The 57671-nt window shown below is 67.8% G+C and carries 49 protein-coding genes and 2 pseudogenes (2 of these 51 only partly in view); 29 read left to right on the top strand and 22 right to left on the bottom strand.

Annotated elements, in window-relative coordinates; all coding sequences use genetic code 11:
- On the bottom strand, positions 1 to 579 hold the 5' portion of the coding sequence (locus FB390_RS20810; protein WP_141810434.1) for an alpha/beta hydrolase. Its footprint begins 357 nt before the window's first position; 579 of the gene's 936 nt are visible here — the first part of the coding sequence; the start codon lies at positions 577 to 579; its stop codon lies beyond the left edge, outside the window.
- Between FB390_RS20810 and FB390_RS34990 the strand changes: the two genes are divergently transcribed.
- The gene (locus tag FB390_RS34990) at positions 530 to 1030 is read left to right on the top strand and encodes a hypothetical protein (RefSeq protein ID WP_484213833.1); all 501 of its coding nucleotides are present in this window, start codon (positions 530 to 532) and stop codon (positions 1028 to 1030) included. The genes FB390_RS20810 and FB390_RS34990 overlap by 50 nt on opposite strands.
- A 201-nt stretch (positions 1031 to 1231) precedes the next feature.
- On the opposite strand, the gene FB390_RS20805 is transcribed toward FB390_RS34990, so the two are convergent.
- Entirely contained in the window at positions 1232 to 2410 is a 1179-nt protein-coding gene (locus FB390_RS20805; protein ID WP_141810433.1) for a lactonase family protein, read from the bottom strand.
- A gap of 240 nt (positions 2411 to 2650) precedes the next feature.
- Between FB390_RS20805 and FB390_RS20800 the strand changes: the two genes are divergently transcribed.
- The 10 genes from FB390_RS20800 to FB390_RS20760 all read left to right on the top strand — a co-directional run bounded on the left by FB390_RS20800 (position 2651) and on the right by FB390_RS20760 (position 13682).
- Complete coding sequence (locus FB390_RS20800; protein ID WP_141810432.1) at positions 2651 to 3817, top strand: lactonase family protein; 1167 nt, start codon at positions 2651 to 2653, stop codon at positions 3815 to 3817.
- A gap of 967 nt (positions 3818 to 4784) precedes the next feature.
- Positions 4785 to 5024, top strand: a complete 240-nt coding sequence (locus FB390_RS33620; protein WP_185757108.1) for an excisionase family DNA-binding protein — start codon at positions 4785 to 4787, stop codon at positions 5022 to 5024.
- A 459-nt stretch (positions 5025 to 5483) separates the two neighbouring features.
- Complete coding sequence (locus tag FB390_RS34325; RefSeq protein WP_246124133.1) at positions 5484 to 6962, top strand: site-specific integrase; 1479 nt, start codon at positions 5484 to 5486, stop codon at positions 6960 to 6962.
- A 437-nt stretch (positions 6963 to 7399) separates the two neighbouring features.
- The gene (locus FB390_RS34650) at positions 7400 to 7525 is read left to right on the top strand and encodes a hypothetical protein (protein WP_281292398.1); all 126 of its coding nucleotides are present in this window, start codon (positions 7400 to 7402) and stop codon (positions 7523 to 7525) included.
- 376 nt (positions 7526 to 7901) lie between these two features.
- Positions 7902 to 9308, top strand: a complete 1407-nt coding sequence (locus FB390_RS20785) for an FAD-binding oxidoreductase (protein ID WP_141810430.1) — start codon at positions 7902 to 7904, stop codon at positions 9306 to 9308.
- On the top strand, positions 9305 to 10045 hold the full coding sequence (locus FB390_RS20780) for a S1 family peptidase (protein ID WP_141810429.1): 741 nt from the start codon (positions 9305 to 9307) through the stop codon (positions 10043 to 10045). The genes FB390_RS20785 and FB390_RS20780 overlap by 4 nt, the downstream gene beginning before the upstream one ends.
- Positions 10046 to 10153: 108 nt before the next feature.
- Positions 10154 to 10960: an SGNH/GDSL hydrolase family protein gene (locus FB390_RS20775; RefSeq protein ID WP_141810428.1), complete on the top strand. Its 807-nt coding sequence runs from the start codon at positions 10154 to 10156 to the stop codon at positions 10958 to 10960.
- A gap of 79 nt (positions 10961 to 11039) precedes the next feature.
- A complete protein-coding gene (locus tag FB390_RS20770) occupies positions 11040 to 11567 on the top strand; it encodes a hypothetical protein (RefSeq protein WP_141810427.1) in 528 nt (175 codons plus the stop codon).
- A gap of 359 nt (positions 11568 to 11926) precedes the next feature.
- On the top strand, positions 11927 to 12487 hold the full coding sequence (locus FB390_RS20765; protein ID WP_141810426.1) for a copper chaperone PCu(A)C: 561 nt from the start codon (positions 11927 to 11929) through the stop codon (positions 12485 to 12487).
- Complete coding sequence (locus FB390_RS20760; protein WP_246124132.1) at positions 12480 to 13682, top strand: Dyp-type peroxidase; 1203 nt, start codon at positions 12480 to 12482, stop codon at positions 13680 to 13682. The genes FB390_RS20765 and FB390_RS20760 overlap by 8 nt, the downstream gene beginning before the upstream one ends.
- A gap of 42 nt (positions 13683 to 13724) precedes the next feature.
- Here the strand turns inward: FB390_RS20760 and FB390_RS20755 are convergent, their stop codons facing one another.
- Complete coding sequence (locus FB390_RS20755) at positions 13725 to 14030, bottom strand: hypothetical protein (protein ID WP_425465914.1); 306 nt, start codon at positions 14028 to 14030, stop codon at positions 13725 to 13727.
- Positions 14031 to 14235: 205 nt separating this feature from the next.
- Between FB390_RS20755 and FB390_RS33615 the strand changes: the two genes are divergently transcribed.
- Positions 14236 to 14439, top strand: a complete 204-nt coding sequence (locus tag FB390_RS33615) for a hypothetical protein (protein ID WP_185757107.1) — start codon at positions 14236 to 14238, stop codon at positions 14437 to 14439.
- Here the strand turns inward: FB390_RS33615 and FB390_RS20745 are convergent.
- On the bottom strand, positions 14436 to 14948 hold the full coding sequence (locus tag FB390_RS20745; RefSeq protein WP_221639329.1) for a winged helix-turn-helix transcriptional regulator: 513 nt from the start codon (positions 14946 to 14948) through the stop codon (positions 14436 to 14438). The genes FB390_RS33615 and FB390_RS20745 overlap by 4 nt on opposite strands.
- A gap of 135 nt (positions 14949 to 15083) precedes the next feature.
- Here FB390_RS20745 and FB390_RS20740 point away from each other — a divergent pair, with 135 nt between their 5' ends.
- Positions 15084 to 16037: an NmrA family NAD(P)-binding protein gene (locus tag FB390_RS20740; RefSeq protein WP_185757106.1), complete on the top strand. Its 954-nt coding sequence runs from the start codon at positions 15084 to 15086 to the stop codon at positions 16035 to 16037.
- Between the two features lie 216 nt (positions 16038 to 16253).
- Here the strand turns inward: FB390_RS20740 and rpsN are convergent.
- Together rpsN and FB390_RS20730 are read right to left on the bottom strand one after the other, a co-directional pair.
- Positions 16254 to 16325, bottom strand: a pseudogene (rpsN, locus tag FB390_RS20735) (type Z 30S ribosomal protein S14); the annotation flags it as partial.
- Positions 16326 to 16350: 25 nt separating this feature from the next.
- Complete coding sequence (locus FB390_RS20730) at positions 16351 to 18117, bottom strand: GNAT family N-acetyltransferase (RefSeq protein ID WP_141810424.1); 1767 nt, start codon at positions 18115 to 18117, stop codon at positions 16351 to 16353.
- Positions 18118 to 18176: 59 nt separating this feature from the next.
- Here FB390_RS20730 and FB390_RS20725 point away from each other — a divergent pair, with 59 nt between their 5' ends.
- Positions 18177 to 18956 carry an alpha/beta fold hydrolase gene (locus FB390_RS20725; protein ID WP_141810423.1) on the top strand — a complete coding sequence of 260 codons (780 nt, stop codon included), beginning with the start codon at positions 18177 to 18179 and terminating at the stop codon, positions 18954 to 18956.
- Between the two features lie 708 nt (positions 18957 to 19664).
- On the opposite strand, the gene FB390_RS20720 is transcribed toward FB390_RS20725, so the two are convergent.
- Entirely contained in the window at positions 19665 to 20264 is a 600-nt protein-coding gene (locus tag FB390_RS20720) for a hypothetical protein (RefSeq protein WP_141810422.1), read from the bottom strand.
- 336 nt (positions 20265 to 20600) lie between these two features.
- On the opposite strand from FB390_RS20720, the gene FB390_RS20715 reads away from it, so the two are divergent.
- The 3 genes from FB390_RS20715 to FB390_RS20705 all read left to right on the top strand — a co-directional run bounded on the left by FB390_RS20715 (position 20601) and on the right by FB390_RS20705 (position 24509).
- Entirely contained in the window at positions 20601 to 20930 is a 330-nt protein-coding gene (locus FB390_RS20715) for an ArsR/SmtB family transcription factor (RefSeq protein WP_141811923.1), read from the top strand.
- Positions 20931 to 21021: 91 nt separating this feature from the next.
- Complete coding sequence (locus tag FB390_RS20710; RefSeq protein WP_141810421.1) at positions 21022 to 22854, top strand: phosphoenolpyruvate carboxykinase (GTP); 1833 nt, start codon at positions 21022 to 21024, stop codon at positions 22852 to 22854.
- Entirely contained in the window at positions 22848 to 24509 is a 1662-nt protein-coding gene (locus tag FB390_RS20705; RefSeq protein WP_425465913.1) for a SulP family inorganic anion transporter, read from the top strand. Before FB390_RS20710 ends, FB390_RS20705 begins: the two co-directional genes overlap by 7 nt.
- A gap of 65 nt (positions 24510 to 24574) precedes the next feature.
- Here FB390_RS20705 and FB390_RS20700 read toward each other — a convergent pair whose 3' ends face one another.
- Both FB390_RS20700 and FB390_RS20695 read right to left on the bottom strand, forming a co-directional pair.
- Entirely contained in the window at positions 24575 to 25477 is a 903-nt protein-coding gene (locus tag FB390_RS20700) for a universal stress protein (RefSeq protein ID WP_141810419.1), read from the bottom strand.
- Positions 25478 to 25527: 50 nt separating this feature from the next.
- Positions 25528 to 25920 carry a hypothetical protein gene (locus FB390_RS20695; RefSeq protein WP_141810418.1) on the bottom strand — a complete coding sequence of 131 codons (393 nt, stop codon included), beginning with the start codon at positions 25918 to 25920 and terminating at the stop codon, positions 25528 to 25530.
- A 281-nt stretch (positions 25921 to 26201) separates the two neighbouring features.
- Between FB390_RS20695 and FB390_RS20690 the strand changes: the two genes are divergently transcribed.
- The 4 genes from FB390_RS20690 (at position 26202) to FB390_RS20675 (ending at position 29394) form a co-directional block, all read left to right on the top strand.
- Positions 26202 to 26729 (top strand): flavodoxin family protein, encoded by a 528-nt coding sequence (locus FB390_RS20690; protein WP_141810417.1) that lies wholly within the window; start codon positions 26202 to 26204, stop codon positions 26727 to 26729.
- A 13-nt stretch (positions 26730 to 26742) separates the two neighbouring features.
- The gene (locus FB390_RS20685) at positions 26743 to 27651 is read left to right on the top strand and encodes a DUF302 domain-containing protein (RefSeq protein ID WP_185757105.1); all 909 of its coding nucleotides are present in this window, start codon (positions 26743 to 26745) and stop codon (positions 27649 to 27651) included.
- Between the two features lie 47 nt (positions 27652 to 27698).
- Positions 27699 to 28817, top strand: a complete 1119-nt coding sequence (locus FB390_RS20680) for a nitroreductase family protein (protein ID WP_246124130.1) — start codon at positions 27699 to 27701, stop codon at positions 28815 to 28817.
- A gap of 283 nt (positions 28818 to 29100) precedes the next feature.
- Positions 29101 to 29394 (top strand): hypothetical protein, encoded by a 294-nt coding sequence (locus tag FB390_RS20675; RefSeq protein ID WP_141810415.1) that lies wholly within the window; start codon positions 29101 to 29103, stop codon positions 29392 to 29394.
- Between the two features lie 1301 nt (positions 29395 to 30695).
- Here the strand turns inward: FB390_RS20675 and FB390_RS20660 are convergent.
- The 9 genes and pseudogenes from FB390_RS20660 to FB390_RS20620 form a co-directional block, all read right to left on the bottom strand.
- Positions 30696 to 31610, bottom strand: a complete 915-nt coding sequence (locus tag FB390_RS20660; RefSeq protein ID WP_141810414.1) for a universal stress protein — start codon at positions 31608 to 31610, stop codon at positions 30696 to 30698.
- Between the two features lie 191 nt (positions 31611 to 31801).
- On the bottom strand, positions 31802 to 32449 hold the full coding sequence (locus tag FB390_RS20655; RefSeq protein WP_141810413.1) for a response regulator transcription factor: 648 nt from the start codon (positions 32447 to 32449) through the stop codon (positions 31802 to 31804).
- 256 nt (positions 32450 to 32705) lie between these two features.
- Positions 32706 to 34325 (bottom strand): ABC transporter permease, encoded by a 1620-nt coding sequence (locus FB390_RS20650; protein WP_141810412.1) that lies wholly within the window; start codon positions 34323 to 34325, stop codon positions 32706 to 32708.
- Positions 34322 to 35236 (bottom strand): ABC transporter ATP-binding protein, encoded by a 915-nt coding sequence (locus FB390_RS20645; RefSeq protein ID WP_141810411.1) that lies wholly within the window; start codon positions 35234 to 35236, stop codon positions 34322 to 34324. The genes FB390_RS20650 and FB390_RS20645 overlap by 4 nt, the downstream gene beginning before the upstream one ends.
- The gene (locus tag FB390_RS20640; RefSeq protein WP_141810410.1) at positions 35233 to 36687 is read right to left on the bottom strand and encodes a serine hydrolase domain-containing protein; all 1455 of its coding nucleotides are present in this window, start codon (positions 36685 to 36687) and stop codon (positions 35233 to 35235) included. The genes FB390_RS20645 and FB390_RS20640 overlap by 4 nt, the downstream gene beginning before the upstream one ends.
- A gap of 222 nt (positions 36688 to 36909) precedes the next feature.
- On the bottom strand, positions 36910 to 38727 hold the full coding sequence (locus FB390_RS20635; RefSeq protein WP_141810409.1) for a sensor histidine kinase: 1818 nt from the start codon (positions 38725 to 38727) through the stop codon (positions 36910 to 36912).
- A 220-nt stretch (positions 38728 to 38947) separates the two neighbouring features.
- Positions 38948 to 40171, bottom strand: coding sequence for a globin domain-containing protein (locus tag FB390_RS20630; RefSeq protein WP_141810408.1), 1224 nt, complete (start codon positions 40169 to 40171; stop codon positions 38948 to 38950).
- 1 nt (position 40172) lies between these two features.
- Positions 40173 to 40438 (bottom strand): annotated as a pseudogene (locus FB390_RS34875) (transcriptional regulator); the annotation flags it as partial.
- Between the two features lie 3 nt (positions 40439 to 40441).
- On the bottom strand, positions 40442 to 41404 hold the full coding sequence (locus FB390_RS20620) for a PEP/pyruvate-binding domain-containing protein (RefSeq protein WP_141810407.1): 963 nt from the start codon (positions 41402 to 41404) through the stop codon (positions 40442 to 40444).
- Between the two features lie 402 nt (positions 41405 to 41806).
- On the opposite strand from FB390_RS20620, the gene FB390_RS20615 reads away from it, so the two are divergent.
- Together FB390_RS20615 and FB390_RS20610 are read left to right on the top strand one after the other, a co-directional pair.
- Positions 41807 to 42877 carry a nitroreductase/quinone reductase family protein gene (locus FB390_RS20615; RefSeq protein ID WP_246124128.1) on the top strand — a complete coding sequence of 357 codons (1071 nt, stop codon included), beginning with the start codon at positions 41807 to 41809 and terminating at the stop codon, positions 42875 to 42877.
- A gap of 113 nt (positions 42878 to 42990) precedes the next feature.
- Positions 42991 to 43449, top strand: coding sequence for a hypothetical protein (locus tag FB390_RS20610; RefSeq protein WP_141810406.1), 459 nt, complete (start codon positions 42991 to 42993; stop codon positions 43447 to 43449).
- Between the two features lie 26 nt (positions 43450 to 43475).
- Here the strand turns inward: FB390_RS20610 and FB390_RS20605 are convergent, their stop codons facing one another.
- Complete coding sequence (locus tag FB390_RS20605) at positions 43476 to 44549, bottom strand: Acg family FMN-binding oxidoreductase (RefSeq protein ID WP_246124127.1); 1074 nt, start codon at positions 44547 to 44549, stop codon at positions 43476 to 43478.
- Between the two features lie 235 nt (positions 44550 to 44784).
- Positions 44785 to 45681 carry a universal stress protein gene (locus FB390_RS20600; RefSeq protein WP_185757104.1) on the bottom strand — a complete coding sequence of 299 codons (897 nt, stop codon included), beginning with the start codon at positions 45679 to 45681 and terminating at the stop codon, positions 44785 to 44787.
- A 383-nt stretch (positions 45682 to 46064) separates the two neighbouring features.
- Between FB390_RS20600 and FB390_RS20595 the strand changes: the two genes are divergently transcribed.
- The 4 genes from FB390_RS20595 to FB390_RS20580 all read left to right on the top strand — a co-directional run bounded on the left by FB390_RS20595 (position 46065) and on the right by FB390_RS20580 (position 49207).
- Positions 46065 to 46493: a pyridoxamine 5'-phosphate oxidase family protein gene (locus tag FB390_RS20595; RefSeq protein ID WP_246124325.1), complete on the top strand. Its 429-nt coding sequence runs from the start codon at positions 46065 to 46067 to the stop codon at positions 46491 to 46493.
- A 403-nt stretch (positions 46494 to 46896) separates the two neighbouring features.
- Entirely contained in the window at positions 46897 to 47817 is a 921-nt protein-coding gene (locus FB390_RS20590) for a universal stress protein (RefSeq protein WP_141810403.1), read from the top strand.
- Between the two features lie 44 nt (positions 47818 to 47861).
- Positions 47862 to 48734, top strand: a complete 873-nt coding sequence (locus tag FB390_RS20585; RefSeq protein WP_141810402.1) for a universal stress protein — start codon at positions 47862 to 47864, stop codon at positions 48732 to 48734.
- Positions 48735 to 48838: 104 nt separating this feature from the next.
- Positions 48839 to 49207 (top strand): hypothetical protein, encoded by a 369-nt coding sequence (locus tag FB390_RS20580; protein ID WP_342780422.1) that lies wholly within the window; start codon positions 48839 to 48841, stop codon positions 49205 to 49207.
- A gap of 82 nt (positions 49208 to 49289) precedes the next feature.
- Here FB390_RS20580 and FB390_RS20575 read toward each other — a convergent pair whose 3' ends face one another.
- Positions 49290 to 51143: a SulP family inorganic anion transporter gene (locus FB390_RS20575; protein WP_246124126.1), complete on the bottom strand. Its 1854-nt coding sequence runs from the start codon at positions 51141 to 51143 to the stop codon at positions 49290 to 49292.
- A 326-nt stretch (positions 51144 to 51469) separates the two neighbouring features.
- On the opposite strand from FB390_RS20575, the gene FB390_RS20570 reads away from it, so the two are divergent.
- Complete coding sequence (locus FB390_RS20570; protein WP_246124125.1) at positions 51470 to 52003, top strand: flavodoxin domain-containing protein; 534 nt, start codon at positions 51470 to 51472, stop codon at positions 52001 to 52003.
- A gap of 825 nt (positions 52004 to 52828) precedes the next feature.
- A complete protein-coding gene (locus tag FB390_RS20565) occupies positions 52829 to 53635 on the top strand; it encodes an alpha/beta fold hydrolase (RefSeq protein WP_141810401.1) in 807 nt (268 codons plus the stop codon).
- Positions 53636 to 54079: 444 nt separating this feature from the next.
- On the opposite strand, the gene FB390_RS20560 is transcribed toward FB390_RS20565, so the two are convergent.
- Positions 54080 to 57671, bottom strand: the 3' portion of a protein-coding gene (locus tag FB390_RS20560) for a P-loop domain-containing protein (protein ID WP_141810400.1). It continues 137 nt past the right edge of the window; the window shows 3592 of its 3729 coding nt (coding positions 138–3729); the start codon falls outside the window, past its right edge; it ends in the stop codon at positions 54080 to 54082.

Here is a 57671-nt window from a genome sequence, read left to right as displayed (position 1 = left end):
CGCCTGCTTGGCCACTTCGACCGACGGCGGCAGCAAATCGTTGATCACCTGGGCCTGGCCGCGAGCCTCCGCCGTGCGCTGGGCGGCGATCGCCTCGAGCATGCCCATCGGGTTGTACTCGGAGAAACCCTCACGCATCAGTCGGCCGACGTTGCTGCCGACCACGGTGCCCAGTGCCTTGATGCGGCGATCGATCTTGGTGGCCGCCACGGCGTAACCCGCACCACCACAGATCGCGAGCACACCGATGTTGTCCGCGTCGACAAAGGGCAGGGTGACGAGATAGTCGATCACAAAGCTGAAATCGCTGGTCCGGAAGCCGGGATCCTCCACCGCCCGCGGATCGCCGCCACTGTCACCCTGGAAGCTCGCATCGAAGGCCGCCACCACGAAGCCCGCCTCGGCCAGCGCCGTGCCGTAGATGTTGCCCGAAGTCTGCGCCTTGCAGCTGCCGGTCGGGTGGGCGGAGATGATGGTGGGGTACGTCTTCGATTCGTCGAACCCGGGCGGGAAATAGATATCGGTCGCGATGTCCCAGGCCCAACCCTTGACGGCCACTGTCTTGACGTTGTCTGCCATGACTACTTCTCTCCAGCTCTCTAGCAATTTCCTGGCTACAACAACGAAGCTACGGTTGTTTCGGGAGCCGCAGAAGGGCAGAACAGTGCCTAGGAACAATCCGTCCCAGTCTGACCGGCAGCACGCAATAGCCGGGACCCGGCGGACTTCTCTCGCCGCTATCTCGCAAGTGGTTCGGGACGATTTTGATCGGCAGCACCCTCATCGCGCTGAATCCCGTGCGTTCGGTGGACTCCGCAAGCTTCCATCAGGGCGCTGGCAAGCCAACTACACCGGCCCGGACAAGGCCATCCACAAAGCCCCGGCAACGTTCGCCACCAGAACGCGGGCAGAGGACTGGATCGCCGCGGCGCGAGCTCATCGATCTCGAAACATGGACTCCCCGGCAACTCGCAACGCCACCGAACCCCAACCTGTCCCCCACCCCGAAGCTGTCCTATCCGGGCAGTAACGCCGAGCGAGTCGTCGCAACACGGGTCTCCCGGCGCGGAAGACCCCTTGCGAGACGAACAGTCGGCACCTACAACTACCTACTCCGCGAACACATCAACGGTACTGCGCATGGTGCTCAACGTGGAATTCGAGGACGGCCACAAGAGTTCCGCCGACTCTACGAGCACTGGGTTTCGGCGAGCGCATCTCATCGGGACAGCTATCGCCGGGGCACCAGCGTCATCGTCCGGCCGTCCGCGACGAATTTTCGGGTGTAGATCGTCATCGACTCGTCGAGGTCGAGCACACCGTCCGCGCCGATCGCGAACCGGCGCAGGATCTCCTCACCGCCACGAGCGGGGTCGGTGCCCAGCGCCCACAGCGTCCGCCCGCTCGGCGACATCACCGAGGACTCGGCGAACGTTCCCGGCTTGTCCGGTGCGAAATCCGCATTCGGCAACGCGGTCAGCGACCCATCCGACTCGATCCGGTAGGAGCTGATGAAACTCGAGCCCATGTTCGGCACATACAGGTAGCGCCCGTCGGGGGTGATGCTCGGAACGTGCGGCAAAAGGCCTGCGGGATATGGCGATCCGGCCATCTCCGTCAGTGCGCCGTCCGAGGCCCGGTGGTAGGCCGACACGTCTGCTGTCAGTTCGTTGATCACGTATACCGAGCGGCCATCGGGAGTGATGGTCGCGAAGATCGGATTCATCCCCGTGCCCAGGCGCTGACGTGGCGCGGACACGGTGCCGTCGGGATGGATATCGAAATTCAGGAGCTGGCGCGCGAACAGCGAGGTCACCAACAGGCTCGCGCCGTCGGGCGCCACCGCGACCGTGGAAACGCCGTCCATCGCCTGACCGAACGGCACCGCAGGCCCGTTCGGCACGGGTACGCCGTCGGCGCCGATGCTCAGGGCTACCACCTTCGCGTTGGTCAGGCCGGTCACTACATACGCGTCGCGCCCGTTCGGGGCGAACGCGATGTCGATCGGCACATCCGGCAGTGCCAGCGTCGCTCCCGCGGTCAGCTCGCCGTCGGGGCCGATGGCGTAGGTGAGCAGCCGCCGTTCGGTTGTCGGCGCCACGAAAAGGAACCGTCCGTCCGGGGTCGCCGCCTGGGGCCAGTTGGGTACTCCGGTGTCCGCGCTGCCCGAGATAGGCGCCGGAGCACCGGTGTCCGACGCTCGGTATCCCGCGATGCCGTTGCTCAGAAAACCATGGGCGTAGATGAAATAACCGGCGTCCTCCGCAGCCGCGTGCGGTACCACCGCGAGTCCCGGCAGCATGGCCGCGGCCAGCGCCATGATCCAGCCCGCACTGCGGCGAGTGTGACCACCGGAGAAAACGGGAACCCGTCTCGCCACATCACCTGTCGTCTTCGAATCAGATGCCATGGCAGGACGGTACGACCTGTTCGTGCACGCCGACTGTCCAGAATTCAGACACTTCCGGAAATGGGCTCGGGCGCGACTCGGCCATTTGTGTCCGGATTCTGGACATTTCCGGGGCCGATCAATCCGTACGGTCTAGCGCAATTCGCACGACGCATCGCGACACGGACAACGCAATGCCGTACGGGGACAACTGTGCGAAAGGAAAGGGAGCGCAGGCGCTCCCGCTGCGAAAGGTAGTCGATGACGACATCCATATCCCGCCGGACCGGACGCCGCCGCGGCGGTATCCACAAGGCCCGTGTCGCCTTGGCCACGGTACTGCTGAGCTCGGCGAGCTGGACGCTCTCCCCCGCCCCACCGGCCGCCGCCGCACCCGCCGCGCAACCACAGTTCATGCTGGTCGGTGGTACCGCCAGCGGCACTATCGCCGTCCTGCGGATGAATGCCGACGGCTCCCTGACCAAGGTCGCGGGCAGCCCGTTCGATGTGGACTTCGGCCTGTTCTCGGTCGCTCTCGCGCCCGAGAGCCGCACGCTCTACGCCACCCAGGCGGGCACCCAGCAGGTCACCGGTTATCACATCGATGATCAGGGCGCCTTGCGGCCGGTTCCGGGTGGTGAGGCGCCGATCGACGGTGGCCTGCCGATCACCTCGACCCTGACCCCCGACGGCAAGTGGCTGTACGTCGGTGTCGGTGGATTCCCCGGACGCATCGACGCTTTCGCGGTCGGCGCCTCCGGCGCGCTGACACCGGCCGGATCGACCCCGGTGCCCGGCGCGGGCCTGGGAATGCTGCCGATGCTGACCACCGACCCCGACGGCCGGTTCCTGCGGTTCACCAGCGCGCTCGACGGCAACCTCACCAGCTTCGCCATCCACGCCGACGGCACCCTGAGCCCACTCGGTGACTCGGTGCCGATCGGAACGCTGCCGGTCAATCCCGGGTACACGCCGGATGGACGCTTCGTCTACGTCAGCCAGGAACAAGGTGGCGCCGTGTCGGGCTTCGCCATCGGTGCCGACGGTCGCTTGACACCCACTCCTGGCTCGCCGTACGCCGTTCCGGCGATGCCGCACAACGCCGAGGTCAGCACCGACGGGCGCCGGGTCTACATCCCCTCGGTCGCCGCGGGCAAGGTCAGCGGCTTCGCCATCGGCGCCGACGGTGCGCTGACCCCGCTGCCCGGTTCCCCGTACAACACACCGCTCGGCTCCGGCCCCGGTTGGGTGCTGCTCAGTGACGACGAGAAGCACCTTTACGCCGCCGATGTGCTCACCACCAACATCACCACGAGGGTGCACACCTACGACGTCCGCGCCGACGGCAGCCTCGCCCCCTCGTCGCTGCCCTCCGTCGACACCGGAACCATCCTCTCCGACGGCCCGGTGATGGTGAAGACAAAGTAGCGCAACGAGAACCGCCCCGCCCGCGAAGGATCACGGACGGGGCGGTTCGGTTGTCCCACAGTCGATCAGCCGACCCCGACGGCCTCCGCGAGGGCGATCAGCGCCCGCGCGGTCTTGACGTGCGCGATGTCGACAGACTGTCCCTCGAAGTCGACGGCGGCGCGGCCCGCGGCCTCGGCTTCCTCGAACGCGGCGATCGGGCGGCGCGCTTCGTCGGCGGCCGCGGTGGAAGGCGCAAAGACCTCGTTGGCGACCGCGACGTGCAGCGGATGAATGGCGACCAGGCCCCGGGTAGCCGAGTCGCCGGTTGTCCTCGCAGAACCGACGGCAACCGTCGACGTTGCGGATGTCCTGCCAGACCCCGACCATCGGATGGTCCAGACCGTTGGAGCGCGCCGCCAATACGCTAAACAGGCCCACCACCAGCGACGACGCCGACTACATCACGAAGTGATGCTGGAGTACTAGCCGAGTTCACGTTTTTCCGGTTTCATTGATGAGAAGGGATGAAGGTCGGCCGCACGGCCGTGGAGAGAACCCATGGCCCACAGTGATTTCGACGTCCGCGCTGACTTCCTCGTCGCGCAAGCGACGCTTCGTTCGCCCACGCCACGACCGCGACGCCGCGGCTCGGCACTCATTCCTACGTCATTCACAAGTCCAGCCCAGGACTCCTCACCCACGCGGGCCAGCGTTTCCGCGCTATCGCCATTGAACGGCAACCAGCGCAGCTGTCCATGCCTTCCCCTGCGGCAGCGAACCTGCGCTCGACGCCCCCTACCCCGTGCGCGGTTTCCGCTTACCGCACTACCTGTCGTCGACATCGTCTCGGCTGCAACGCGATCTGCTCGCGTTCAAGACTTTCGAAGCAGAAGCTACCAACGTTCCGGTGCTGAGAGATGCGCTGCATCGCCTCACCGATCCAGTTCAACCGGGAACACCTGGCCACTACAGGGGGAGCGAACTCGTGAATGACAAACAGTTATACGAGGTTCTTCTACGACTCGACGCTGCGCCGACCATCTCGGTCGATGACTTCGCGCTCCTGGTAGGTATCGGTCGCTCCACCGCGTATGCCGCCATAGCCGCTGGTGAAGTGCCATCTGTCCGGGTCGGCCGCCGGGTAAGAGTGCCGTCGGCCTGGGTACAAAGCCAGCTTCATCGCGATGGTCGTCAATCCGATTCGCAGTCCGTCGACCGAAGCTGACCGTCAGCAGATAGGACGATGCTGCGTGCCATATGCATTCTCATGCCTTCTCGCACAAGGTCTTTCAGAAAACGTTCACTGAACACAGCGGGTGTGATCCGGTCTCGGGATTCCGGATTGGCGCAGCGACGGGTTTCGCCGACTCCACGAGCACGTGGTTTCGCCGAGGGCATCTTCGAGGACTGCGCCACTATTAGCTAAAGACGTTGGCTGACAGGGCATATCGCGACCCGTGCCCGCAGGCGGCGTGCCTAACCACGTCACCTTACAAGACGAGAGTGCTCCCCTGCGGCGCACAGGCCGGAAGAGCGGTCACCACGCCGTGTGAAGACCACGGACATAGCGAGTGTGACGCGCGATTGACGACACTTCGCTCTCTCGGAGCCGACTTGTGTCTGAAGCTCGTCATTCCCGAACCAACGCCGAACAACCACCTGCCCTTTGAAAGGAGGTAGAGAAGTGGCTGACATCACCGGCTCGCCCACCGATGGCGGTAAACCCCAGCGGCAACGCCGATCCGAGCCCATCGATGTCAGGACCGCGAAGGACGGCACCAAGACCTACACATTCCAAATCGATGTCGGTATCAAACCTGACGGCAGCCGCGACCGCCAGCGATTCACCTACTCGACCAAAAGCGACGCCCGGCGCGAATTCCGCCGGATCTCGAGCGAGGTCGCCGCCGGAACATTCGTCAAGCTCACCGACCTCACAGTCGACGAAGCGTGTGATCTATGGCTCGAAGGGAAACGCGCCGTCCGCATCAACAGCCTCGAGGGGTACCGCAAAAGCCTCAAGCCGGTACGCCGTCGGTTAGGCGAGAAGAAACTTCGCGACTTGACCAAGAACGACGGCGACGATCTGGTGACATGGATGATCACCGAGGGTCGCGTGGATCCCCGGTCCGTCCGTGAGGGCTCGGTCGCGTCCCGGGTCGCCGCGTTCGTTGCCGAGCATCCCGAGGGCGTCACGCGGGCCCAAGTCAAGGCCGCGTTCCCCGACATCAATGCGGGCGCCGCACTGAGCTGCACGATCCGCACCGGACGGCTCACCCGCCCCCGCCGCGCAGTGTACGTCGCTGTCGACCGCGACAAAACCAACCCCGACCCCCAAGGCTGCAAGCCGGTCACTATCCGGCAAACCCTGATGGTCCTGAGTATGGTCGTCCAGTCCTTCGTCGACCAAGGCGCATTGCCCCGCAACGTCGTTACCCTTGTCGAACGTCCGAAAGACTCGATCGAAGATGACGACGATGAACACGCCAGCGCCACCACCCCGAAAACGTGGACTCCCGACGAGGTACAGACGTTCCGAGACTCGGTCCGCGACGACCGCCTGTACGCATGCTGGCTCATGAGCTGCTATGGCATGCGTCGCTCCGAAATACTCGGCCTGCGCTGGTTCCGAGTCGATGACTCCCTATTGAAAGTGCGCCGCGGGCGTGTTCCTCTCAGCAAAGGCAGCCCCGTGGAAGGGCTGCCGAAATCAAAGCGGAGCCGGCGCAACCTTCCCCTACCGTCCGACCTGGCCGCCGCCCTCCGCACACTCAAGCGGATACAGATGACCGAGTGTCTCGCCCGCGGCGAAACGTGGAGCGACGACCGCCTGGTCGCCATTCACGAGGACGGCACACCCATCGCTCCCCAGCGGTACACCAATGAGTTTCACCGTCTCAGGGAATCTGCCGGACTGCGCCGCATCCAGCTCAGGCACCTTCGCAACACCAGCGTCAGCCTCATGCTGGCACTCAAGATCCCTGTCCACGTCGTCGCAGCATGGCACGGACACGACCCAGCGATGTCGCTGGGCGTCTACTCCGAAGCCCAACCCGCGGATCTGAAGTCAGCAGGAACCCTGTTGCACGCACTGCAAACCGGCAGCCTGCCCCACACCGAGCACCCTGTGGACCCACGACCACATGGCGGCGCGCTCGCCTAGCACGGTGCTCGACACCAGACTTCCTGGCGCCAGCCGCAAGCAATCATGTACACCACGGCACCGCCAGACAACACCACGCACAAGTCTGCCGCACACCGACTCGGTTTTGGCGGCGCAGGTCCACAAATGCCCAGGCTGGGCCAGGTTTTCCTGCCTTAGCAGTGTGCCAACAGTGTGCCAAGACAGGCAGATACGGCCGGGACACCCCCGCAGCGTACAGACGCCGATATGCAGCTGACCTGGACATCGGCAGCCCCAACGGACGAATCGGCACAAGTTCCAGAATTTGTGGAGATTCCGTGTGCGTCGTCGGCTCGGTCTTGCGACTAACCGTGCACCGGGCGCGCCTCGTGGGCGATGCCCTCGTGCTCCGAGCCGCGACGAAAACGCAGCAGCCGCAAGGCATTCGCCACACGAGCAAGGTGGAGCCCTCGTGGATGAACACCGCCGGACCGATGGGCGGTGACGTCCGGTGCATTGCGCGCCGAGCCCTCGAGGTGTTCGACGAGTACCGCCGGATGGCCGTCGAGCGCGGACTCACGGTGCAGAACCGCGCGTGCTGAGGCTATGCGTCACAGCACACCGCGACCGCGCCGTCACCGAACCGTGTCCCCGCCGCGACGAAGGCCGTGGCGGGTCTCGACATCGCCGTACCCCTCCGAATGCCTGCCGGAGCCGATGCCGACGCCTGAACCGGCACCAAACCTGTTGGAAGCTGGGCATTCACCGTGTTCCGCGGGCGCGAGAGCGATCTACCCGATCCCCTCGGCAAACCTCCAGCACCGCGACAAAGACCGCACCGAACACCGCCGACACCCCGGGATTGCATCTCGGCATCGCTCTCGGCAACCGTGCCAACCCCCGAACCCGCGCGCGTAGCGTGACTGGACGATTGAAAGTTTGCCGACATTGTGCCGACAGCGGTTCCACGGAGGCGGTATGACCACTCACTCCCCCTACGCTGCCGCCGATGCCCTGCGACCCCAGTTCGCCGGTTCGGTGCTGACACCCGAGGATCCCGGCTACGACGCGGCGCGGGCGATCTTCAACGCGATGGTCGACCGCAGGCCCGCGGTGATCGCCCAGTGCACCGGCGCCGAGGACGTGCGCGCCGCTCTGGCCTTCGCCGACCGGACGGGTCTCGAGGTGGCCGTACGCGGCGGCGGCCACAGCGTCGCGGGCGCGAGCCTCACCGAAGGCGGACTGGTCGTGGACCTGCGGCGCATGCGGGCGGTCACCGTCGACCCGCGAGCGCGCACCGCCGTAGTCGAGGGCGGCGCCACCTGGGCGGATTTCGATCGCGCCTGCCAGCCGCACGGCCTCGGCACCACCGGAGGGCGGGTGTCCAGCACCGGCGTGGCCGGGCTGACTCTCGGCGGCGGCTCGGGGTGGTTCGAGCGCAAATTCGGATTGGCTTGCGACAGCCTGCTTTCCGTCGACCTCGTCACCGCCGACGGGGTCGAGATCCGAGCCTCCGCGAACGAGCATCCCGACCTGTTCTGGGCGCTGCACGGCGGCGGCGGAAACTTCGGTGTGGCCACCCGATTGACCTTCGAGCTGCATCCACTGCCGGTCACCACGCTGGGACTGCTGCTGTGGGAAGCCGAGCGCGGACTCGAGGTCACCACCGCCTACCGCGACCTCATCGAGGGCGGAGTCACCGAAGACCTCGGCGGGGCCGTCGCCTACCTGACCGGACCGCCCGAGGACTTCGTCCCCGCCGAACTCCATGGCAAGCGGCTGGCGGTCTGCATCGCGGTCTACGCGGGCACCGCGGCCGAGCTGCGCAACGTGCTCGCGCCGATGTTCGCGCTGCGACCGGACGGCGAGTTGCTCACCGAGATGCCCTACTGCGACATCCAGTGCGCGCTCGACGATCCCCCGGGCGTGCGCAACTACTGGTCCAGCGAACACCTCGCGGACCTGCCGGACGACGCGGTGCGACGGTTCGCCGAACAAGGCATGGCCATGCTGGTCCCCACACCGTCGCAGAGCCTGCTCGTGCCGTGGGGCGGCGCCGTCGCGACGGGTGCGCGGGAGTGGCCGCAGCCCTACCGCGACGCCGCATGGGTGGTGCACCCGTTCGGACTGTGGGAAGACCCCGCCGACGACGCCTACGGCATCGCCTGGGTCAAGAACACCATCGCCGCGATGCGTCCCTACGCCACCGGAGCGGTGTACCTGAACTTCATCGGCAACGAGGGAATGGACCGGGTGATCGCGGGCTACGGCCGGGAGAACTACACGAAACTGGCCGCGGTCAAGCTCGAATACGATCCGCGCAACGTCTTCCACCTGCATCACAACATCCATCCCGCGGCCGCTACCTCAGGGCGGCGCTCATGAATGCCGCGACGCCGCAACCTCGCCCGTACGCCACGCGGGCGACAGCCCTGGTGCGGATCGTGCTGACCGCGATCGCCGCGCTGGTGATCGGCATGGTGTCGCCCGGGCACGCGTCCGCGGCTCCGGCGGTGCTCGGCGGCGGATCGGGCATCGTGATCGGCCAGCACGCGGCGTGCACGCTGACCACGATCGGGCACGACAACGCCGGGCGACTCGTCGGGCTGACGGCGGGCCACTGCACCATGCGCGGCATGCCTGTGCACGCCGAACACGCGCTGACAGCGGGACCGATCGGCGTCGTGGTCCTGGTCGACGTGGTTCACGACTACGCCGTCATCGTGTTCGATCCCGAACGGGTCACCCCACTGCGCAGCGTGGGACCGATGGTGATCGCGGGCGTGGGCGCACCGCCGCAGCCGGGCACGATCGTCTGCAAGAACGGACGCACCTCCGGCTACGGCTGCGGCGTGGTGTGGGATCAGAACGAGTCGTGGTTCCGCAACCAGGTCTGCTCGAAGCCGGGCGATTCCGGTGGACCGGTCACGGTCGGTGATCGCCTGGTCGGCATGAACGTCGGCCACGTGGGCGTCACCGCGCTCGGGGTGACGGTGTTCGATGTGGCCTGTCAGCACCCGCAGGTGGCGGTGCACGATCCGGCGGTGGCCACGCAGATCGGCACGGTGTTCGCCGATATCGACCGGGTCGGCGGGCCCGGCGCGGGCTTCCGGCCGTTTTAATCCTCGGCGGCTCGACCGAATGGCTCGAACACCCCGCCGCTCGTAGGATGTTGCTGCGCCGGAGGTGCCCGGTGCGCGCGCGTCGCCGCCAACCCGCAGGAGCCGAACGTGGACACCGGATCCGTCCCCTCCTACCTCCGCTACGTCGCCATCGGCGACAGCCAGACCGAAGGCATCGGCGACCCCGACGGCGACGGCGGACACCGCGGCTGGGCCGACCGATTCGCCGCACTCCTCGGCGCGGGCACACCGGCCCTGCGCTACGCCAATCTCGCCATCCGCGGCCGTCGCGCCGCCCAGATCCGCGCCGAACAACTCGCTCCCGCCGTGGCGTTGCGGCCCGATCTCGTCACCGTGATGGCGGGCATGAACGACATCATCCGTCCGCGCCTGGACCGCGCCGCCCTGCTCGCCGACCTGCACGCCATGTTCGAAGCGCTCACCGCCACCGGCGCCCGCGTGATCACCTTCACCTATCCCGACATCGGCGGCATCGCGCCCTTCGTGCGACCGCTGTCCCCGCGCGTGCGCGAGCTCAACGCCGAAATGCGCCGCCTCGCGGATCGATACGGGCTCACCCTGGTCGATTTCGAACCGGTCGCCGCCACCACACACCCGCTGGTCTGGTCGGCCGACCGCCTGCACCTGAGCCCGCTCGGCCACGACCTCGTCGCCCGTGCCGTCGCCGATATCCTCACCCTTCCCGGCGCCGACGCGAGCTGGCGCGATCCGCTGCCACCGGTGCGGCACAGTGTGGCCGAGATCGTCGCGACCGAGTTCAGCTGGACGGCCCGGCACATGCTCCCGTGGGTCGCCCGCCGAGTGCGCGGCCGCTCGTCGGGAACCGGCATTCAGCCGAAGCGACCGGAGCTCCTGCCCGTGCTCGTCCGGCGCCCGGACGACGCCAACGCCTGAGTCTCCGCACAGCTTTCACGCCGAGGTACGTCGCGAGGTCCGTCTGGTCGAGGACTACGACCGGCGGTAGTATGACCCGGTGCGTAAACCGGCGGAGGGATCGACGCGGCTGCGCGGTGCCTTCGTCGGATCGGCATCGGGGGCCGTCGGTATCGCCGCGCACGCGCTCGGCGGTGGCGTGGTCGCACCGGAGCAGCCGTCGGTCGCCCTGCTGATCGGGGCCTGTGCGGCCGTGGGCGTGCTCGTTGGCTCGCGTCGACTGCGCACCGGGCTCGTCGAACTCATGGGGCTGCTGGCGATCGGCCAGGCCATCGGGCACACCGCCCTGACCATGTCTCCGGGTCACCACCATGGATCGCACGCGACCACGGTGATGCTGTTCACCCATCTCGCGGCGATTCCCGTGGGTGCGTTGCTGATTCGCGGCGCCGAGGCGGCGTTGACGAGCGCGGCGTCCAGCGTGCGGGACGTCGTGCGCGTGTTGAGGACCGTGCCGACACCGGCGCCGGCGCCGATCGTTCGGGTCACGCCACGCGGTGCCGTCAACCCCCGAAGGCTGCTTCTCAGTTCCGGCATCGGGACGCGGGGACCACCGGCTCACCGGTAGACCCACATCGCCACCGAGCGGTCACCGGCTCAGAACATTTGCCGAGCATCCGAGGGATTCGCCGTCGCGTCCGCCGCGGACGTGGCATGGGCTTTCCGGGCATGTCGCATAGGTATCGCCCCGCCGAGATATGACACCGACGGGAATCCGGCACGCCCGAACACGCTCTACGAGCGCGGCCGCCGAGCTGCGACACAGTGCGCCTCGGAGCATCCGACCTGCTCACCGTCCGTCTGTCAACCCTTGCGCGACTCGATGATTCGCCTCCGGTACACAGACGGCGCTCTTCCGCGCGCGAAAGCGACGCCGGACCGGTGGCGGTCCCTCACATACATCCCGAATCCGAACGGAGCTTCTCCATGTTCCCCATCACCCGACCCTCACGCGTCATCCGCGGCGCCGCCGCGCTCGCCGCCACGCCCCTGCTGCTGGTCGCCTGCTCGTCCAACGACAGCACGCCCGCCTCGGTGCGCGCCGCCGACGCGATCACCATCCAGGACCAGTGGATCAAGGCCGCCGACAGCGGTATGTCCGCCGCGTTCGGCGAGCTGACCAACACCGGCGGCAAGGCGCTGACCGTCGTGTCCGCGACCAGTCCCGCCTCCGAACGTGTCGAACTGCACGAGGTGGTGGCCGATGCCGGCGGCACCAAGACCATGCGCCCGAAGAAGGGCGGGTTCGTCATCCCCGCGGGCGGCTCGCTCGCGCTCGCACCGGGCGCCGACCACATCATGTTCATGGGATTGAACGGTCCGCTGCGCACCGGGTCCGAAACCCCGGTCACGCTGTCCTTCGACGACGGTTCGACCATGACCTTCACCGCGCAGGTGCGTGACTTCCCCGGCAACCAGGAGAACTACGTGCCCGACGGCGACCATCACGCGGGCGCGCCCGCCCCGACTCCCGCGCCCGGTGCCTGAGCCGATCAGAACCCGGGGCCTCACCCGCAGGCGCCTCCTCGGTGGAGGCGCCGCCGCGGCGGGCGCCGTCGGGCTCGGGGCGGGGGCGATCGCACTCACCGGCCGCGACACCGGCGCGCAGACCGCACCGGCGAGCGAACCGTTCTACGGCCGGCACCAAGCCGGAATCGCGACCGCGCCGCAAACACACGCCGCGTTCGTCGGCTTCGATCTGCGTCCCGGGCTGGACCGCGACGACATCGCGGGCATCCTGAAGATCTGGACCGGCGACGCCGCCCGCCTCACCCAGGGCGCCGCGGCGCTGGCCGACACCGAACCCGAGCTCGCGGCCCGTCCGGCGCGGCTCACGGTGACGGCCGGATTGGGGCCCGGGGTGTTCACCGCCGCGGGCCTCGAGCACCGCAAGCCCGCTTGGCTGCGGCCGTTGCCGCCGTTCGTCATCGATCGGCTGGAACCGGCGTGGAGCGACGGGGATCTGTTGTTGCAGATCTGCGCGGACGAGGCCACCACCGTCGCGCACGCGGTGCGGGTGCTGTGCCGCAGCGTCACCTCGCTGCTCACGGTGCGCTGGGTGCAGCGCGGTTTCCGTGACGCGGCGCCCGGCCAGACCCCGCGCAACCTGATGGGCCAGGTAGACGGCACGGTCAACATCGCCGCCGGGACGCCCGACTTCGACCGGCTGGTCTGGGACGACGGCGCCGTCCAGCCGTGGCTGGCGGGCGGCACCTCGCTGGTGCTGCGCCGGATCGCCATGACGCTGGACACCTGGGACGAAATCGACCCGGAGGGAAGGGAACTCACCGTCGGGCGCAAGCTCGGCAACGGCGCGCCGCTCACCGGAAGCCGTGAATTCGACGAACCGGATTTCGCGGCCGTCGACGCGCACGGCATTCCGGTGATCCCGCCCTCCGCGCACATCGCCCGCGCCCGTCACACCCACGACGGCGAACGGTTCCTGCGCCGTGGCTACAACTACGACGACGCCCCCGCGCCCGGCCAGACCTCCAACTCGGGTCTGCTGTTCGCCGCGTACCAGCGCGACGTCGACGTCCAGTACCTGCCGGTGCAGCAGCGGCTGGCGGATTTCGACGCGCTGAACGTCTGGACCACGCCGATCGGATCGTCGGTGTTCGTAATCCCGCCCGGTGTGCCGGAGCCCGGCGGCTACCTCGGCCAGACCCTGTTCGAGTCGTGAGACGGTCCGGGGCTGTTGCGGCCCCGGACCTTCACCGCTCGCTCAGCTCCAGAGCACGGCCACGAAGACGTTCACGATGCCGAGACCACCGGCCGCATGCGTCATCCACAGCACATCCTTGCCCCGCTTGGCATCTGCACGCGCCACCTCGGCGAACCCGGCGACCAGCACGGAGATCACCAGCTTGACGCCGATCTTCACCATGTTCAGGTCCTTGTCCAGCGAACCGATCGACTCGGCCATCCCGACCAGCACGATCCCGGTGATGATCTGCGCCCGCGCACCCCACACCATCACCTCGTTCACCTTGGGCTGACCGGCCGCGTACCCGCCGATCACCGCGGCCATACCGAGGAGGTGTGTGACGACCACGATGTCGTAGACGAATTCCAGCACGCTCACGTTGCGAACTCCCACCAGCTTGGACGTTAGAAGACCGTTTTACTCCGTCGGTCGCGGATGGCACCAATCGCGCCGTTTCCACACCGGGAGGCCTACTGTCCTCCGCGCCCGCCTTCCTCCAAGGCACCTCGCCGACCCCGAATGGGAGGGCGTGCTCACCGCCGAGGACGAACGCAGCCTGACCCCGCCGTTCTGGTCGCACGTGCTGCCGTACGGCGAGGTCGAGCTCGACATGAACTCCCGGCTCGCGCTCAGCGGATTGGTGGTCACACGCCAGGCCCAGATGTTGCTGCCGGACAGTGATGTTCGCGGTCTTTCCGTTCGCAGCAGTCCATCAAGGGAGACGTGCACTTAGTTGGTGCCGCGTCGGCGCCGCGCCGCGCGCAACTCGGGGTCGAGACGTTCACGCATGAAACCGTCGGCCCCGGGGCCGGCGAGGAAGGCGAGGTCGACGGCCGAGAGAGGGCGTCCGCTGTGCTGGTCCACGAGGCAGGGCATGATTTCCTCCCCGGTGTCCCGATCGGTCAGGACCACGCTCGGCGCATCCGATCCCGTATGTTTGCGGCCCCAGGCGTACAGGGCGACGAGGACCGGAAAAAGGTCTCGCCCCTTGCCGGTAATGACGTACTCGTAGCGGGGCGGGGACTGGCTGTAGCGCCTGCGTTCGAGCAGCCCGGATTCGACCAGCGTACGCAATCTCCTGGTCAGCATATTCGGGGCGATGCCGAGGTTGCGTTCGAACTCGTCGAATCTGGTGAACCCGTCCAGCGCGTCGCGCACGATCAGCAGCGTCCACCAGTCGCCGACATACTCCAGAGCACCCGCTATCGGGCACCCCATCGCCTCGAAACTCGTTCGCCGCACCTGCTGATCCTTTCGCCGTCCACAGCGACCCTACAGTAACTTGCATAATAGTAGTTACTAGTTCTAGCGTGGGCGCCGCAGCCGGACCACGAGCTGCCACATCTCACCCCTGGTGAACGATCGAAAGGCACACTTGTGACTTTCTCCCCCGACAGCCCCCGAACCACCACGCTGGTCATCGGTGCGGGCGGACGACACGGCGGCACCGGCTCACATGTCGTGCGGCGTCTGCGCGAACATCACCACGCGGTCCGCGTGCTGGTACGCGCCGATGACGAACGCGCACAACACCTTCGCGCTCTCGGCGCGCAAATCGTCGTGGGCGATCTGCTGGATCGCCGGACGCTGGATGCGGCCGTGCGGGACGCGGACACCGTGTATTTCACCTATCCGGTCGCTCCCGGCATCGTGCAGGCCGCCGCCAATCTGGCCTCCGCGATCCGGCACGCCGAGACCACGCCGCGACTGGTCGTGATGTCCATGGCGGTCTCGGCCCCCGACAACCCCAGTGGGCTTGGACGCGCGCAATGGGCCGCCGAGCAGGTGCTGTCGTGGGCGGGACTGGAACCGACGATCTTGCGGATCAAGGCCCTGTTCTACGAGAACATCGTGCTGTTGCACGCCGGATCCATCCGCGAGAGCGGCAGCTTCGCCAACAGTTTCGGCGATGCCGCGGTGCCGTGGATCAGCGGTCTCGACGCCGCCGATCTCGCCGTGGCCGCGTTGACCGACCCGGCCCGATACCCTCGCGGCACCACGCTCTACCCGCAGGGGGCGACCGTGCACAGCCACGTCGAGATCGCCGCTCTCATCGAAGCCGAAACGGGAACACCGGTCCGATACACCTCCATCCCTGCCAGTCAATGGCAGCGCGAACTGGAAGCTCTCGCGCACAACGGCACCGAACCATCCGTCAATCCAGCGATGGCGCAGCATATTTCGGCCATCGGTGCGCTGTTCTCCCAGCTGCCCTCGGCCCCGCCCGGCGATACCACCGCGCTCACCGAGGCCATCGGCCGTTCGCCACAGACCTTCGCCGAGTTCCTCCGCGAACACGGTCACCAATTCGTTGCGGCCCCCAGTCGTTGATCGATCGGATCCGGGCGTGTATGCACCGAGTTCACGTCCCCGATACCTGGGAGATCTACGACGCCGTCGCGGTCTTGCTCGACGAGGCGTGGACGGAGTGGCAGATACACGCTGGCTGACCTGCCGAAAGACGCGCGAAGGCACGGACTTCACTACGGAAGTCCGTGCCTTCGTGTGTTATTCGCGTAGGTGGCAGCGCTCACGAGGAGCGCGGGATCACCAGGAGCTCTTGTGCACGCCGAGGAGCTCGCCACGGTGGGCCATCTCGCGCAGGCACACGCGGCACATCGTGGAAGACTCGGCTGATACTCGGTCAGAGCGCCCGCTTCAGCCCGACGTGACTGTTGTCGTACCCGAGCCGCGCGTAAAAGGCGTGAGCCCGCTCGCGGACCCGGTCTGTGGTGACCTGCGCGAGTGTCGCACCTCGGTGCCTGCCGTGGTCGTGTGCCCACTCGAGCATCGCGGTTCCGATGCCGCGAGAGCGTTCTGAGGCAGCGACCCGGACTCCCTCGATCTGGAGGCGGGTGGCGCCGCCGCGGGACAGCCCCGGAATGATGGTGAGCTGCATGGTGCCGACGATCCGGTCGCCCTCGTCCCGGACCACGGCCAGATAGTGCGACGGGTCCCTGGTGACGGCGTCGTATGCCTCCTCGTAGCGGGCAATTTCGAAACCTTCGCGGGTACGGCCGATCTCGTCGTCGGAGAGCAGCGCGACCAGCGCTGGCACGTCGGCACGCCCCGCCCGCTGCACACGATAGATCCGGTCGCCGAGCCGGAGCCGACCACCGACCGAAGCCCGTGCCCGTGACTGCAGTCGGGCGATCAGCGTGTCCAGCCAGGCGCCGACGTGCCGCCGGGCTTCGGGAGTGTCCGGATACCGGCAGCGCAGGTGCAGCCCCGCCTCGTCGAGGATGAACCAGAGCATCACGCCGTCGGTCCGAATCGTCGCGCCGACGTACTGCGCCTCCAATCCGGTCGCGTCGACTCGCACCGGCAACCGACGCAGGTCCAGCCACGAAATCGCGAACATCCCCGGCGCCTCGGGCATCCCGCCCCACGGACGCAGGATGTCCTCCAGTGGCCAGGACCCCATCCGGACGGCCTCCTTCACCGCCTCCGCGCTGGCACGGGGATCAGAGTCGGCCGACTCGAGCACCGAGTTGGTGATGAACCACCCCACCGAGTCGTGCCAGGTGGTGTCGTACCGACTGTGCACCGGAAACACGGCCCGCAGTGCGGTGCCGGCCAACTCGTGGGTCACCTCGGTCATCGCCCCCACCACCAGCGCCAAGGTCGAGACGCCGTCGTCGCGGGCCTGCGCCGAGAACGCGGCGCTGTCGTCGACGTCGAGGACATCGCGCACCTCCACGCGCTCCTCCTGCAACGTCGCCTCACCCAGCGGCAGCGGGAACCGTGGCATCACATCGCCGCTGCCCGCCAGCACCTCTGCCCAGCGGCGGTGCACCTCGTCGGGTGCCGGCGGGAGGTCCCGCAGCGCGCGGGTGTGCTCCGCGAAGGCGGGCGCCGGCGGCAACGACGGTGCACGACCTTTCTGCACCGCGGCCAGCGCGGTGAGCAGGTCGCGCGCGATCACCAGCATCGACCACATGTCGACGTGCGCGTGGTCGGCGGCGACCACCACGGTCGGCCCTACCGCGGTCTCGAGCACGCAGAGCCGGTACGACGGACGACAGTACGGTGAACAAGCACGGTCGAGCACGGCGCGGAGCGCATCGTTGACCGCCTGCCCCGGAGCGATCACATGCTCGACCCAGCCGCCGGGGCGGATATCGACCTCGTGCAGCCGAGGCTCGCCGTCCTCGCCCGGCACGAAGACCGACCGCAGCGTGCCGTGCCGCTCGATCACCGCCAGCCAGCAGGTCGCGAGCTCGTCGAGCGGTACCGGCGCGGAGAGCCTGAAGGACAACGCCATCCAGGATCCCGCTCGGTCGCCGGCGCCGACGTGGCGCCGCTGGTCGAAGGACACGGGAAGTGACCGGCCCACCCGACCCGCAATGACGTCGTAGCCCAGCAGGCGGCCGAACGGCAGGCGCAAGTGCGCGACGTTGGTCAGCCGCATGACGGTATCCTAGGCTTCCTCCCGAGCGATCGCCGTCTCACCAGCACCCTGGAGCCGCCGTGCCGACCTTCCGTGTTCCCGGCGCCGAACTCGCCGTGGAACTCAGCGACGAGGGCGGCCACCCCGTCGTCCAACTCCACGGCCTCACCTCCAGCCGCCACCGCGACCGTCTGATGGACCTCGATCTCGGCCGCGGACTCAGCGGAACCCGACTGCTGCGGTACGACGCGCGCGGCCATGGCCACTCGACGGGCCGTACCGTCCCCGAGGATTATCGGTGGCCGGTTCTGGCCGATGACCTGCTGAAACTGCTCGACCACTGGTTCCCCGGTGAACAGGTGCACGGTGTCGGTCCTTCGATGGGCACCGGGACACTGCTGCATGCCGCTGTCCGCGATCCTGGCCGATTCGCCGGCCTCACCCTGCTGGTGCCCGCGACCGCCTGGCGCACCCGCGCCGCGAAGGCCGAAATCTACCGGAAGAATGCTCGCTTGATCGAGGAACAGGGACTCGACGCCTTCCTCGGTGCCGATCTCACCGTGCCTCGCCCGCCCGCCACCGTCGGAACGCCGGAAACCGTGCCGGATGTCGCCGAGCACCTACTGCCCTCACTGTTCCGCGGGGCAGCGATGAGCGACCTGCCCGCCCCCGAGGCGATCGCCGCGATCGAGGTGCCGACCACGGTGTTGGCCTGGATCGACGACCCCGCCCATCCGGTGTCGACCGCCGAGGCGCTGGTGGACCTGCTGCCGACGGCCAGACTGGAGGTGGCGCACACGCCGACCGATCTCGCACGCTGGCCGAGCATCCTGTGCGAGGACGTAGCACGACACGGGTAGGCACGACGCCGTGGCGATTCGTTCTGGGGCCAACCGCCCGATACGATCGCCCGTGCCCCACCAGTCGCCGTCGGCCGGTCCGACGGGGGCCGAGCGCCCAAATGTACGCTCTGGCTACACGGAACTGATCGAATCGGTCGCTGGACGGGTGCATAACAGCCGAGCACCAGCCGGATCTCGTGTGGCGCAGCGCCAGGCCGCACGCCCCGCGCCCGCCGGTGATACCACCACTGGCATCGTGAACAACGTTGCGGCACAGAACTATTATTGCCATGTGCTTGTGGTCGGCTCCGCTGGTGGCGGATCACCGAACGGGTCAGCAACTGACATTCGAGTGTCGGGCGTCGCGTCGCAGGCAACCGGCACTGGTCAAAAAGCCACGGCAGCTACCTGGCCTGCGACACGCTCTGACCTAGAGCAGGTGACCGAACTGGCGCACGTTGCAGCAACTGCCGGCAACGATCCGGCACTCGATGCACTCATCGTGCGACCGCATATCGAGACCGCATGCCGACGTGCAGCCGCTCTCGACCTCACCGTCGATGACCTCGACATCCAGGACTGCCTGGTCGAGCTCCGCGAGAAAGGCGGAGTTCAACGCTGGCAACCCATCTCACCGACCCTGATGACCCACCTTGTCGAACACATCAACCAACGAGGCGGGCCCGAAACCACGGACCGAGTTCCGCGCGCAACGGACGCCCGATCTCACGCCTGCCGCCCTGCCACCCCATACTCGTCCTCGAGGTGCTCGAACGCGCTGATCCAGAAACCGGAGTCCGCCCAGCCTGACATCGTCACCGATTCGCTCAGCTCGCGTAGGACAGTGGCCGGTTCCTCTCCTTCCTCCAACCGGGCGAGATACCGGGTCAATGTGCCCACCGCCCCGGCCAACTCGGCGAGCGAGTCGAAGGCGCGGCCGCGGTAGCCGTCCCCGTGGTCCCACCCGCTCGGGTCATAGACGTCCACGACACCGAGCTCGCCATCGAGCATCAGTGTGTAGTTGTTGCCGTAGACGCCAAGCCCGTAGCAGTACTTCACCGGAGCAGAGTCATCATCGGGCTCACGGCGACCGAACAGCTCATCGGGGTCCGCCTCCCACAAACCTTGGGCGGGCAGGGCTGAGGAGTCGAACCGCACGGCACTCAGGGACACCGCCGGGTACCCGATCGTCGAGAGAAACCTCCGGCTTTCCTGGTGCCTCAACCCCTCGGGAAGTTCCGCCGGGCGCCATACCGAATCCGCCCCGACGCACGATTCCAACCACTCCGCCGTGGGCCGGGCTGCGGCCGCGTCGATATCCGTCATGCCGACATTGAAGCGTGTACGCATGACGACCGTTTCGAGTGCCCCACGACAGGGACTGCGCCTCGTCATGAAAATGCCAGTGGCGCCTCGTCACGAAAAACGTCAGGGAACGGCGTGCGGCCCATCTGATCGAATTCGGCCGGGCTGGAACAGCGGCCGTGCCGACGATGTCGGTGCGTGTCAATGGCTCGCTCGGTCGACGGCACCAGCACCCCCGGATCTCGGCGGCAGCCGCCGCACGATACGATCGTGCACTGTTTGCTAAACTATGCAAACAGCGCCGGAGCGCGAGCGCCGGTACTGCCATCAGGCGGAGCGGAAGGGAGTGACTCGACGATGCCGGGACTGCAGCGGCCGCTCTACCAGATGAAAGCGGACTTCTTCAAGACGCTCGGGCATCCTGCGCGGGTGCGTGTGCTCGAACTGCTCAGCCAGCGTGAGTACGCCGTTTCGGAGATGTTGACCGAGATCGGTATCGAGGCGGCAAACCTTTCTCAGCAGCTATCGATCCTGCGACGCGCCGGCCTGGTAACCGCTCGCCGCGAAGGACTCTCGGTGACCTACGAACTGACCACCACCGAAGTCGCCGAGCTCCTGGCCGTCGCGCGGGCGATCCTCACCGGCGTCGTCGCCGGGCAGGTCGAAGCTCTCGAACAACCCGCCTGACCGGGACTACCCGGGAGGGTGTGCGCGTTCGGCCACTGATTGCAGTTTTTCTAAAATAAATACCTAGCAGCTTTCGAAGGAGAGATTCGTCGTGACCGATCACCCCGGCATTGCCGCGACCGTGCAGGCGCCGACCGACCACGAGGGCATCCTGTCGTGGGTCGCCGAAGTCGCCGAACTGACCGCGCCGGATCGCATCGTCTTCTGCGACGGCTCGCGAGCGGAGTGGGACCGGCTTACCGGGCTGCTGGTGGAGAAGGGCACCCTCGTGCCGCTCGAGGCGAAGCCGAACTCCTTCTGGTGCGCGTCGGACCCCGATGATGTGGCGCGGGTGGAGGACCGCACCTTCATCTGCTGCGAGAATCGCGAGGATGCGGGTCCGACCAACAACTGGGTCGACCCGCTGGACATGCGCACGGTGATGACCGAGCACTACCGCGGGGCGATGGCGGGGCGAACGATGTATGTGATCGCCTTCTGCATGGGGCCGTTGGATGCCGAAGACCCGAAATACGGTGTGCAGATTACCGATTCGGAGTACGTGGCGGTGTCGATGCGGATCATGACCCGTTCGGGCACGCCGGTGTGGGACGAGCTCATCGAGGGAACGGACTTCGTGAAGTGCCTGCATTCGGTCGGCGCGCCATTGGGTGCCGGCCAAGTCGATGCGGTGTGGCCGTGTGACACGACCAAGTACATCTCGCATTTTCCCGAACGCCGGGAGATCTGGAGCTACGGCTCCGGTTACGGCGGCAACGCGCTGCTGGGCAAGAAGTGTTTCGCCCTGCGGATCGCCTCGGTGCTCGGCCGCGACGAGGGGTGGCTGGCCGAGCACATGCTGATCCTCAAACTCACTTCCCCCGAGGGTAAGACCCACTACATCGCCGCGGCATTCCCGTCCTCGTGCGGCAAGACCAACCTCGCGATGCTCGAGCCGGCCTTGGCCGACTGGAGGGCGGAGACGATCGGTGACGACATCGCCTGGATGCGGTTCGGCGCAGACGGCCGGTTGTACGCGGTCAATCCGGAGGCAGGGTTCTTCGGTGTCGCCCCTGGAACTGGGGCACATACCAACCCCAACGCGATCGCCACGATCGATGCCGGAAATTCGATCTTCACCAACACCGCCCGCACCGATGATGGCGATGTGTGGTGGGAGGGATTGACCGACACTCCGCCCGCGCACTTGATCGACTGGCACGGCCAAGACTGGACCCCGGAATCGGAAACCCCTGCCGCGCATCCGAATTCACGCTATTGCACCCCGATCGAGCAGTGCCCGTCGGTGGCGCCGGAGTGGAACGACCCGACCGGGGTGCCGATCTCGGCGATCTTTTTCGGCGGCCGCCGCAGGACGACCGTACCGCTGGTGAGCGAGACCTTCGACTGGGAACATGGGGTGTTCACCGCATCCGTGTTGTCGTCGGAGACCACCGCGGCAGCGGCGGGAGCGGTCGGAGTCGTCCGGCGCGATCCGATGGCGATGCTGCCGTTCCTGGGCTACCACGTCGGCGACTATTTCGCGCACTGGCTGCGGCTCGGTGCCGCCGCCGATCCGGCGAAGCTTCCGAAGATCTTCCAGGTCAACTGGTTCCGACGCGGCCAGGAGGGCGAATTCCTGTGGCCCGGTTTCGGCGACAACGTGCGCGTGTTGAAATGGGCGCTGGGCCGCCTCGAAGGCACCGCGGAGGCGGTGCGGACTCCGATCGGGTTCGTGCCCACCGCGGACGCGCTGGATCTGTCCGGCCTCGACGAGAAGGACCGGGAGCTTGCCGCGCAGGCGTTGGCCGTCGATATCGAGGAGTGGGTGCGCGAAACCTCCTCCATCGACGAGTGGTACGCCACCATCGGAGGCAACCGGCTGCCCGAACAGCTGCGCGAGCAACTCGCGGGGTTGAAAATGCGTCTGGCCGCCGCCTGGTGAGCGTGCGCGCACTTCTCCCATCCTGGTCGGACTGGAGTCCGGCGGTCCGCGCACCCGGCGCTGACCTGCTGTCCGGGCTCATGGTCGCTCTGGTCGCCCTGCCGTTGGCGCTCGGCTTCGGCATCAGCTCCGGCCTGGGTGCGGCTGCTGGTCTGGCGACCGCTGTCGTCGCGGGCGCGGTGGCGGCGGTCTTCGGCGGGTCCCGGTTTCAGGTGTCCGGGCCGACGGGGGCGATGACAGTGGTCTTGGTACCGATCTTCCATCAGCATGGCGGGGGCGGGGTGCTGGCCGTGGGGCTGCTGGCCGGCCTCGTGCTGGTGGTGCTCGCGGTCGCCGGGGTCGGCAGGGCAGTGCGCTACATGCCAGCCCCGGTGATCGAGGGCTTCACCGCCGGGATCGCTGTCGTCATCGCCCTGCAACAGTTTCCCTCCGCCCTCGGTATCGCCCACGCCGACGGCGAGAAGGTGTGGCAGATGGCTTCCGACGCAGTGCGCCAGTACATTACGCACCCCCACCATGTGACGCTCGCGACGGCGCTGCTGGTGGCGGCGGTCGTGCTGGCCGGCGGCCGGTACCTGCCGAAGCTGCCCGTCGCGCTGATCGCGGTGGCCGCCGCCACCGTCGCGGCGCGAGTGTGGGGCCTCGAACTCACTCCGATCGGCGAGATTCCCTCCGGACTGGCCGCTCCCACACTCGGATTCGTGCACTTCGATCAGATGGGCTCCCTGATCGGCCCCGCGCTGGCGGTGGCCGCGCTCGCCGCGCTGGAGTCGCTGCTGTCGGCGACCGCGGCCGACTCGATGGCCGTCGGCGCCCGCCACAATCCCGACAGGGAACTGTTCGGGCAGGGGCTGGCCAATATCGCCGCGCCGATGTTCGGTGGCGTGCCGGCCACCGGTGCGATCGCGCGCACCGCGGTGAACGTTCGTTCCGGCGCCCGCACCCGCCTGGCCGCGCTCACCCACGCCGTCGTGCTGGCCGCGATCATCTACACCGCCGCCGGCGTGGTCGCCGACATACCGCTGGCCGCACTGGCCGGGGTGCTGCTGGCCACCACCGTGCGGATGGTCGAAACCGCGTCCCTTTCGGCGATCGCCCGCGCCTCGAAGGGCGACGCCGCGATCATGGCCGTCACCTTCGGCGTCACCGTCGTGATGGACCTGGTCGCCGCTGTTGCCATCGGCGTCGGCATCGCTGTCGTACTCGCCCTGCGGGCCGTCGCCAAAGAAGCCCGCCTGCAACAGATTCCACTCGATACCCCGGCCGAAGACGTCACCCACCTCGCCGAGGAGCACCGACTACTGCACGACCACATCGTGGCCTACCGCATCGACGGACCGCTGTTCTTCGCGGCGGCCCACCGATTCCTCCTCGAACTGGCCGAGGTGTCCGACGTCCGCGTCGTCATCCTGCGCATGTCCCACATCACCGCTCTCGACACCACCGGCGCTCTCGTGCTCAAAGACGCCATCGGCAAACTCGACCACCACCACATCACCGTGCTCATGTCCGGTCTGCGCGACGACCACCACCGGCGCCTCGCTGCGATCGGCGCCCTCCCGCCGGGCGGTGACTCCCAGATCTTCGAACACACCCCCGACGCCATCGCGTACGCGCGCACCCACCTGCTCAACCCCGCGAAGCAATCCCGTTGACCGGACAGGCGTCTGGTGGGCACCCTTACGACCGAGCAGCGCATCGCGCCTTCCGCTGCCTCATGTCAGCGATCACGGACAACGATGAACGGCGTTTCCACCGAGTGGAGCAGGGCGTTGCTAGTGGAGCCCAGCAGCATGCCGGCGAAGCCGCCGCGGCCGTGGCTGCCCACTACGACGAGCTGAGCGCGGGCGGATTCGTCGAGCAACGACCGCACGGGCCGGTCGGCGGTGACGATACGACGGACCCGGACCTCGGGATAGTGTTCGCTGGTGCCGGCCAGGCTCTCGGCGAGCACCGCCGCCGCGGACTCGCGGGCAGCGTCCCACCCGTCGACCGGCAGCGACGGGCCGCTGGTGTCGCTCCAGGCGTGCAAGGCTATGAGCTCCACCTTGCGGCGAGCGGCTTCTTCGAAAGCCAGGTTCACCGCGGGCATGCTGTTGTCGGTGCCGTCGACGCCGACCAGGACGGGTTGTTCGGCCGAGATCGGGTCGATCGAGGCGCTGGTGTGGATGACGGCGACCGGGCAGCGCGCGTGGTGGGTGACCGCGGTGCTGACCGAGCCGAGCAGTCCACGCTGGAACGCGCCGATTCCGCGGCTACCTACCACCAGCATCCGCACCTGATGTGAGCGCTCGATCAGAGTTGGGGTGACCAGGTCGAAACCGACCTCGGTATCGATGAGCAGGTGTTTGCCTGGGGCGGCGGTGCGGGCGATCCGCGTGGCTTCGGCGACGATGCGTTGGCCCTCGGCGCGCAGCGGCTCCAGGTGGGTTTCGGTCACGGTGTTTGCCGGACCGTATCCGCTGGGGATCGCCATCGAGGTGAAGATGCGTAGGCGACAGTCGTGCAGGGTCGCTTCGACCGCGGCCCATGCCGCGGCCTGATAGGAACTGGCCGACCCGTCGACGGCGACGAGCACTGGTGCGTTCGATCCGACTGTGCGTGCGGAATTGCCTGTTGCCATGACCTGTCCTTTCGATGCCGCGATCATTGATGTGCTCGCGGAGAGGTATCTCAAGCCACTCGTCGGGGCTCTTCGATCGGGGTGCCATCGGGTCCGATCCAGACGGTGCGGTATTGCCCGCGGGATACGTTGCGCGGTACGACGATTCGGGCGTTCACCGCGGCGCTGCGCGCGGTCCATCGCACGCTCGCTTCCCAGCGGGCGGGCCCGGTCTGCACCGGCTCGGTGATGACCAACGCCTCGGCCTGCGAGACCACCGCGCGCTGTGCGGCGACCTGGCGAGCGCCATCGGCGTAGGTCGTGGTGGCCAGCGCACCCGCGATCGGCACGGCGAGCAACCCGGCAAGTACGGCGAAAACCCGGAGCGTGATGTCGAGCCGGTCGCCGGGGCGTAGCAGCGGATTCGGATTCCACGGCCGTCGCGACCACAGACTCGCCGCCACTGTCCAACAGCGGCCCCAGGCAAATGACTCGAACCGTGTCACCGTCCGCTTGTCCCTGGTGCTGTGGCCCATGGGTCGAGCATCACCCACGGACCAGTCCATCGGGCAGAGAAGAAGGTCCTCGGCGCGCGGGCCCAGCGGCCCCGCTTCCCTGGCCGCGGCGGGGTTCGGCGACGAAGGTCCTTTACCGGATGGCGGTTCGGCACTGTCGGGGAAGGCGGCAGCCGCCGTAGCGTCGAATCCTGAACAGCCGCAGAACCCGAGGCGTGAAGGAGACCCCGATGAGAGCCCGCGTGGTTTACGAGTCGATGTTCGGCAACACCGCGACGATCGCGGAAGCGATCGCCGAGGGACTGGGCGCCCACGCCACCGTCGAGCTGCTCGATGTCACCACCGCCGCTCAACTGCCAGAGCCGACGGTGGATCTTCTGGTGGTCGGCGGCCCGACCCACGTCTTCGGGCTCAGCTGGCCCCGCACCCGCCGCGACGCCGCCACCCGCACCAACACCCCCGTCGCGGTGGAAACCGGGATCCGCGAATGGCTCGACAGCGCGCTACCGGTCCCCGAGGGCGCCCACGCGGCGGCGTTCGGCACCAAGGCCGCCCATCCGCGGTGGCTGCCCGGCTCGGCGGCGCACGGCATCGGACGACGCCTGCGCGGGCTGGGCTACCAGCTCGTCGGGGAGCCAACCGATTTCCTGGTCGACGCGATGACCGGGCCGCTCACCGCCGGCGAGGCCGACCGCGCCCGCCGCTGGGGCGAACAGCTGGCTCGCATCGAACTCGAGCGCGGCGCTCACTATGGCTGAGGGAGTGCCGGTCATGTCGTCCTACGAGGTCGCGGTAGTCGAGTCGGTTGCCCATACGGTGCTGCAGCTGCACCGCACCATCCGCGCCGACCATGCCGGAGACGACATCGGCACCGGCATGACGACGCTCCACACTCTCGCGGCCGCCGCCGGACTGACCACTGCGGGTCCGCCGTCGACGACCTACCACAGCGACTTCCGTCCCGGAACCACCGTCGAGGTCGATTTCACGCTTCCTGTCGAAGCGGGCGACCCGTCGGCGGCGACCAGCGAGGGACTCACGATGCGAGCCGCCGAACCCGGCTGGTACGCACGCACCGTCCACCGCGGCGGCTACGAAACGATCACCCGCGCCTACCGAGCGCTCGAAACTTGGCTCGCCACAGCACAATACCGGCCGACCGGGCCACCGACCGAGGTGTATCTGGTCTCCCCCGAGCAAGCGGTCGGCGCCCACGACCTCGTCACCGAGATCCGTATCCCCGTCACGCCAACGGATTTGACCGCCACCGTCGCGACGTCGGTCTCCCACACCGTACCGGCGATCCGCGAGGCGCTCGTCGACCACGGCTTCACCGTGCTCAACGAACTCGACGTGCGCGCCGCAGCCGCATGCGGCGGCACGCAGATCGGCGACTACGTCATCCTCAGCGCCTGCCATTCCGAACTCGCCGCGCAAGCGCTCGATATCGACCCCCGCCTCGGGCTGATGACGTGCTGCACTCTCGTCGTGCGCGCCGAAGGTGACTACAGCATCGTCGAAGCAGCCGACCCGCGCACCGCTGTCGGCCGAACAACAAGTGGTGCATGGGATCCCATCGCCCGCCAACTCCGCCGACGCCTGGCCACCGCGGTGGCGCGGGTGCGCGCGACCTCACCCGCGCCGGATCCCGACCGGGTCGCCGACGACAGAGACTGCTGATCGCGTAGCGTACCGCTGCCACACGCCGCGAGCTGATGCACAGACCCGTGGCGACGTGCTCGCGCACCGGTGTTCAGCGGCATGGCGCTCAGTGTCGATATCTCGTCCACAGCAATTCCAGAAGTCCGCTGATCAGGGGTCCTCATGCCCTGCCGTTCGACGCCGCGGCGGGGGATCGTGGAGACAACGCAACTCGACCACGAAGGGCAACGACACCCATGGACCGCCGTGCATTGCCGGACGACGACACCGTCGCGACCGCCTTGGCACTGGCCCTGCGCGCGCCGTCGAGAGGCAACAGCCAGCCCTGGCGCTGGCAGATCACCCCGAACAGCATGCACCTGTATCTGGATCGGAGCCGATCGCGGCCCGTGATCGCAGGCGAGGAACGTGATGTGCTGCTCGGCTGCGGAGCAGTATTGCACCACCTGTCGGTAGCCTTCGCCGCGCTCGGATGGGCGACGATCGTGCATCGGATGCCGAATCCGGATGACGACGACCATCTCGCCGCCGTCACGGCGGTGCCACGGCGACCCACCAACCAGGACATCGCCATGAGCGCCGCGATCACCCGCCGACGCAGCGACCGCAGGCTCTACAGCGACTGGACCGCTCCGCCGGGGTATCTCGGACTGTTGACCGAGCGCGCCGCGGCCCTCGGCGCGATGATCCGCCTGCTCCGGGACCGTAGCGGCGGTTCGCGGGCATTCGAGCCACGACCCACCACCCAAGGCTGGGCAGCCGACTCTGCATTCGGCAGCCCGGGGCCGTACGACCTCGAGAACGCGGCGGCATACTGGACCACGTCTACGCACTCCGAACATGCGCCGGCCGGCTCCGCCGCAGCCGATGAGATCGCCGAACCAGACCACGCCGACCTGCTTCTGCTGGCCACTCCCAACGATGACCGGCTTGCACACCTGCGTGCCGGAGAGGCCATGAGCGCGGTGCTGTTGACGGCGACCAACATCGGACTGGCCACCTGCCCGCTCTCGGCGCCACTCGACAGCGCCGACCAACGCCTTCGGCTTCGACACGACGCCCTCGACGACACCGCCCACCCCCAGGTCATCCTGCGCGTGGGGCAGGCTCCCGACGCCACCGACCTGCCGCCACTTACTCCACGCCGATCACTCGCGGAGATACTCTCGCCCGTTCATGCCTGACACCATCGCAGCCAGCTCGCCCCGGCATCCCGAAGCCGGTCACGCCACACCGCACACGGACACTGTGACCACCGCCGCGTCCGCAGACTCACTGGCACAGGCCATCCTCGGTCATCCGTGTGGCGCTGGTCTATCGCCAACGGCGACGCGATACCGACGGAGGTCCGTCCTCGCGGGGACCAAGGACTCTGATCACGGGATCACCTCGGCGGGCATGGTGATCACGGGCCGCGGCACCTCCCCCAGCCGCGGCCCGCCCGAACTCGATATCAGAGGAATTACCTTGAGCGACAACACATCCGGCCAGCCGTACCACGCCAAGCCGGGAGAGAGTCTCGCCGACATCTACAACATCCCCGGCATCGTGCTGTTCATCGCCGGAGTCGTGGGCCTGGCATCCACACTCACCGCAGCCGGATACGGATCCACCGAATGGGTCGCCCTCGGCGCAACCGCCACCGCGATCTGCTTCATCACCAGCGTCGCGGTGTTCTGGCTCGAACACGAACGCCTGCGCCGCCTCGCCCAAGCCCGCGTCCCGGTCCCGACCGAACCACAGTCACGGATTCCCGAATGACCGCAGCCACTCGCACCACGACGGGCGGCGCACATCGATGGAACCGGCCCAGACAACGTCTTCGGTGCCCTTCGGCCACGACGGTCGGCGCTGCGATTCTGACGGTAGTGCCCGGCATCTCCGTACCGCGACGCTCTCTACGACCGCTTCACGGCTTATAGGTGTCCATTCCTCCCTTTATCGAGGGCCGATCGACTCTCGCCGGTCGTGGGGCCGCGGTTGGACACTGAAACGGGACGGGCCCAGCCCGTTGAAGCCCGTACCGGAGGGTAGAGCACGATGAAGGTCGAAGACGTTCTCACCTAGGTCAGGGATGCCATGGCGGTTCATCGGGTGTACGCCGAGCCTGTCGAGCGCGACGGCACCACGTGATCGCCGCCGCGGCCGTCTCCGGCGGTGGGGGCGGCGGGGCGGTCGGCGTCGTTGCCGTTACCGCCCTGCTTGTCGGCGCGCGCATCGTACGAACCAGCCGATAGTTCTGCCCGCTGGTGTCTTCGTTGTCTGCGGCGTGGGCCGCCCTGTTGGCCCCTGAGCGGCTTCATCAGCTGAATGTAGGACGCATGACGGGAGGCACGACTATGCGATGGACCTTTCCGCTATTGGCCATGAGCGGGGCAGCGGCGTTGGTGCTGCGGTATCGGATGCTGCGCTGGGGCGCCACCGCGGCGGAGGTGGCCGCGGAGTATCCCGGTGACACGCTGGTGCCTGAACCCACGGATCGCTCCACCATGGCCACGACGTTCGATGCCCCGCCGGAGGCCCTGTGGCGCTGGCTGGTCCAGATGGGTCGCGACCGCGCCGGCTGGTACAGCTGGGATCGTCTCGACAACGGTGGCTGGCCGAGTTCGACGCGGATAGTGCCCGAGTGGCAGGAGCTTCGGGTGGGTGACCGGATCAATGCGACAGCCGATGGACGCACCTACTTCACGGTCGCGATCATCGATCGCCCGAGGACGCTGGTGTTGCGCAGCGACCTCACCTTGCCCAGCGGTCGCCCCTTCGACCCGCGCGGACCGCTCCCCCGGATGTTCACCCAGGGTGTGTGGGGTTTCCATCTGACCGAGTTGCCCGGCGGACGCACTCGCTTGGTGGTGCGCACCGTCGGACGGGATGTGCCGCGTCCGCTGACGGCGGTCGCCGACTTCCTCTTCGGCCAGCCCGCCCACCTGATCATGCAGGCGCGCCAATTCGCCAACCTACGCCGCCGCATCGAGGCCGCGAAGAACAGCCCCTTCCGGCCCTCCTCACTGTGCTGCTTTGTGCTACTCGCCTGGCCGGGTGGCCGCCCGCGGCCTGCTGGTCTACCGCTCGTGCGAGACCATCACCGGGCAATGAGCATGCTGGACAAGGAAATTGCTGGTGGAGCCGAGGAGCAGGCCACGGAATCCGCCGCGCCCACGGCTGCCGACCACGACCAGCTGCGCGGACTTCGACAACACGGTGAGCAGGTTGCGCGGTGATGCCACCGATACCTTGCGCGTCACCGGCACCTCGGGGAACTTCTCCTGCCAGCCCGCAAGTCCTTCGGCGAGCACCTGCTGTGCGGCGGCTTCGAGTTCACGGGCCGGCAGGACGCTGGTGATGTCGGCACGCGGGTGGAAGGTGATGCCGGAGGCGGCGTGGGCTGCGATGAGCGTGGTGCCGCGCAGACCGGCTTCGGCGAAGGCTGCGGCGACGGCGGCTTGGCTGACCCGATTGTCGTCGAGGCCGAGCACCACCGGCCCGGTGGTTCGGGTCCGTTGGTCGCTGCCGGTGTCGCGGACAACCACGATGTCGCCGTGGCCGTGGGCGGTCACCGCGAGCAGTGTCGACCCGATGTGGGCGATCTCGCCGCCGTGCCCGGCACCGAGCACCACCATGTGCGCGGACTGCGATTTCTCGCACAGCAGTCGTGCCGGGTGGGCGGGCGAGAGTTCGGTTTCCACGCGCAGGTCGGCATCGATGCGGTGGGCCAGCCGTGCCGCGGTCGCCAGCATGGCGGCGCCGTCCTCCCGCAGGGTTGCAGCCACGGCTGGCACCATCAGGTCGTACATGCCGACAACAGCCTGGGCCGCGGCGAGATTCAGGCCGTGGACGAGACGCAGCGCACGCCCGCGCCGTATGGCGGTCTCCGCGGCCCAAGACACCGCGAGATCAGAGGCGTCGGAGCCGTCGACACCCACCACGATCGGAGCCGAGGCCAGCTTGTGCGGGTTGACGGTGTGCTGGGCGGACATGAGCGCATCCCTTCGAATCCGGGCATCGGGTTACTCGAAGGGTAGGAACTACGTCCGCCCGCCCGCGCCGGTCATTGGTCCCCGATCAGTGGGACCGAAGCACCTTCGCCCCTTGGCCTTTCACGCTCGACAGTGGTGCGGCTCCCGCTGCGGTCCGAGCTGCCGGCCTGGGACCACGTAACCACGGCCGCTCAGTCCCGGGGACCGGAGGTGTTGAGCTTCGACGCCAGCACCGCGGCCTGGGTGCGCCGCTCCACGCCGAGCTTCGTCAGCAGCCGCGACACGTAGTTCTTCACCGTCTTCTCCGCCAAGAACATTCGCTGCGCGATCTGCCGGTTGGTCAACCCTTCACCGAGCAGTCCCAGCAGCACGCGCTCCTGATCGGTGAGCCCAGCCAGCGGACCTGTCTTGGCCTCGGCCTCTTCGCGCAACTTTGCCATCAACGCCGCCGCGGCCCGGTTGTCCAGCAGTGACTTGCCCGAGCCGACATCGCGGATCGCATCGACCAGGTCGGTCGTTCCGATGTCTTTGACCACATAGCCGCTGGCGCCGGCCAGGATCGCGTCCAGCATGGCTTGCTCGTCGGTGAACGAGGTGAGCATCAGGCAACGCAGCTCGGGCCGCTGGTCGAGCAGCTCGCGACACAGCTCGATGCCGTTGCCGTCGGGCAACCGAACATCCAGCACCGCGACGTCCGGTTGCAGCGCCGGGATGCGCGCCAGAGCTTGGGAGATGTTGCCCGCTTCCCCGACGACCTCCATATCGGACTCGACATCGATCAGATCGGCCACCCCGCGACGCACGATGTGGTGGTCGTCCACCAGAAACACCTTGATCATGTCCATGCACCTCCGTCAGCCATCCTCTCAGCGTACGAAGGAACTCACCGGGCCGGGACGGAGTTGGGCCTCAGCCTGGTGACCGAAGACCCTTGACCACGCGTCGACGTCGTCCTCCCATACCCGGGGCGCCGCCCACCAGGATGCTGTGGTGCGACCACCGCCGGGGCCGCGCTGCTGAACCGACTCTCCCGGCGCCTGGATTGATAGCGGCGGCTGCGGCGATCAAGGACCTGAAAGTTCTGTCACGTCGCGGTCAGAACCCGGTGTCGCGGCGACGGAACCCGGCGAACCCAACTCCAAGCCCGGCCGCGGCGATCGCGGTGACGAGAAGTAACGGTGCGGCAGTGACCGATTCGAGCGGCGCCTTCGGAGTGTGTGTGAAGGGCGAAGCCTCGTCGAACCAGTCGGGTAGGTCGAAGGCGGCCGTGAACAAGAGGGCCACCGCGCAGTAGGCGAAGACCGTCCACGCCAGCGGGACAGCCGCTTTCGGGAACCAGCCGCAGCAGACTGTCGCGATCGCGACGATCGACCAGACGGCGGGCAGGTAGACGAGCGCCACCCCGGTCATACGGAGCGGCTGGACGGCGTCGGCGATCGTCAGACCATAGGACAGCCCGACGCCGAAGCCGCCACAGGCCAGCACGAACCCACCGCCGACCACCGCGACGGCGAGGTGGCTGGTCAGCCAGTGCGCTCGGCTCACCGGTGCGGCCAGGATCGGCTCCGCGCGACCCGCGGTCTCCTCCCCACGGGCCCGCAACACACTGGTGATACCGAACGCGGCGGAGAGCAGCGCGATGATCGAAACAGTCAGTGACAGATAGGAATCCACCGCTCGAGTGGCGCCGCCGGGAAGGTAGGCGGCGATTTCCGGATTGTCTGTGAGGAAGTCCTCGATACTGTCGGCGAACGAGCCGTAGGCCGCACCCAAGGCGAAAACACCTACCGTCCACCCCGCCAGCGACCCGCGTTGCAGCCGCCACGCCAAACCGAGCGGTGACCGCAGCGCCCACGACGCGTTAGGGCGCCCCGTGGCGTACCCGAACAGGCCCGCGCCGAAATCACGCCGATCGAGCAGCAGGAACGCGACAGCGGTCAGCGTCGCGGTCGCGGCGGCGAACAGCAGCACCGTCCACCACCGGTCGCCCGCGTACGGGTAACTGCGCTGACCCCATCCGATCGGGGAAGTCCAGGAGGCCACACCGTTGCCGACATCGCCCACGGCACGTGCCACATACGCGGCCGCCAGAGCGAGCCCGACCGCACCGTAAACACTGCGCGGGTTTTCGAAGACCTGCGCGGCGACGGCGGTGACAGCGGCGAAGGTGATACCGACTCCCGCGGTGACGACCCCGAGCAGCAGCGACCCAGCAACCGGGAGGCCGGTACCCACCGCGGCCGCGAAGACCGCCAGTGCCACGGCGATATCGGCCAGGCCGGCCAACGCGAGCGAGGCAATGGTAGGAGCCCAGCGCCCCACCCGCGCCGAACGCAGCAGTTCCGCTCGCCCGGTTTCCTCATCCGAGCGAGTGTGCCGTCCGACGAGGAACATGTTCATCAACGCGACCACGATCGCCAGGTAGGCGAAGATCTCGAACACGATTTCGCCGCCGATCGTGTCCAGCAGCCGGGTCGGTCCGCCCATGGCGACGGTGGCCGCGCTCGCGCCGATCGTCTCGCGCAGCTGGGCGAGCTTCTGCGGCGTGTCGTAGAAGCGCTGACTGCCCAGGGACTGGAAAGCGACCAACGCGCCCACGCCGAGCAGCCAGCACGGCAGCGACAATCGTTCTCGCCACAGCGCGAACCGCAACAACGTCCCCACACCGGAAGTGTTGTCCCGCATCGGCGTCCGTGACGTCACGACGGCGTTCACGACCTCTCCCCTGCTACTCGCGCCGGGGTGGGCGCGTAGTGACGCAAGAAGATGTCCTCGACCGTGGGTGGTGTGCTGGTGAGGCTGCGTACGCCGAGGTCGGCCAGTATCCGCATAACGGTATCGAGGTGCGCGGCGTCGACCGCGAACTTGGTCCGTGTCCCGTTGCGGACGAGATCGTGCACGCCTGGGGCCGACTCCAGATCCGTTGCAGCCCTAATGGTTTCGACGGTGATGACAGTACGGGTCAAATGCCGCAGCTCGGAGAGCGTCCCGGATTCCACCGTTCGTCCGTGGCGGATGATGCTCACCCGGTCACACAACGCCTCCACCTCGGCGAGGATGTGGCTCGACAGCAGCACGGTCCTGCCCTCCTGCTTGATTTCGGCGATGCAGCGCTGGAACTCCGCCTCCTTCAGCGGATCCAAGCCGACAGTCGGTTCATCGAGCAGCAGCAATTCCGCGTCCGAAGCCAGCGCCGCGACGAGCGCGACCTTCTGCCGGTTGCCTTTGGAATAGGCACGCGCCTTCTGCCGGGGATCGAGGTCGAACCTGTCCAGCAGTTCGTCACGACGCCGCGGGTCGATGCCGCCGCGCAGGCGCCCCATCAGATCGATGACCTCGCCACCGGTGATGCCCGGCCACAAGATGACCTCGCCGGGCACATAAGCCAGGCGAGCGTGTAGCGCGACCGCGTCGGTCCACGGATCGCCACCGAGCATGCGCACCGTTCCGGAGTCCGCGCGCAGCAGCCCCAGCAGGATCCGGATCGTGGTCGTCTTGCCCGAACCGTTGGGCCCCAGAAACCCGTGGATCTCCCCCGTCCGCACGGTCAGGTCCAAGCCGTCGAGGGCTTTGGCCGCACCGAACGATTTCGTCAAGGCTGTGATCGAGATAGCGGCCTCGGTCATCGTGACACCTTCTTCGGGCGCATCGGCGACAGAGACGCGGTCTTGCGCAGAGTCAGCGGCATCAGGTCGAAGTGCATCGCCATCCTCCCGGTACGGGCCTCGCGTCCGAACACAATCCTGCCCGTTCCGAGACCCCACCGGGCCAAGTCGATCCGGAAGGCGAAAGGGTCGTCGGCATCGTCGGGATACAACCGCAGCCCACGCAGCAGCGCGGGAATCGGAGTCAGCACCCGCAGCACCGGCAGCCCACCGGTGATCCGCACGTCGACGCCCAATCCGACCATCGACCTCGCGCGAACATCGGTCGGTGATCCCGAGAGTGTGTAATAGCCGCAGATCTGTGACCAGACCTCCGGGTGGTGTGCGACATCGTGGCGGATCGCCGGTTCGGCGGCGCCGAGCAGTCCGTGCAGCAGCGAAGAGGTCTCGGCGGGCAGCCAGAGCATCGCCTGGTGTCCGCCGGTGACGAAGGCCATCAGTCCCACTCCGTCGTCGGGCGCCAACCAGATCTGAGAGTCGAATCCGGGCAGAATGCCCTGATGCTCCACCACGCGGTGACCACCGGCGGACCCGCGGAAGAACCCCAAGCCCATACCCGGCACCCGGGAATCGGGCTGGTACTGCGGAGCGAACATCAGTGCGAGGGTGTCGGGTCGCAGGACCGCCCCGTACTCGTTGCGTCCACCGCCGAGCAGAGCGGTCACATACCGGCCCATGTCACGCGGGGTGGAGTAGATCGACGCCGCGCCGGCGGTGATCATCTCGCGGTGGGTGACCGCCTCGGGGCCGTGTGCTCGCAGGGTGTATCCGGTGGCCCGGTCCAGCCCCGGCCCCGGTGGCGTGAGGGTGGTCGCGGACATACCCAGCGGCGAGAAGACATGCTCGCGCAGGTATTCGGCCAGGGCGACGCCGGAGACGTCGGCGACGATCTGGCCCAGGGTGGCGAACCCGTGGTTGGTGTAGGTCCACCGCGTGCCCGGTTCGGCACTGACTCGCAGCCCGCCCCGGTAATACACGCTCAACGGCGGAACCGGGGTACCCGGTGCGACGCTTTCGCCGAAATCGGGTCCGAGCACGCGCAGTGGATGGACCGTCTCCCCGACCCCGGAGGTGTGGGTCAGCAGATGGCGAATCGTCACCGGACCGAACCGCGGATCGGTGGACACCAGGCGATAGGCGCGCAGGTAGTCGTTGGCCGGACCGTCGAGATCGATCAGCCCCCGTTCCCACAGCTGCATCACCGCGATCGCGGTGAACGTCTTGGTTATCGAGGCGATCCGGAAGATCGTGTCCTCGATGATCGGTCGCTGCGTCTCGATGTCCGCCCGGCCGTGTCCGACGAACTCCATCCGCCCAGCGCGCACGACACCGACCGCGGCGCCGACCACCCCGTGGCGGTTCAGCACCGCGGCGATTCGGCCCGCCAACTGCGTGTCTTCGACTACGTCCACGGCTCCTCCGTTCGCCGCTCGCCCGCTCAGCGAGTACCGCTACCAGCGTGCGGTGCGGCAAACCGTGGCCGGAGGAGGACATCGGCTCGAAGTATGAGGCCCAACGTCACACGCGGGGCCCGCGGCGCGTCATGGCTGTTCGGAGCAGCTCGACCCGACTGCCGGGCGTCCCACCGATGCCGACCACGGTTCCGGCTCGGAGCTTCATCCGGCCTCGTCGGATCACCGATCAGTAGTGTCGTCCGGTGTCGCGGGTTGCGGTATACCGGCGTTGTTGCTCGATACGGCGGGCAGCGGTACCGACCACCGGATGACGGTACCGCCGCTGGGACCTCGTCCGGCGCTGAAGCTGCCGCCGGCGTCGTGAGTGCGCGCGGCCATGTTCGCCAACCCGCTGCGGCGGGAAATCTCGCCGGGCAAGCCGATGCCGTTGTCGGCGATTTCGAGAACGACATCGTCGCCGATGGCGAGTTTTACCGACACCGCGCTGGCCTGGGCGTGGCGCACCACGTTGCTCAATGCCTCCCGCAGCACCGCTTCCAGGTCGTCGAACATGGCGGGGCCGAGTACCGACACCGGTCCGGCCAGTCGGATGGAGGTGCGCAGGTCGGTGTCGGCGGTCATTTCCGCGACCACGGCGTGCAGGCGTTTGCGCAGGATCGGTGCTTCGGCGGCGGTGCTGGAGTGCAGATCGAAGATCGAGTGCCGGATGTCCTGGACGATGGTTTGCACGTCGTTGATGGTGTCGATGAGCCGGGCCTTGACCTCGGGGGCGCGGGCGCGCTGCGCGGTTCCCTGCAGCGACAATCCGACGGCGAACAACCGCTGGATGACATGGTCGTGCAGGTCGCGGGCGATGCGGTCCCGTTCGGAGACCACGTCGAGTTCCCGCATCCGGCGCTGGGTGTTGGCCAGCTCCAACGCCAGTGCTGCCTGGTTTGCGAAACCTGCCATCATCATCTGCCCCGCGGCATCCAACGGCGGCATCTCGGCCGAACGTCCGATGCCCAAGACGCCGATGACCGACTGTCCCGCGCGCAGCGGCAAAGTCAGTACCGGACCGAACCTTCCCGGCAAATCCAACTCCGGCGCACCGCTCGGTTCATCTGCGAAATCACGGGGCTCGTCGCGGAAGGCCGCACCGGTGTTGGAGCCGTGCACCGGAATACGTTGCCCGAGGAGTTCTCGAGCGTCGAGACCGGCCGCCGAGACCACGACCAGTTCGACGACGTCCTCCGACGGCATATCCGGATCCTCGGGCAAGGCGAGATAGGCGCAGGCCGATCCGGTCACCGTCAACGCGCGTGCGGTGATCAGTTCGAGAACGTCGTCCGGGTCCCCGCCGGCCAGCACAACCGCCGCCACATCCTGAGTGGCTTCCAGCCACTGCTGGCGGATGCGGGACTGTTCGTAGAGGCGGGCGTTGGCGATGGCGATGCCCGCCGCGGCGGCCAACGCTTGGACGACGACCTCGTCGTCTTCGGTGAATTCCTGGCCGCCGGCCTTCTCGGTGAGATACAGGTTGCCGAAGATCTCGTCGCGGACCTGGACCGGGACGCCGAGGAAGGTCTTCATCGGCGGGTGGTTGGCGGGGAAGCCCACCGAGGACGGATGGGCGGACATATCGGCCAGGCGAATCGGTTTGGGCTGTTCGAACAGCAACCCCAGCACCCCGTGCCCGCGCGGCAGATCACCGATCAGCACGCGGGTGCGGTCATCGATGCCTTCGTAGACGAACTCGGCCAGCTGGTGGGAGTTCTTGTCGGTCTCGCGGACACCGAGCGCGCCGTAGCGGGCATCGACCAGCTCGATGGCGGTGTGCACGATCGTCCGCAACGTGTTGTCCAGGTCCAACCCGGCGGTGACGACCAGCATCGCCTCGATGAGCCGGTCCATCTGGTCACGCACACCGACGATCTCGGCGATGCGGTCCTGAACCTCGCCCAGCAGCTCCCGCAACCGCGACTGGGCCAGCGTTCCGAGCACCGGAGACCTGTCGTCGGAGCCGACGTCGGACGATGGACCTTGCATACCCAGCATTCTGGCATCCCGGCGCCACGCCGGCGGCACGGTACCCACCCGAACAAGGTCACCGTCACCGAAGCATCGCGTCATAGGTCGTAGCCGATGCCCGCCCCGGCACGAGGCGCGCATACGCGGCCGGTCTGGTCGGCGACGACCGCGAGCAGTCGGCCGGTCTATGTGGCATGGGCCTCGCCGTCGGTGGGGACGGGAGGCCCTGTGCTCGCTCGGATATCGGCTAGGCCGGGGCGGCGGCCCAGCTGTCGGGACCGAAGACCTCGTAGTGGATGTTCTGCGCCGCTACGCCCTTGCCCAGGAGCGCTTCGCGCATGCCGAGCATGAAAGGCAGTGGCCCGCAAAGGTATACGTGGGTGCCTTCGGCGATGGTGATCTCTGCGAGGTCGGCGCGGCCTTCCCGCAGCCCGTTCTCGGGGCGGCGGGCGCCGAGGTCCTCGTACCAGCGGTGCATGACCGCCAGTGGCAGCCGGTCGACGAGCTCGGCAAGCTCGGCGCGGTGGGCGTGGCTGGCGGGCGCTCGATCGGCATGGATCACCGAGATCGAGCGCGGGTCGGCGGTGTCGGCGAGGTGGCTGAGCATGCCCATCATCGGGGTGCATCCGATACCGGCGGAGATCAGCAGCAGCGGCGCGTCGTCGTCTTGCAGGACCAGATCACCGAACGGGGTGGTGACATCGAGGACGTCGCCTTCGAACACGTTGCGATACAAGAAGTTCGACACTTCTCCGGCCGGGGCGATCGCACCGTCGGGCAGCGGGTGGGCATCGACCCGCTTGACGGTGATGCGCCAATCCCCACTCGAAGGCGCCGAGGACAAACTGTATTGCCGGATCTGGCGCGCACCGTCTTCCAGATGCACACCCACCGAAAGGTACTGCCCCGGCGAGAACGACGGCAGCGGCGCGCCGTCGAGCGAGGTGAGCACGAAGGAGACCGCGTCAGCGGATTCCTGGCGCCGCTCGCGCACGACCACCTTCCGCCAGACGTCGCCCGCCTCGACGCCCGCCGACCGGTAGAGCCCGGCTTCCATCGAAATCAGCGTCTCGGCCATCAGCCAGTACAGCTCGTCCCATGCCGCGGCGACCTCGGCGGTGACGGCGTCGCCGAGGACTTCGGCAATTGCTTCGAACAGGTGCTTGTGCACGATCTGGTACTGGGCAGGTTCGACGCCCAGCGAGGCGTGCTTGTTCGCGATTCGCGACAAGATGAGGTCGACGCGTTCCTGATCGGGTTCCAGTTGCAGCGCGGCGAAGGCCGCGATGGCGCCGGCGAGCGCCTTCTGCTGCCCGCCTTGGTTCTGGTTGCCGCGATTGAACAGGTCGCGTTCGAGTTCGGGATGAGCGGCGAACATCTTGCGGTAGAACAGCGTCGTGATGTCGTCGATGGCCGCACCTACCGCGGGTAGCGTGGCGCGGATGATCTCCGTCGCGGTCGCCGAGAGCATGTCATTCTCCATTCGTTGCAGAAATCGCTGAGCTCGTCTCGCCTACCCGAGGTAGAGCGAGAAGTACTGTGCGCGTGGGGTTCGGGTGAGGTCCTCGATGGCGTCCAGGGACTCGAAGAAGGCTTCCTGGGGCGCGGCTCGACGCCGAACGCGGCAGGCATCCCGCCCGCAGCGGAAAGGGAGGTGCCCCATCGCATTCGACGACCTCGCCTTCGCCTTCGAGGCGACGTCCAGCCAGCCGGTCGAGGCGCTCGGTCCGCTGGATGTCGGTTAGGGTGTCGCGCTGTTCGTCGAGGTGTGGTGTGGGTCGGGCAGCAGGGTGATCGGTCGGGCACGCAGCAGCCACAGTGTGTTCTCGTCGAAGGCCCATTCGACGTCCTGGGGTGTGCCGCCGAGCCGCGCGCTCGCCGACAGTGCGAGTTCGGCGACAGCGACGGCGGCCTGCGCGGTGAGCACCCCGTTGGGGCGTTGGAAACTGGTCTCGATGGGCGCGGCGGGCCAGGGTCGTACGTGGAGCAGGGTGGGGCCTTCGCTGTCGAAGGTGTAGGTGTCGGGGCGGGCATCGGCGCGCGTGAGAGCGGCGCTGGGCCCCGGCACGGCGTCGATGACTACGCGGTCGCGTCGGCCGGTGGCCGGATCGGCGGTGAACGCTACACCGGAGACGCGGGTGTCGACCATGGTCTGCACCAGCACCGCCATGCTGGGCGGCGGGCCCTGCGGAATGTCTTTGCCGAGCCGGCGCGCGAGCACCGCGCCGTTGAACTGGCAAGCCCAGCTCTCGACCACCGCGTCGAGCAAGGCGGCTGGGCCTTCGACACCGATGCGCGACGGCGTCAATGCCGCCACACTGGGTCGGGCAGCGTCGGCGGCGATCGGTGACGGCCGGACCGCGACCGGGCTGTCGGCACCGAGTTGCTCATAGGCGGCCAGGATCGCCGCACGGACCGGACCCTCGATGACGGCCTCGCGTACCAGGTTCTGCATTCGGGAACACAGCAGCTCGAACTGGGTGGTTTCGTCGTCGGTTCCCAGCGCCTCGAGGTAAAGCTGCCGCAATTCCGCACCGATCGGCCCGGCGGCGACCACCTGGTCGTAGACGGCGCCGGTGATGACGAACCCGGTCGGCACCGCCAGCCCCGAGGCTGCCAAGCCGGCCAAAGTCGCTGCCTTGGCACCCGCGCGGTCGGCGTCGCGTCCGCGCAGCGAGGCCAAGCCGATCACAACGTCGTCCATTACCGGATTCCTTTGCTGCCGAACAGGACTCACATTGGGCACCCGCTTCTGGCAGCGCTTGCCGCCATCGTCCGCCGGGTGGCGACGGTGGAGGCCGCTGCCCGGGGATGCCCGCCTGAAGCATGCGCCGGTTGAGCAGCGGACATCCAGGGCCGGGATGCCCCACCTCGAGGGACTTATTGCCCGAATGAGCACCTTCACCGGCGAGCAACTCTGTCGCCGACCTGCCGGGTGTCACCCCGCGGCGGCTGACGGTCGGTGTCGTCCCCGCTCGAGGCCCACACCGCGCCTCGCTCGAACTGCCGACGCTGCGGGGCGGTGTGCGATGTGTTCGGTGTCCGAAAGTCCTGGCTGATGGTTGCTTTGGATCCTGTCGCGCCCGACCCGGCACCGGCAGGATCGATGGCTATGGTCCATGTCACCGGATATCGAACCCCGAGCTGGGGCGCCTCGGCAATGCTCACGACGCTGCGCTCACCGCTCGCCGGTCGGCTGGCGCGCAGAATCACCGAGCTGCGCTATCTCGGGCGGCGCTCGGGGCGCCCGATCGCGCTTCCGGTGGCCTACGTCCGACACGGCGATCGGGTGCTGGTGCGAGTAGGCCGCGCAGCCACCAAGACGTGGTGGCGCAACTTCAGCGACCCCGCTCCGATGTCGGTGTGGATCGACCAACGCTGGATGACCGGCACCGGCCGGGTCCTCTTCCCCGGCCACACCGACTACGCCGCGACATGGGAGCTCTACCGCACCGGGTTTCCCCAGACCCCTGCCGAGGGGACCGATCCACTTGTCGTGATGACCCTGGACGAGGCTGTCGACGCTGCACCGGCGGCGTCGGCAGTAGGCCGACGGTTGTGGCGGCGCTGGTTCGCCCTGGTCACCGTCGGTGAACTGCTGGGATTCGCCGTGCCCGCCGTGGCCGGAGTCGCGGCCGCGCGAACCACGACACTGCTCGCGGCCGCTGCCCTACTCGTCGCGGGAGCGGCCGAAGGAGCGATACTGGGTTGGTTCCAGGGACATGTGCTCGCCTCGGTCATACCTGGATTGGCGCGGCGGGACTGGATTCTGGCGACCATGCTGGGCGCGGTGGTGGCTTGGTCGCTGGGAATGGTGCCGATGCTCACCAACGGCCTGGCCGGGTGGCCGCCCCTGCTGGTCGTGCCCGCGATCGCCGCCGGAGCAGCAGTGATGGTGTCGGCGATGGGCACGGCGCAATGGCTGGTATTGCGCCGCCACCTCACCGATGCCGGCGGCTGGATCGCGGCGACCGCCGTGGCCTGGCTTGCCGGACTGACGGTCCTGACCGCGGTGACCACACCGTTGTGGCAGCCCGGGCAACCCGCCGCCCTCACCGTCGCCATCGGAGTTCTCGGCGGGCTCGCCATGGCCGCGACCATGGCAGCGTTCACCGGCACCTTCCTGGTCTGGCTGCTGCGCGCCCAACCGCACCCGGCGTCGATCGACATGGGGTGATCGGATGAGTGAGCTCGGTCCGTTGGATTCGGACATGTCGCGTGTCGTGGCGGCTCGATACAGTGACAGCCTCGGACGGGCACCAGTGCGCGTCCCGATCGAAAGAGGATTTCGTGTCTCGCACTTTGGTTTTGGGCGCGTTGGTGACAGCCGCTGCTGCGGCTGCCGTGGTCTCGGCGCCGACGGCTGCGGCGTGGCCCGCGGAGGACGCGCGGCTGGCCGCCTGCGATTTCGCCCGGGAGGTCGGCGCCTATGATCACACCGCGCTGGACGGCTATTTCCAGCGTGTTCTGGAGCGCAGCACCGGCACGTTCGCGGCGGAATTCGCCGGGGCGGCACCAGAACTGCGTCAGGCCATGCAGCAGGCGCAGGTGCGTGCGTGGGTCGAATGGGCCGAGTGCGGCTCGGTCGGCGGTGACCTGCTGCGCCAGAAGGTTCTGATCACCATGAGCCAGGTACGGGCCAATGCGAACAGCCCCGAGCCCCAGCCCCAGCACATCACCATGACCGCCACCATCGACAACGTCCTCGGCCGCTGGCTGGTCAGCGAACTCGACTCGCCACAGCTGTAGTAGTCCGCTTCGAGCCGGTTCCACTGCTACTTCAGCCCAGAGCAATCGCTCCCAGCGCTGTTGTCGGCGTTGCCGGACGATCTTTCAGCCGCCCGCGGGGCGTCGCGGATGGTGAGGATCTCCTCCACCGGTCGCCGCGGCGTCGACGCGGGTGGGGTGGTTTCGGCGGGAGCTGCGCCCACTCGAATGACGACCTGCGGGATGGCCGCGCTGGCGAGCACCGACTGTATCGATTCCCGCGCCGAGGGCAGTTCGGTGATGTGGGTCAGCGCGCAGCTCGCCAACCCGGCCGAGGCGCACTCCAGCAGCAGCGCGGACAGGGCCTCGCCGACGTGCAGCCAGTCGGCGGGGGTGTGCCCGGACGAACTGAGCACCAGCAAAGCGGCTTGGTCGTCGATGTCACCGCGGCGCTCGGAATGCGGTGCGGACGGGAACTTGCGGGCGATCGGCACGTGCGAGGCTTCGGCATCGGAGGCCAGCGCGTCGACGGGCACCCCTTCTGTGGTCTCGGAATGCCCGGCCCACCAATGCAATTCGGTCTGATAATCCATGTCGTAGCGGCGGTTGGCCTTGGCGTGCTCGGAAGCGGCCGCCAACAGCGGGCGGGCGCTGTCGTCGAGGACGTCGAGCTCGACCTCGTGCGGGCTGAGCAGCATCCGCGCGGTGTGCACCAGCTCGTCGAAGCCAGGTGGCGGGGACAGCGGCAGCCGGTCGGTGCGGCGGCGCTCGATGGCCGCGGCGCGGGTCAGGACCCCCGGCGGCGGGTCGGGCCACGGCCGGAAGGTGATCGTGGCCAAAAGGTCGGGGCGCGTGGGCACGGGCACGCGCTGGGTGTCGGTGTGCCAGCCGCGCGCGGCCAGTGCGGTGCGCAGATGGTGCAAGACGGCGCCGCAGCTGATGACGAGCTGGCGTCCCTGCGGGTCGGCGGCGGTCAACAGCCGATCGTCGTCGCGGAACAGGTGCAGCCGGGCGCCGTCGAACTCCCAGCGCCACGGCTGGGTGTTGTGCACCGAGGGAGCGCGGACGGCCAGCCGCAGCGCCGCCAGCAGGGTGGGCATATCCGGCACGGAGGAGGCGGGAGTCGCAGTGCTGTCGGTCATGACTCCAGTCTCGCCGCGCATGCCCACCGGCACGACGGGCATAGTGCCGCTCTCGGAAGGACGATCGTCACATGCTGATCCATCGACACCTCGCCTGACGTGCAACTCGTCCGGCCCCGGCTCATCGATGGGCTCGTGCGCCATGCCCAGGGATGGCTGTCCAGCGCGCCCGGCGCGCGCGCATCCAGTTCGGTGCTCCCAATGACAGGCTCCGTTCATCAAGTCCGACCGGGGTTCATCCGAAGGCGGGAAGTGCTGTGGGCCGGTCGTTGCGGAGGTGGCCGGCGCCGTCGGCGGCTGGGCTGTCCTCGGGCAGCACAAGCACCGGGCATTGCGTGTGGTGCAGCGCCAGGTGCAGCATCGGGTTCAGGTGTGTCCGGAGTTTCCGATCCCCATCACGGCCGATCACCAGCAGTTGGGCGGTGACGCTGAGGCGTTCGAGCGCCGCGTGGCGATCACCGGCGACCGCCACACACTGTACGGACACAGCCGGGAACTGCCGTTGCAAGCCAGCGACGACCGCATCGAGATCGCCCTCAGCCACAGCGCGGCGACGCATGTCGGCCACCACGAGGGAGCTGTGGCGGGTCGCGGCCGCACGGAATGCGGCGGCCACCGCCCGCGAACCCGTGTGCTCGACCGCGACGAGCACCGGACCGACCGCGGACGCGGCATTGCGCAACGGTCGTATCAGGGCGATCGGGCACCGCGACGCGCCCGCGAGCATCGCCGCCACCGAGCCACACAGCAATCCGGCCAGCGGTCCGGGGCGGCGGTCTCCGAGCACCAGCAGTGTCGCGGCCTCTGACAGCTCGGTCAACCGGGCGGCCGGGTCTCCGGCCAGCACCAGGGGCTCGATCGCGGGCGCCGGGCGCTCGCAGGTGCGCACCCACCGCTCTGTCACCGCTTGGCGAGCGGCCAGCACCAGATCCAGGCCCGCCAAGCTGATCTCGTCGTGTGTGGCCACGTGGACCAACTGCAGCGGCACCCGCCGCGCGTCGGCTTCGACGGCGGCCCAGTACGCCGCGCGCACCGCCACCTCCGATCCGTCGATGCCGACAATGACTGGCGCCTGCACCGCTCGGGTGCCGACGACGCTTTCGGCGGACGCACCGTGAGTCTCAGATCCCATGGTCGAAGGATGAGTGAATCCGTTCCGACCGGACAGGGCCTCGATACTCCAACCAAAAGGACCTTCGGCACACCATGATCCGGCTTCGGCGCAGCGAACCTGCCGCGACAACCTCGCGCCGCCCTGGCGCAGGAGTACTTGGTCCCGTCCGCTGGCGACCTTCGGCCCTGACGGGAAATTCTGCGAACCTGGTGAAGTGGATCGATCAGCATCGAGGTAAGCACACGCGAACGGATAGGGCAGCACGTGGGACCATGCGGACCGACCGCCATGGTGGGATTCGCCATCTGTCAACGGCATTCCCGCCCAGCCGGTCACCCCAGCATCGGACGAGGCGCGCGACGGTGAGCGGCTCCCCCATCGTCGGCCGAACCGACTCCAGACTGGTCGAATTGACGCGCGAACAGGCCCTCGAACTGCTCGCGCGAGCACCGTTCGGGCGCGTGGTCTACACCCGCGACGCACTGCCGGCCATCCGTCCGGTCAACCATCTACTCGACGACGGCCTTCTCATCGTCCGCACCCGGCTCGCCTCGCAATTCTCCACCGCCGTGCAGAGCCGATCCGGGGTCGTGGTGGCCTACGAGGCCGACGACATCGACATCCACCGCCGAACCGGCTGGTCGGTGGTAATCACCGGCATCGCCCGCCCCGTCACCGATCCCACCCGGATCACCCGCTACGAGCAGCTGCTCCAACCGTGGATCGGTTCACCGATGGACGGAGTGATCGAGATCGAACCCACGCTCGTCTCCGGCATCCGACTCATCGACAATCCCATCCCAGACAGCTCAGGTACCCCCGGCACCTGATCGCGCAGGCTGGTGCGGCAGCGCACGACTTCGGAATCCGAGTGCGCGAGAAACATTGTGCGGCTGTTGAAACGGTGCGTCAGTGATCACGCGGTGAGCAGGGTGGCTGTTTGTTCAGCCGAGCGCGCGAGCTAGCTGGCGGCGACCGCTGCAGAGGTCGGCAGTCTCCCCGAGTGCATTGTGCGCGTTGATCTCTCGCAACTACTGCACCGCCCTCCAGAGCTCCGCACCCTGCGGCCGCTTCCACGCTGGGGTCGGTAGTTCCGGTGACTGCGTGGGACATTGAGCCTTTCGGTCGAGGTCTCTTGGCCCTGGGTTCACTGACCCGCCGCGATCGATACTGGGGTTCAGCACGGCGGCCAGAGCACGCCGAGGCCCCGACTTCTGACCGAAAGGCACCAGCATGACCGCCCAACACCGTCCAGACCTACACGACTCGGCCTCGGCAGCGGTGGTGGTCGGGACAGATGGCTCACCCGCCGGCTCGCACGCCGTGGCGTGGGCCGCCCAGACCGCGGCCGATCGGCGACGACGCTTGATCATCATCCACGGCTACGACCTCGCCGCCACCCGCGCGGTGCTGGGTTCTGCCGACGTCTTCGTGCCGTCTGTCGTCGAGACGCTGCGCGACCACGGACAACAGGCTTTGGACAGCGCGGAGCGGATCGCCCGCGAGAATCACCCGGTCCTCGAGGTCGTCACAGAGCTGTCCGACCGCAACCCCGCCGAACTGCTCATCGAGTTGTCCTCGACAGCGCATCTGGTCGTGCTGGGCGCCACTCCCGGGGTCGGTTCCTTCGCCCATCTCGGCTCGACCCTGCTGGCGGTGGCCAGTCAGGGCAAGGGTCGCATCGTGGTGGCGCGCCACGACGGCATCAAGCGGCAGGTCCGGCGCAGCGGCCCGGTGGTGGTCGGCGTGGACGGCAGCCCGATCGGCGAACCCGCGATCGAGGCCGCGTTCGACGAAGCCTGCGAACGCGGCGCCGAACTGGTGGTCGTGCACGCTTGGAGCGATCTGTCGGAGGGGCAGTTCGCCGGAACCAGCTATCTGCGCATCCCGATCGCCGAACTGGAAACCGCTGAACACGCCCTGCTTTCGGAACGGCTGGCGGGCTGGCAGGAGAAATATCCGACTGTCGCGGTCAGTCGCCGGGTCTACCTGTCCGGGGCCCGCAAACAGCTGATCGAGTGGTCGAAGAGCGCGCAACTGGTCGTCGTCGGCAGCCGCGGACGTGGCGGTTTTCGTGGCATGCTGCTCGGCTCGACCAGCAATCACCTCGTCCAGCACGCCCATTGCCCGGTGATGGTCGTCCATCCCGACTGAGCACCGCCACGCCCAATCCGCAAGGGACAGAAAGACACACGCACATGTCCGCCATCACCACCCCGCCTGTCGTCGTGGGAGTCGACGGTTCCGCCCAGTCGCTCACCGCCGTGCGGTGGGCAGCGCAGTACGCCGCCCGCCACCGCGCTCCATTGCAGCTGATCCACGCCCTCGGCGTGCCGACCGATTTCGGGCCTGGCATGGCGGGCCCGATCTTCGATGTCGAGTCCTGGCGCCGCGCCGGACGCGATCTCCTGGCCGCCGTGGCCGACACCGCACGCACCGCGGCCGCACCGATCGCGACGATCGAGGTCTTCTCGGTCGTGACCGACGGCGCGCCGGTGCCCGTGCTGCGCGAACGCGCCGCCGAGGCGCGCCTGGTCGTGGTCGGTAGCCATGGCCACGGCGCGTTCGGCCGCCTGCTACTCGGCTCGGTGAGCACCGCGCTGGTCCGCCACGCCCACGGACCAGTCGCGGTCATCCCCGACACCGAGACCGACAACTGGCAGGGGCCGGTCGTCGTCGGAGTCGACGGCTCACCCTGCAGCGCCCAAGCCGTCGCGATGGCCTTCGAAGAAGCCGGCGAACGCGGTACGGCAGTGACCGCCGTGCACACCTGGTCGGAGTTCGGCCGCTACGAATCCCGCAAGGAGATGCAGATCGAAGCCGAAGCGCTGCTGGCCGAAAGCCTCGCCGGATACAGCGAGAAGTACCCCGAGGTTCCGGTCACCCGAATCGTCACCGAGGACCGCCCCGCCCGCCGGATCATGCAGGCCGCCGACGGTGCGCAACTGATCGTGCTCGGCAGCCACGGCCGCGGCGGATTCCCCGGGATGACCCTCGGCTCGGTCCCGCACGCCGTCGCCCACCGCACCGAAGTCCCCCTCATCGTCGTACGGCCCCGCACCACCCACTGACCTCTCCGTCCATCACCGCTATCGCTGGGTGACCCGTTCAAACACATGCCGGGCAGCCTGCTCGCCGGTGATGCGATCGACAGGGAACTCGAGGAGCCCCCCGGATGATGGAACCGACAACACCAACCCTGATCCTCGATTCCCGTGCGGCAGTAGCCGATTCGATCGGTGAGGACAGCTACGACCAACTCGGGCCATGGCTGGGGAAGCTGGCCGCCCTCGCCCCCGACGACCCGCACCGACACCGTCTGCGAGAAGAGATCCTGCAGCGTGGGATGCCGCTTGCCGAGCACATCGCGCGCCGTTTCGCCGGTCGCGGTGAGCCCCTCGATGACCTCGTCCAGGTCGCGTGTGTGGGCAAGCAGATCGCCGAGCGCCTCGGTGTCTCCCCTACGCAGGCCGCGCGCGTCCTCACACACATCCTGGCCAGACTGCGGGAACACGCATTAGCCGAGCCGTTGCCCGCCAGCTGAGACCATCCACACCACGCCCGATGGCCGCGGGCCACGGTGCCCCGCTGGTGTATTCGGCGTTGGCGACAGAGATCGCCTGCGGCTACTGCTGTGGTGCGATATCGCCATGCGAGGCGCTCTCCCTCGTCTCGGTACCCGACGTGCCCGCCGCGTCGGCCTCGCCGCGGTCGTTCGCCACAGATGCCCCCTGCGCCCGCACTGCGTCGCCGGACAACGGTGCCTGGGTCGACGTCGGTGTCGGTGGCACCGTGGCCTGGTAGGCAGCGATCGCGGTCGGCAAGGTCGGATACAGGTGCTCCACACCGATACGGTCGGTCAGCCCGGCAGCGTCGAGATCGTCACGCAGGTCTTGTTTGACCCGCGCCATCGCGAAAGTGATACCGCGGCCGGTCAACTCGGTGCGGAGTTGTTCGAGGGCGTCCAGTGCGGTGAGGTCGACCTCGACGTTGGCTTCGGCGTTGAGCACGAACCAGCACACCGCAACGCCATCGTGGGCGGCTTGCTGGTCGACCGCAGCCAGGGCGCGGCGGCGGAAGTCTTCGGCGTTGGCGAAGCACAACGGTGCGTCGTAGCGGTAGATCACCAGTCCTGCAACGGGTTCGGCGTCCGGGTAGTCGTCGATGTCGTGCATGCCCGCGACACCGGGAACGAACCCGAGGATCGCGTCGTGAGCGCGCGCGACCCGACGCAGCAAATCGAAGATCGACAACCCGACCGCGATCAGCACCCCGTAGAGCACACCGAAAACGAGCACCGCGATCAGTGTGGCCAACGCCAGCAACAGCTCACTGCGCCGAAAGCGGCCGATACGCACGAACTCCGGCCAATCGATCAACCGCAGCGCGGCATAGATTACGAGCGCCCCTAGCGCTGCGGTGGGGAATGCCGCCAGCACTGTCGTGGCGCCGAACAACACCGTCAGCACCACGACCAGTGCGGTCAGCGAGTAGAGCTGGGTGCGTGCGTGCATGGCGTCGGCGATGGTGGTGCGGCTGCCGCTGCAGCTGACCGGGAAGCCGTGCAGGACCCCGGCGGCCAGGTTGGTCGCGCCGAGGGCCGCAAGCTCGGTGTTGGCTTCGACATGGCGGCTGTGGCGGGCCGCGAAAGCGCGTGCGGTCAAGGCGTTGTCGGAGAACCCGACCACCGCGATACCGATCGCCGGCACCACGAGCTGCCCCACATCGGCCCACGCCACCCCCGCCAATCCTGGGACCGGGATACCTGCCGGTACCGCGCCGACGGTGGCGATGCCGTGGCGATCCAGCGACAGCGCCGCGACCACCGCGGTCGCGGCCAGCACAGCCAGCAGCGGCGCGGGTAGCCGCGGCATCCGCCATGCCGCCAGCCCCAATCCGACGAGGACACCCCCGGCCAGCGCGGCGGTCGGCCACTGCCACTGCCCGAGGTCGCTCGCGAAGGAACGCAACTGCTCGGGAATCGTGCTCCCCTCCACCGGCACACCGCTGACTCTGCCCAGCTGACCGACGATCATGATGCCCGCGGTCCCGGCCAGGTAGCCGACGAGAACGGGTTTGGACAGCAGATCCGCCAGCACACCCAGCCGGATCAACGCACCGACCAGGCACACGCACCCGACCAGCACCGCCAAGATCGCGGCCAGCGCCGCGTACCGGCTCGGATCTCCGTCAGCCAGCGGAGCCAGCGCGACCGCGGTCATCAGCGCGGTCGTCGATTCCGGCCCGACCGACAACTGGCGAGAGGTACCGACCACCACATACACCGCCAACGGACCCAACACCGCCCACAGCCCGGCGACCGGCGGCAACCCCGCCACCGTCGCATACGCCATCACCTGCGGCACCAGATACGCCGCCACGGTCACCCCGGCCAGCACATCGCTGCGCAACCAGCCACGCCGATAACCGTCGAATTGGCGCAGCCCTGGAAGCACACGTTCGAGCATCACCTTCAGCATTGTGCGTCCTACAGCGATTCGCCGCGTCCCGGTCCGACTTCTCCAGGTAAGGAGCGCGATCCGCCCCTCCACACGAGGGCAGCGGTAGGGAGTTCGGTTGCGACGGCGAGTCCCGCGATGAGGATCGCGGCTCCGACGACGAGCAGCGCGACCCGAAGGTCGAACGCGCCGGTCAGTGCGCCCGCGATCGCGGGACCGGCCATGAGCCGGCGCCGTAGGCGAGGTTTCGACTGGGGTCGTTGGGCCCACCCGAGTCGGGTATCACGGCCCTGCCCGGCGCGCACCAGCTCGAGCCAAGCTCGACGCATGGAACGACCACTCCCCGCGTGGCGGTGCTGTACGCGACCGAGCAGGGCTCGACCCGCGACATCGCCGAGTTCATCGCCGACGACCTGGCCGGTCGCGGCACCCGCGTCGAACTCAGCGACATCGCCCATGCCCCCGAACTGAGCCGCTTCGACGCCGTCGTACTCGGCAGCGCCATCCACGACATGGACCTGTTGCCCGAGGCGGTGACCTACATCGGCAACCACCGCGAGGCGTTGGCGGCCACGGACGTGTGGTTGTTCAGCGTGGGCGTTCGCCCAGCGCTGCGTGGACCCATCGGGCGCCGCCTCGCCCGCACCGTGCCGAAAAAGATCGCAGGCCTGCGTGATTCGATCTCACCGCGCGACTACATCGGCTTCGCCGGGAAATACGAACGCGCCGGCGTTTCCTGGAAGGCGCGGACCCTGTTTCGTCTGACCGGCGGCACCCGCTACGGCGACCTGCGGGATTGGCGCGCGATCCGCGCCTGGTCGGACACCATCGCCCACGGCCTAGGTCTGAGGGCAGCCACAGCCACCACAATCCATCCGTAGCCACTCGACCGATCGCAGTCTGCCCTCCCGAGGACCAGTGGTGACCCGAGTTCAGCCGCACTGACCATGACCCCGTCGGTATGAAGCCGAGGCGATCAGGGCCGTCGAATTCGTCCTGTGGCCCCGCGCGACGATGTCTCCAGCGAGACCGATGGGTGGGGCTACGGCTGGAACTTCCATACACATTCAGCCGCCCGAGCCACCACCCGGCGCTTCTGCACCACGCCCGAGACCGTGGCGGGCGTTGCCGGGTCACCCCACCGCGATGTGGTCGCACCACAACCGCGGAAGTCACACCTGGCCAAACTGGGGCCGACTGCACCTGGTTGCCTGCCGGGTTGCGACCTTGAACGGTGATGGTAACCAGATGGTTGCGAAACTCCTCGAACATCGCCGCCGCGCCATCGCGACGGCGAAGCGAACATCACGACCACCTCGTCGGTGTTTCGGTTTTCTCCGCACGTATCCAGGAGATATGTAAGATCAGCGCCGGAAAAGGCATCCGAGGAGGCGCCTGTGGCGGCACTGATCCCGGTCGTGGCCATGCACAGACTTCGGATGCGCATCAGTAGCTGGGACAGCCGGATCGAGCTGTTCGACGATACGGGCTGTCGGATGGCTCGCGTCGGGGCAGCCCGGCGACGGGCACACCGTCGAGTACACCGCCGAAACCCCGAGCTTCCAACGATCTCCGAGTCGGGCGAATCACTGATCACTACGCAGATGTCATCGCGGACCCTTACCGAACGCGAGCCGCCGCTGATGACCGCAGCCGGGCCGGATTCGGCCTGATCCCGTCCCGCGCACACAGCGAAGGAGCACGCCATGAGCTTTGTTCGATTCGCCCGAGCCGCACTCGCCACGATCGCCCTTGTCGCCGCCCTGGGCTCGGCGCTGATCACTCCGGCCGCCGCCGCACCATTGCCGACGGTCGTGTTGGTGCACGGCGCCTTCGCCGACACCACCAGTTGGGACGCGGTCGCCGCCGAGCTGCGCGGCCGTGGCTACACAGTCGTCGTCCCCGACAACCCGCTGCGCGGACCCGGCTACGACGCGGCAGCCGTCGAGAAGACCCTCGCCGGGATCTCCGGGCCCGTGGTGCTCGTCGGCCACTCGTACGGCGGCGCGGTCATCACCAACACCCACAACCCGAACGTCAAGGCCCTCGTCTATGTCGCCGCCTTCGCGCCGGCGCAGGGCGAGCCCGTCCAGCTGGGACTGGACCCGATCCGATTCCCCGGCAGTCAGCTGCTTCCACCCGTCTTGCAGGTGAAGGTCGTCGACGACGCGCAAGCAATCGGCGGCAGGAACCTCGACGGCTACATCGCCGCCGACGCGTTCCACCGGGTGTTCGCGCCGGATGTCAGCGAGGCGACGGCCGCCACCATGCTGGCCCACCAGCGCTCGATCGCGCTGTGGGCCAACCTCGAGCCGTCCGGTCCGACCTCCTGGTCGAACACCCCGAGCTGGTCCCTGATCCCGACCGGCGACAACATCATCCCGCCCGCCTCGCAGCGCTTCATGTCGGGCCGCATCGGGGCGCACACCGTCGAGATAGCCGCCTCACACGCCGTGCTCGTATCCCAACCCGGCGTCGTCGCCGACCTCATCGACACCGCGGCGAGCAACTGACCCGCGGCGGTCGTACCCACGGACGGTGACGAATCGTCAGGGTCTGACCGCATGGCAGTCCTCTCCGCCCCATCGGAAGTCTGGCGCTGGTACTCGTTGTGGCCGTAGCGATTCCGTCGCTCGCGACCTTGTCCTTCGCGGCCATCGGCCACCCCGAATGCGCGACCATCCCGCAAGATGTGGGCCCCTGCGGATACTGGGCGCGCGTGGCGGATACGGGCCGTTCATCATGCTGTGGGGAACGGTCGTCACCGCAAGCTTCGGAGCAACAGTGTGGCTGGTTGTCGTAGCCGTACTCGGTCTCGTCGCAGCGCTACGCCGTCGCCGCAAGTAATACTCCGACGCCGGCCCTACGACGAGATTCCGACCGGTCGTCAGTAACTGTCCAGGTGAGGTGAATCTCCATCTCGCCGTGCACGACACCGACCTGCGCCGTCTCCGCGCTCAGCTGTCGTCCGAGGGAGAACGCCGGACTTGTAGGACGTATATGCCCAGATCGGTACTGGCGAGGATCATTTCGTCGGGCTGGACCACGAGTTGGAGCACTGCGGAAGGGAGCCGGATCACCTGATTCGGTGCACGGCTCTCGGCGCTTCGCGGACGCTCCGTGGTGTCGGTGGCCGAGAGGAGTGGTGCGGGATCGATCGGGAAGTCGTGCCAGAGCGCGACGCGGCCGTCCGTAGTTCCAGCAGCCACCGTCGTGCCATCGGGTAGCGCGGCGATCGAGGTGATCTCGCCGTGCGGCTCGATGTGGAGGTTCGCGAGGTAGAGGTTCTCGTCGAGGGACTCGATCGTGATGTCGGACCAGCATCCGTGCACGAGGGCGGCTCCGTGCGCGGTGTGGATCGATGTGGGGCGCGGTCCGGCGAACAGGGAATGGTCGGTGCCGAGAACTCCGTGTTCGACCGAGACGCGGTGTAGGCGCCCGGCCCCGCTGAGCAAGACCTCTCGTCCGCCCGAACCCGTGATCGCGCTCGTCCAGTCGATCAGGTCGCATTCTGGCGGGATACCGTCCAGCGGCACGTCCCGGCCGACCCAGTGGCCCTCAGCCGAGCTCACCACCATCACCGCCGGGCCGCCGCCGCGCCGGGTGCCGACCACTGTCAGGAAATCACCGTCGTCCTGGATCTGGGCGACGCCTGCTACGTGCAGTAACTCGGGAAAGGTCAGTGTGAACTCGATCGGTTCCGCGTCGCGAGAGATCTGCCACAGCCGGACGGCGCCGTCGTCATCGGCGCGGCCGGACGCCGCGATCCACAGGTGGGTGTCATCGATCCACATGCGGACCGTGTGCACGGTCAGTTGGGCGGCGTGGAAGGACCAGGCGGCCGACCCCACTCGTACCCCGATGTGGTCATCGTCGACGACGACCACCACCAGTGTCCCGTCGGCGTCGACAATCGCGTCCATGGCCCGGATCCGTTTGCGGAACTCGCCTACGGTCGGCGCCAGCGGCCACGGGGTTGCGGCGAGCGGCCACGCCCGAATCACTCCACTGCCACTGGACTCGGCCGAGAGCAGGACATGTCCGTGGGCCGTCTCGGCGAAGGCGACCGCACCGAGCGGCCGGCCGTACGGCAAGACGATTCCGGCGTGGGCAACGAAATTCGGGTCGGTGACGAGGTAGACGATTTTGCCGTCTTCGCCCGCGCTGACCAAGTGGACCCGATCGTCGACGTGCATCAGATCGAGGCAGTTCACGCCTCCGAACACTGTGGTGATGCCTTCGGACGGATAGCGGCTCCCATGTCCCACACTGTCGCGCTGCACATCACGGAAATCGTTGCTGCCGGACCCGCCACTGGTCAATTGCATTGGAATCCCGTCCATGAACATCAACTGGAAGTACCGATGCCTCTGTGATGCCGGGAGATGGTCGCAGACTTCGAGATAGGCGGGGTCGTCGCTGAGGGCGATGAGGTGGACACGGCCGTCGCTGTGACCGACGGCCAGCATCCGGTCGGTGTCACTGACTTGCACGGACTTCACTGCGCGCGACCAACATCCAGGCGAGGCGCTCCACAGAGGACCGCTGGAGTCGGCGCGTTCGGCCGCATCGGCGCTGACGAACCACAGCGACACTGTGCCTTCGGCGCCGCCCGAGATCACCAAATACGGTGACGGGGAGCTCAAGGTGAACACCGGACCGTCGTGCGCGTGCCACGGCCCGGCGAGGACCGCCCCACCGACAGGATGCACGACCTCGATGACACCGTCGGCGTACCCCAGAACCGCGGCGTCACCGGAGTCGAGCACGACTACGGTGCTGGCGGTGATCAGCACATCCGGCCGTGTCGGTATCGAGGCCACCGCTTCGAGGCGGTCGAGGTGGACCAGCGTCACCGATACGCTGCCGGTCACCATCAGGTACTCGCCGCCCTCGAGGGTCAGCAGCGCCAATCGCGCCGGTGAACCGGACGAGGTCAGTTGCAGCTCACCCTGCGCGTCCTGCGCCGACAGATCCCACAGCCGTAATGTGTCGTCGACACCGAGCGTGGCCACGACGTCGGCGCCGAAACGCCGTAGCGCCAGCAGATCCAGTACCCCGAGGGGGTGGGCGCCGATGAACGTCGATGGTGTGTGGCGCACCGACTCCACCCACAATGGCCGCCACGCACGTACCAGGGTCAGTCGCGAGAACTGGTCGGCGATATCGCGCGCACCGATCTCGAGTGCGGCCAGCTCGAGCTGCGCGGCACGTTGCCCGGGATCGAGGTCGGCAAGAAGCCGGCCGACACGAGCGAACACCTCGGCATGCCGGTGCCCGCGAGGCAGGGCAGGCAGCTCGCGAAGCAGCGCGGTCGGCTCCACAGCGACGAGGAAATCCGCATATGTCACCAGCGCGCCGAGTTGCCCCGCGGCCGCGGCGTGGACGACCAAGTGGAGACGGCAATAGGGGTCGGCTTCGTGCCAACGGTCGGCGTAATTGCGAACGAAGAATTCTACGATCGCGTGGTGTGCTTCTTCGGAGTGCACATGCTCGAGGGTGAGGAACTCGCGGAAGGAGTTGTGGTAGATCCGCACCTGCCCGGTGTCGGTGTCGCGCAGCAGGAATTGGGCGCACTCGTCGAGGGCGTAGCGCACTTTCGACATCGGCAGTCCGGTGATTCCGGCCAGCTGGGTCTCGGTGAACCCCGCGGCCCGGGCGACGGCCAACGCGGCCAGGACCGGTTGTTGCCATCCCCACCACCGCTCTCTGGACCGAGCCAAGCTCGAGGCAACCCATCGCTGGTACAGGTCGGTGAGCCCGGTCGGAAACTGAAACGACCTGGGATCGATGGCGCCTGCCTCGACCGGGTGCGCGAGGTCATCGAGTAGGTGGCGGGCGAAAAGGAAATTGCCGTCGACGACGATACTCAGAATCCGCGCCAATGCCGTTCGCAGTGTGTCTTCAACCGTGGGTAGTCGCCCGCGAATATAGGTGATCAGGTCATCGCGGTCGGGGCTGTCGTCGTGCAGATCCACCGCGGCGACGGGTAGGGCCTTCAGCACCCAAGGGTCGGGTCGACTGGTCACCACGAACCGTAATCCAGCCGGCCCGCTCGTATCGGAGGCGACGCTTCCGATCAGCTCGGCGATGTTGTCCCGAGTGTCGTAGTGATAACCGCTGGACAGATCGTCGACGACCACCAGGACCTGCCCGTCCCATCCCGCGGCGGCGACCACTTCCAGTGGCCGCCGGACCAGCACGGTGAACGCTCGGCGTGCCGATATCGCGCCGGCGAGGTGGATTTCGACATTGGTGGCCGTCGCGTTGGATTGCATCGACCCGATGGTCTGAGTGGCGTTGATCGACAGGTGTATCCCTGTGCTCTCGACACTACTGGCCAACGCACGGTGAAAACCTGGAATCTCGCGGGCCAGGAACAGGGACAACTGGGCGACGAACTCGCCCGTGTCGAGGGTTCGTTCGTCGTTCCCGTCGCAGAAGTGCGCGTACAGCGTCGCGGTCGAAGGAAGTTCGACGACACGGGGGTCGGTTCGCGGATCCAGGGTGCGCTGCAGGGCGAGTTGAGCGGCGAACCAGGTTTTTCCG

It is taken from the genome of Nocardia bhagyanarayanae (assembly GCF_006716565.1).
Lineage (GTDB): Bacteria > Actinomycetota > Actinomycetes > Mycobacteriales > Mycobacteriaceae > Nocardia > Nocardia bhagyanarayanae.
This window is presented reverse-complemented; position numbering and strand designations above follow the sequence as displayed.

What these genes read in the sequence shown, in the direction of transcription:
- FB390_RS20605 (WP_246124127.1), bottom strand. Translation starts at nt 44,549, where the DNA reads ATGACCGACAGCACTGCGACTCCCGCCTCCTCCGTGCCGGATATGCCC.
- FB390_RS20715 (WP_141811923.1), top strand. Translation starts at nt 20,601, where the DNA reads ATGCCGGGACTGCAGCGGCCGCTCTACCAGATGAAAGCGGACTTCTTC.
- FB390_RS20635 (WP_141810409.1), bottom strand. Translation starts at nt 38,727, where the DNA reads ATGCTGGGTATGCAAGGTCCATCGTCCGACGTCGGCTCCGACGACAGG.
- FB390_RS20805 (WP_141810433.1), bottom strand. Translation starts at nt 2,410, where the DNA reads ATGGCATCTGATTCGAAGACGACAGGTGATGTGGCGAGACGGGTTCCC.
- FB390_RS20765 (WP_141810426.1), top strand. Translation starts at nt 11,927, where the DNA reads ATGTTCCCCATCACCCGACCCTCACGCGTCATCCGCGGCGCCGCCGCG.
- FB390_RS20780 (WP_141810429.1), top strand. Translation starts at nt 9,305, where the DNA reads ATGAATGCCGCGACGCCGCAACCTCGCCCGTACGCCACGCGGGCGACA.
- FB390_RS20685 (WP_185757105.1), top strand. Translation starts at nt 26,743, where the DNA reads ATGTCGTCCTACGAGGTCGCGGTAGTCGAGTCGGTTGCCCATACGGTG.
- FB390_RS20655 (WP_141810413.1), bottom strand. Translation starts at nt 32,449, where the DNA reads ATGATCAAGGTGTTTCTGGTGGACGACCACCACATCGTGCGTCGCGGG.
- FB390_RS20660 (WP_141810414.1), bottom strand. Translation starts at nt 31,610, where the DNA reads ATGTCCGCCCAGCACACCGTCAACCCGCACAAGCTGGCCTCGGCTCCG.
- FB390_RS20565 (WP_141810401.1), top strand. Translation starts at nt 52,829, where the DNA reads ATGAGCTTTGTTCGATTCGCCCGAGCCGCACTCGCCACGATCGCCCTT.
- FB390_RS20645 (WP_141810411.1), bottom strand. Translation starts at nt 35,236, where the DNA reads ATGACCGAGGCCGCTATCTCGATCACAGCCTTGACGAAATCGTTCGGT.
- FB390_RS20585 (WP_141810402.1), top strand. Translation starts at nt 47,862, where the DNA reads ATGTCCGCCATCACCACCCCGCCTGTCGTCGTGGGAGTCGACGGTTCC.
- FB390_RS20700 (WP_141810419.1), bottom strand. Translation starts at nt 25,477, where the DNA reads ATGGCAACAGGCAATTCCGCACGCACAGTCGGATCGAACGCACCAGTG.
- FB390_RS20720 (WP_141810422.1), bottom strand. Translation starts at nt 20,264, where the DNA reads ATGACGGATATCGACGCGGCCGCAGCCCGGCCCACGGCGGAGTGGTTG.
- FB390_RS20755 (WP_425465914.1), bottom strand. Translation starts at nt 14,030, where the DNA reads ATGGCCGCGGTGATCGGCGGGTACGCGGCCGGTCAGCCCAAGGTGAAC.
- FB390_RS34990 (WP_484213833.1), top strand. Translation starts at nt 530, where the DNA reads ATGTCCCAGGCCCAACCCTTGACGGCCACTGTCTTGACGTTGTCTGCC.
- FB390_RS20620 (WP_141810407.1), bottom strand. Translation starts at nt 41,404, where the DNA reads ATGGACGACGTTGTGATCGGCTTGGCCTCGCTGCGCGGACGCGACGCC.
- FB390_RS20785 (WP_141810430.1), top strand. Translation starts at nt 7,902, where the DNA reads ATGACCACTCACTCCCCCTACGCTGCCGCCGATGCCCTGCGACCCCAG.
- FB390_RS20630 (WP_141810408.1), bottom strand. Translation starts at nt 40,171, where the DNA reads ATGCTCTCGGCGACCGCGACGGAGATCATCCGCGCCACGCTACCCGCG.
- FB390_RS20580 (WP_342780422.1), top strand. Translation starts at nt 48,839, where the DNA reads ATGATGGAACCGACAACACCAACCCTGATCCTCGATTCCCGTGCGGCA.
- FB390_RS20600 (WP_185757104.1), bottom strand. Translation starts at nt 45,681, where the DNA reads ATGGGATCTGAGACTCACGGTGCGTCCGCCGAAAGCGTCGTCGGCACC.
- FB390_RS20590 (WP_141810403.1), top strand. Translation starts at nt 46,897, where the DNA reads ATGACCGCCCAACACCGTCCAGACCTACACGACTCGGCCTCGGCAGCG.
- FB390_RS34650 (WP_281292398.1), top strand. Translation starts at nt 7,400, where the DNA reads ATGAACACCGCCGGACCGATGGGCGGTGACGTCCGGTGCATTGCGCGC.
- FB390_RS20575 (WP_246124126.1), bottom strand. Translation starts at nt 51,143, where the DNA reads ATGCTGAAGGTGATGCTCGAACGTGTGCTTCCAGGGCTGCGCCAATTC.
- FB390_RS20615 (WP_246124128.1), top strand. Translation starts at nt 41,807, where the DNA reads ATGGCTATGGTCCATGTCACCGGATATCGAACCCCGAGCTGGGGCGCC.
- FB390_RS20690 (WP_141810417.1), top strand. Translation starts at nt 26,202, where the DNA reads ATGAGAGCCCGCGTGGTTTACGAGTCGATGTTCGGCAACACCGCGACG.
- FB390_RS20730 (WP_141810424.1), bottom strand. Translation starts at nt 18,117, where the DNA reads ATGCGGCTGACCAACGTCGCGCACTTGCGCCTGCCGTTCGGCCGCCTG.
- FB390_RS20800 (WP_141810432.1), top strand. Translation starts at nt 2,651, where the DNA reads ATGACGACATCCATATCCCGCCGGACCGGACGCCGCCGCGGCGGTATC.